This is a genomic window from Proteus sp. fly-1067, from assembly GCF_040139345.1.
GTDB classification, from domain to species: Bacteria; Pseudomonadota; Gammaproteobacteria; order Enterobacterales; family Enterobacteriaceae; genus Proteus; species Proteus vulgaris_B.
Window position 1 is genome coordinate 97,325 of record NZ_JBEEUL010000010.1, and the last position, 57,671, is coordinate 154,995.

Annotated in this window: 52 protein-coding genes and 1 pseudogene (1 of these 53 cut by a window edge); 24 read left to right on the forward strand and 29 right to left on the reverse strand. The window is 38.5% G+C overall.

The window, feature by feature from the left end; all coding sequences use genetic code 11:
• Nucleotides 1-518 (reverse strand): annotated as a pseudogene (locus tag ABN217_RS13900) (signal recognition particle-docking protein FtsY); the annotation flags it as partial.
• Between the two features lie 228 nt (nucleotides 519-746).
• Between ABN217_RS13900 and rsmD the strand changes: the two are divergent.
• The gene (gene rsmD / locus ABN217_RS13905; RefSeq protein WP_196554867.1) at nucleotides 747-1,331 is read left to right on the forward strand and encodes a 16S rRNA (guanine(966)-N(2))-methyltransferase; all 585 of its coding nucleotides are present in this window, start codon (nucleotides 747-749) and stop codon (nucleotides 1,329-1,331) included.
• Between the two features lie 17 nt (nucleotides 1,332-1,348).
• A complete protein-coding gene (locus ABN217_RS13910) occupies nucleotides 1,349-1,645 on the forward strand; it encodes a DUF1145 family protein (protein ID WP_072069814.1) in 297 nt (98 codons plus the stop codon).
• An 80-nt stretch (nucleotides 1,646-1,725) separates the two neighbouring features.
• Here ABN217_RS13910 and ABN217_RS13915 read toward each other — a convergent pair whose 3' ends face one another.
• On the reverse strand, nucleotides 1,726-2,112 hold the full coding sequence (locus ABN217_RS13915; protein ID WP_196554868.1) for a DUF2500 family protein: 387 nt from the start codon (nucleotides 2,110-2,112) through the stop codon (nucleotides 1,726-1,728).
• A 147-nt stretch (nucleotides 2,113-2,259) separates the two neighbouring features.
• On the opposite strand from ABN217_RS13915, the gene ABN217_RS13920 reads away from it, so the two are divergent.
• Together ABN217_RS13920 and ABN217_RS13925 are read left to right on the forward strand one after the other, a co-directional pair.
• Nucleotides 2,260-2,886, forward strand: a complete 627-nt coding sequence (locus ABN217_RS13920) for a lysoplasmalogenase (protein ID WP_349439269.1) — start codon at nucleotides 2,260-2,262, stop codon at nucleotides 2,884-2,886.
• Nucleotides 2,887-3,066: 180 nt separating this feature from the next.
• Nucleotides 3,067-5,451, forward strand: a complete 2,385-nt coding sequence (locus ABN217_RS13925) for a zinc/cadmium/mercury/lead-transporting ATPase (RefSeq protein WP_196554870.1) — start codon at nucleotides 3,067-3,069, stop codon at nucleotides 5,449-5,451.
• 89 nt (nucleotides 5,452-5,540) lie between these two features.
• Here the strand turns inward: ABN217_RS13925 and tusA are convergent, their stop codons facing one another.
• Nucleotides 5,541-5,795, reverse strand: coding sequence for a sulfurtransferase TusA (tusA, locus tag ABN217_RS13930; RefSeq protein WP_069368408.1), 255 nt, complete (start codon nucleotides 5,793-5,795; stop codon nucleotides 5,541-5,543).
• 205 nt (nucleotides 5,796-6,000) lie between these two features.
• Here tusA and ABN217_RS13935 point away from each other — a divergent pair, with 205 nt between their 5' ends.
• A complete protein-coding gene (locus ABN217_RS13935) occupies nucleotides 6,001-6,672 on the forward strand; it encodes a 7-cyano-7-deazaguanine/7-aminomethyl-7-deazaguanine transporter (protein ID WP_196554871.1) in 672 nt (223 codons plus the stop codon).
• Nucleotides 6,673-6,719: 47 nt separating this feature from the next.
• Here the strand turns inward: ABN217_RS13935 and ABN217_RS13940 are convergent, their stop codons facing one another.
• Entirely contained in the window at nucleotides 6,720-7,163 is a 444-nt protein-coding gene (locus tag ABN217_RS13940; RefSeq protein WP_196554872.1) for a hypothetical protein, read from the reverse strand.
• Between the two features lie 242 nt (nucleotides 7,164-7,405).
• Here ABN217_RS13940 and ABN217_RS13945 point away from each other — a divergent pair, with 242 nt between their 5' ends.
• Nucleotides 7,406-8,509 (forward strand): glycerol dehydrogenase, encoded by a 1,104-nt coding sequence (locus ABN217_RS13945; RefSeq protein ID WP_349459532.1) that lies wholly within the window; start codon nucleotides 7,406-7,408, stop codon nucleotides 8,507-8,509.
• Nucleotides 8,510-8,568: 59 nt separating this feature from the next.
• The gene (locus ABN217_RS13950; RefSeq protein ID WP_349459534.1) at nucleotides 8,569-9,714 is read left to right on the forward strand and encodes a phosphoenolpyruvate-utilizing N-terminal domain-containing protein; all 1,146 of its coding nucleotides are present in this window, start codon (nucleotides 8,569-8,571) and stop codon (nucleotides 9,712-9,714) included.
• A gap of 214 nt (nucleotides 9,715-9,928) precedes the next feature.
• On the opposite strand, the gene glpC is transcribed toward ABN217_RS13950, so the two are convergent.
• The 3 genes from glpC to glpA are packed head-to-tail and all read right to left on the reverse strand — an operon-like array spanning nucleotide 9,929 to nucleotide 14,074.
• A complete protein-coding gene (gene glpC / locus ABN217_RS13955; RefSeq protein WP_349439271.1) occupies nucleotides 9,929-11,122 on the reverse strand; it encodes an anaerobic glycerol-3-phosphate dehydrogenase subunit GlpC in 1,194 nt (397 codons plus the stop codon).
• Nucleotides 11,119-12,426 carry a glycerol-3-phosphate dehydrogenase subunit GlpB gene (glpB, locus tag ABN217_RS13960; RefSeq protein WP_196554875.1) on the reverse strand — a complete coding sequence of 436 codons (1,308 nt, stop codon included), beginning with the start codon at nucleotides 12,424-12,426 and terminating at the stop codon, nucleotides 11,119-11,121. The genes glpC and glpB overlap by 4 nt, the downstream gene beginning before the upstream one ends.
• Nucleotides 12,416-14,074 (reverse strand): anaerobic glycerol-3-phosphate dehydrogenase subunit A, encoded by a 1,659-nt coding sequence (gene glpA / locus ABN217_RS13965; protein WP_176694719.1) that lies wholly within the window; start codon nucleotides 14,072-14,074, stop codon nucleotides 12,416-12,418. Before glpA ends, glpB begins: the two co-directional genes overlap by 11 nt.
• A 380-nt stretch (nucleotides 14,075-14,454) precedes the next feature.
• On the opposite strand from glpA, the gene glpT reads away from it, so the two are divergent.
• The 6 genes from glpT to ABN217_RS13995 all read left to right on the forward strand — a co-directional run bounded on the left by glpT (nucleotide 14,455) and on the right by ABN217_RS13995 (nucleotide 19,953).
• Nucleotides 14,455-15,807, forward strand: a complete 1,353-nt coding sequence (glpT, locus tag ABN217_RS13970; protein WP_349439272.1) for a glycerol-3-phosphate transporter — start codon at nucleotides 14,455-14,457, stop codon at nucleotides 15,805-15,807.
• Nucleotides 15,808-15,941: 134 nt separating this feature from the next.
• Nucleotides 15,942-17,021 (forward strand): glycerophosphodiester phosphodiesterase, encoded by a 1,080-nt coding sequence (gene glpQ, locus ABN217_RS13975; RefSeq protein ID WP_072069825.1) that lies wholly within the window; start codon nucleotides 15,942-15,944, stop codon nucleotides 17,019-17,021.
• Nucleotides 17,022-17,324: 303 nt separating this feature from the next.
• Nucleotides 17,325-17,882 (forward strand): LemA family protein, encoded by a 558-nt coding sequence (locus ABN217_RS13980; protein ID WP_349459535.1) that lies wholly within the window; start codon nucleotides 17,325-17,327, stop codon nucleotides 17,880-17,882.
• Between the two features lie 36 nt (nucleotides 17,883-17,918).
• A complete protein-coding gene (locus ABN217_RS13985; protein ID WP_340894948.1) occupies nucleotides 17,919-18,992 on the forward strand; it encodes a hypothetical protein in 1,074 nt (357 codons plus the stop codon).
• An 8-nt stretch (nucleotides 18,993-19,000) separates the two neighbouring features.
• On the forward strand, nucleotides 19,001-19,543 hold the full coding sequence (locus tag ABN217_RS13990; RefSeq protein ID WP_197269589.1) for a LemA family protein: 543 nt from the start codon (nucleotides 19,001-19,003) through the stop codon (nucleotides 19,541-19,543).
• Nucleotides 19,540-19,953 (forward strand): hypothetical protein, encoded by a 414-nt coding sequence (locus ABN217_RS13995; RefSeq protein ID WP_196554878.1) that lies wholly within the window; start codon nucleotides 19,540-19,542, stop codon nucleotides 19,951-19,953. Before ABN217_RS13990 ends, ABN217_RS13995 begins: the two co-directional genes overlap by 4 nt.
• A gap of 46 nt (nucleotides 19,954-19,999) precedes the next feature.
• On the opposite strand, the gene epmA is transcribed toward ABN217_RS13995, so the two are convergent.
• On the reverse strand, nucleotides 20,000-20,977 hold the full coding sequence (gene epmA / locus ABN217_RS14000; protein ID WP_196554879.1) for an elongation factor P--(R)-beta-lysine ligase: 978 nt from the start codon (nucleotides 20,975-20,977) through the stop codon (nucleotides 20,000-20,002).
• A 945-nt stretch (nucleotides 20,978-21,922) separates the two neighbouring features.
• Here epmA and frdA point away from each other — a divergent pair.
• From frdA to ABN217_RS14025, 5 genes are all read left to right on the forward strand, one after another.
• Nucleotides 21,923-23,719: a fumarate reductase (quinol) flavoprotein subunit gene (frdA, locus tag ABN217_RS14005; RefSeq protein ID WP_109395364.1), complete on the forward strand. Its 1,797-nt coding sequence runs from the start codon at nucleotides 21,923-21,925 to the stop codon at nucleotides 23,717-23,719.
• Nucleotides 23,712-24,449, forward strand: coding sequence for a succinate dehydrogenase/fumarate reductase iron-sulfur subunit (locus ABN217_RS14010; RefSeq protein ID WP_109409210.1), 738 nt, complete (start codon nucleotides 23,712-23,714; stop codon nucleotides 24,447-24,449). Before frdA ends, ABN217_RS14010 begins: the two co-directional genes overlap by 8 nt.
• Before the next feature lie 14 nt (nucleotides 24,450-24,463).
• Entirely contained in the window at nucleotides 24,464-24,856 is a 393-nt protein-coding gene (gene frdC, locus ABN217_RS14015) for a fumarate reductase subunit FrdC (RefSeq protein ID WP_036933153.1), read from the forward strand.
• A gap of 14 nt (nucleotides 24,857-24,870) precedes the next feature.
• Nucleotides 24,871-25,230: a fumarate reductase subunit FrdD gene (frdD, locus tag ABN217_RS14020; protein ID WP_023583699.1), complete on the forward strand. Its 360-nt coding sequence runs from the start codon at nucleotides 24,871-24,873 to the stop codon at nucleotides 25,228-25,230.
• 357 nt (nucleotides 25,231-25,587) lie between these two features.
• Nucleotides 25,588-26,727 (forward strand): Fic family protein, encoded by a 1,140-nt coding sequence (locus tag ABN217_RS14025; RefSeq protein WP_197269590.1) that lies wholly within the window; start codon nucleotides 25,588-25,590, stop codon nucleotides 26,725-26,727.
• Between the two features lie 92 nt (nucleotides 26,728-26,819).
• On the opposite strand, the gene sugE is transcribed toward ABN217_RS14025, so the two are convergent.
• The 4 genes from sugE to hydN all read right to left on the reverse strand — a co-directional run bounded on the left by sugE (nucleotide 26,820) and on the right by hydN (nucleotide 28,590).
• A complete protein-coding gene (gene sugE, locus ABN217_RS14030; RefSeq protein WP_072069833.1) occupies nucleotides 26,820-27,134 on the reverse strand; it encodes a quaternary ammonium compound efflux SMR transporter SugE in 315 nt (104 codons plus the stop codon).
• Nucleotides 27,135-27,319: 185 nt separating this feature from the next.
• The gene (gene hybG / locus ABN217_RS14035) at nucleotides 27,320-27,610 is read right to left on the reverse strand and encodes a hydrogenase maturation factor HybG (RefSeq protein ID WP_072069834.1); all 291 of its coding nucleotides are present in this window, start codon (nucleotides 27,608-27,610) and stop codon (nucleotides 27,320-27,322) included.
• Nucleotides 27,611-27,618: 8 nt separating this feature from the next.
• Nucleotides 27,619-27,960: a hydrogenase maturation nickel metallochaperone HypA gene (gene hypA, locus ABN217_RS14040; RefSeq protein ID WP_109409209.1), complete on the reverse strand. Its 342-nt coding sequence runs from the start codon at nucleotides 27,958-27,960 to the stop codon at nucleotides 27,619-27,621.
• Between the two features lie 72 nt (nucleotides 27,961-28,032).
• Entirely contained in the window at nucleotides 28,033-28,590 is a 558-nt protein-coding gene (gene hydN / locus ABN217_RS14045; RefSeq protein ID WP_349439274.1) for an electron transport protein HydN, read from the reverse strand.
• 417 nt (nucleotides 28,591-29,007) lie between these two features.
• On the opposite strand from hydN, the gene ABN217_RS14050 reads away from it, so the two are divergent.
• Both ABN217_RS14050 and ABN217_RS14055 read left to right on the forward strand, forming a co-directional pair.
• Nucleotides 29,008-30,621, forward strand: a complete 1,614-nt coding sequence (locus ABN217_RS14050) for a sigma 54-interacting transcriptional regulator (protein WP_115350570.1) — start codon at nucleotides 29,008-29,010, stop codon at nucleotides 30,619-30,621.
• Between the two features lie 173 nt (nucleotides 30,622-30,794).
• Entirely contained in the window at nucleotides 30,795-31,682 is an 888-nt protein-coding gene (locus ABN217_RS14055; RefSeq protein WP_196554882.1) for a 2OG-Fe dioxygenase family protein, read from the forward strand.
• Between the two features lie 22 nt (nucleotides 31,683-31,704).
• Here ABN217_RS14055 and ABN217_RS14060 read toward each other — a convergent pair whose 3' ends face one another.
• From ABN217_RS14060 to fdhF, 4 genes are all read right to left on the reverse strand, one after another.
• Nucleotides 31,705-32,481 carry a MurR/RpiR family transcriptional regulator gene (locus tag ABN217_RS14060; RefSeq protein ID WP_072069839.1) on the reverse strand — a complete coding sequence of 259 codons (777 nt, stop codon included), beginning with the start codon at nucleotides 32,479-32,481 and terminating at the stop codon, nucleotides 31,705-31,707.
• Between the two features lie 109 nt (nucleotides 32,482-32,590).
• Nucleotides 32,591-33,952 carry a 6-phospho-alpha-glucosidase gene (locus ABN217_RS14065; protein WP_072069840.1) on the reverse strand — a complete coding sequence of 454 codons (1,362 nt, stop codon included), beginning with the start codon at nucleotides 33,950-33,952 and terminating at the stop codon, nucleotides 32,591-32,593.
• Nucleotides 33,953-33,966: 14 nt separating this feature from the next.
• Complete coding sequence (locus ABN217_RS14070; RefSeq protein WP_196554883.1) at nucleotides 33,967-35,544, reverse strand: PTS transporter subunit EIIC; 1,578 nt, start codon at nucleotides 35,542-35,544, stop codon at nucleotides 33,967-33,969.
• A 297-nt stretch (nucleotides 35,545-35,841) separates the two neighbouring features.
• Nucleotides 35,842-37,986 carry a formate dehydrogenase subunit alpha gene (gene fdhF, locus ABN217_RS14075; RefSeq protein ID WP_196554884.1) on the reverse strand — a complete coding sequence of 715 codons (2,145 nt, stop codon included), beginning with the start codon at nucleotides 37,984-37,986 and terminating at the stop codon, nucleotides 35,842-35,844.
• A 530-nt stretch (nucleotides 37,987-38,516) separates the two neighbouring features.
• Between fdhF and eptB the strand changes: the two genes are divergently transcribed.
• Nucleotides 38,517-40,208, forward strand: a complete 1,692-nt coding sequence (gene eptB, locus ABN217_RS14080; RefSeq protein ID WP_196554885.1) for a kdo(2)-lipid A phosphoethanolamine 7''-transferase — start codon at nucleotides 38,517-38,519, stop codon at nucleotides 40,206-40,208.
• A gap of 81 nt (nucleotides 40,209-40,289) precedes the next feature.
• On the opposite strand, the gene ABN217_RS14085 is transcribed toward eptB, so the two are convergent.
• The 9 genes from ABN217_RS14085 to ABN217_RS14120 all read right to left on the reverse strand — a co-directional run bounded on the left by ABN217_RS14085 (nucleotide 40,290) and on the right by ABN217_RS14120 (nucleotide 51,881).
• Nucleotides 40,290-40,805 carry a tetratricopeptide repeat protein gene (locus ABN217_RS14085; protein WP_197269592.1) on the reverse strand — a complete coding sequence of 172 codons (516 nt, stop codon included), beginning with the start codon at nucleotides 40,803-40,805 and terminating at the stop codon, nucleotides 40,290-40,292.
• Between the two features lie 59 nt (nucleotides 40,806-40,864).
• On the reverse strand, nucleotides 40,865-41,269 hold the full coding sequence (locus ABN217_RS20685) for an SPM autocatalytic domain-containing protein (RefSeq protein ID WP_502935128.1): 405 nt from the start codon (nucleotides 41,267-41,269) through the stop codon (nucleotides 40,865-40,867).
• Nucleotides 41,270-41,396: 127 nt separating this feature from the next.
• Nucleotides 41,397-42,593, reverse strand: a complete 1,197-nt coding sequence (locus tag ABN217_RS14090) for a lactate oxidase (protein ID WP_196554887.1) — start codon at nucleotides 42,591-42,593, stop codon at nucleotides 41,397-41,399.
• Between the two features lie 127 nt (nucleotides 42,594-42,720).
• Nucleotides 42,721-43,344 carry an isochorismate family cysteine hydrolase YcaC gene (gene ycaC, locus ABN217_RS14095; RefSeq protein ID WP_072069846.1) on the reverse strand — a complete coding sequence of 208 codons (624 nt, stop codon included), beginning with the start codon at nucleotides 43,342-43,344 and terminating at the stop codon, nucleotides 42,721-42,723.
• Nucleotides 43,345-43,720: 376 nt separating this feature from the next.
• Nucleotides 43,721-44,398 (reverse strand): respiratory nitrate reductase subunit gamma, encoded by a 678-nt coding sequence (gene narI, locus ABN217_RS14100; RefSeq protein ID WP_109409196.1) that lies wholly within the window; start codon nucleotides 44,396-44,398, stop codon nucleotides 43,721-43,723.
• Nucleotides 44,395-45,120 (reverse strand): nitrate reductase molybdenum cofactor assembly chaperone, encoded by a 726-nt coding sequence (gene narJ / locus ABN217_RS14105; protein WP_349459538.1) that lies wholly within the window; start codon nucleotides 45,118-45,120, stop codon nucleotides 44,395-44,397. Before narJ ends, narI begins: the two co-directional genes overlap by 4 nt.
• Complete coding sequence (narH, locus tag ABN217_RS14110; RefSeq protein WP_072069849.1) at nucleotides 45,120-46,673, reverse strand: nitrate reductase subunit beta; 1,554 nt, start codon at nucleotides 46,671-46,673, stop codon at nucleotides 45,120-45,122. Before narH ends, narJ begins: the two co-directional genes overlap by 1 nt.
• Complete coding sequence (locus ABN217_RS14115) at nucleotides 46,673-50,434, reverse strand: nitrate reductase subunit alpha (protein WP_349440869.1); 3,762 nt, start codon at nucleotides 50,432-50,434, stop codon at nucleotides 46,673-46,675. Before ABN217_RS14115 ends, narH begins: the two co-directional genes overlap by 1 nt.
• A 52-nt stretch (nucleotides 50,435-50,486) precedes the next feature.
• Nucleotides 50,487-51,881: a NarK family nitrate/nitrite MFS transporter gene (locus tag ABN217_RS14120; protein WP_072069851.1), complete on the reverse strand. Its 1,395-nt coding sequence runs from the start codon at nucleotides 51,879-51,881 to the stop codon at nucleotides 50,487-50,489.
• 297 nt (nucleotides 51,882-52,178) lie between these two features.
• Here ABN217_RS14120 and narX point away from each other — a divergent pair, with 297 nt between their 5' ends.
• Nucleotides 52,179-54,008 (forward strand): nitrate/nitrite two-component system sensor histidine kinase NarX, encoded by a 1,830-nt coding sequence (gene narX / locus ABN217_RS14125; RefSeq protein WP_196554889.1) that lies wholly within the window; start codon nucleotides 52,179-52,181, stop codon nucleotides 54,006-54,008.
• Nucleotide 54,009: 1 nt separating this feature from the next.
• The gene (gene narL, locus ABN217_RS14130) at nucleotides 54,010-54,663 is read left to right on the forward strand and encodes a two-component system response regulator NarL (protein ID WP_082151816.1); all 654 of its coding nucleotides are present in this window, start codon (nucleotides 54,010-54,012) and stop codon (nucleotides 54,661-54,663) included.
• Here narL and ABN217_RS14135 read toward each other — a convergent pair.
• A complete protein-coding gene (locus ABN217_RS14135) occupies nucleotides 54,660-55,562 on the reverse strand; it encodes a LysR family transcriptional regulator (protein ID WP_197269595.1) in 903 nt (300 codons plus the stop codon). The genes narL and ABN217_RS14135 overlap by 4 nt on opposite strands.
• Before the next feature lie 111 nt (nucleotides 55,563-55,673).
• Here ABN217_RS14135 and ABN217_RS14140 point away from each other — a divergent pair, with 111 nt between their 5' ends.
• Entirely contained in the window at nucleotides 55,674-56,114 is a 441-nt protein-coding gene (locus tag ABN217_RS14140; protein WP_196554891.1) for a PACE efflux transporter, read from the forward strand.
• Nucleotides 56,115-56,152: 38 nt separating this feature from the next.
• Here the strand turns inward: ABN217_RS14140 and ABN217_RS14145 are convergent, their stop codons facing one another.
• The 3 genes from ABN217_RS14145 to ABN217_RS14155 form a co-directional block, all read right to left on the reverse strand.
• A complete protein-coding gene (locus ABN217_RS14145) occupies nucleotides 56,153-56,383 on the reverse strand; it encodes a hypothetical protein (protein ID WP_072069856.1) in 231 nt (76 codons plus the stop codon).
• Between the two features lie 103 nt (nucleotides 56,384-56,486).
• Entirely contained in the window at nucleotides 56,487-57,284 is a 798-nt protein-coding gene (locus ABN217_RS14150; protein ID WP_196554892.1) for a sulfite exporter TauE/SafE family protein, read from the reverse strand.
• A 202-nt stretch (nucleotides 57,285-57,486) separates the two neighbouring features.
• On the reverse strand, nucleotides 57,487-57,671 hold the 3' end of the coding sequence (locus ABN217_RS14155) for an acetyl/propionyl/methylcrotonyl-CoA carboxylase subunit alpha (protein WP_197269596.1). The gene runs 1,561 nt beyond the window's last position; the window shows 185 of its 1,746 coding nt (coding positions 1,562-1,746); its start codon lies beyond the right edge, outside the window — the gene reads right to left on this strand; it ends in the stop codon at nucleotides 57,487-57,489.

Consider the following 57,671-nt stretch of genomic DNA (forward strand, 5'->3'; position numbering starts at 1 on the left):
GCTTGGCGCTGGGCTTCTTCTTGCGCAAGGCGTTGAGTTTCAGCTTCTTGAGCTAGACGCTCTTGTTCGATACGTTGTGCTTCTAAACACTCTTGCTCTGCTTTCAGCTCTGCTTTCAGCTCTGCTTGGCGCTGGGCTTCTTCTTGCGCAAGGCGTTGAGCTTGTGCCTCTTGAACCAGACGTGCTTGTTCTGCATGCTCAGCTTCTAGACGCACTTGTTCTGCATCTATTTCTGCTTGGCGTTGTGCTTTTTCTTGTGCTAAACGTTGTTTTTCGGCTTCCTGTGCCAATCTATCTTGCACAACACGTTGCGCTTCTTGGCGCTCTACTTCTAAACGTTCTTGCTCCGCTTTTAGTTCTGCTTGGCGAACAGCTTCTTCTTGTGCTTCTTTTGCCAAACGTTCTTTTTCTAAACGCTCTTCTTCTAAGCGTTGCTGTTCTTTCTCTTGCTCAATATTTTCTTCTTTGTTACGCCCAAAACCGAGCCACGAGAAAAAACCTTTTTTTTCTTTTGCCATTAGCTACTAAACTCCTCGCACTAAATCATGGCGCGATTACATTGACGATATTGAAAATAATAATGAAGTCTATCATTTGATCATGGATAAACGCATCTTTTATACGAATTTTATGGTAAATTATTCCGGATTAAATCAAGGGAAGTCATCAAGATATCAATAGACACATATCCCTTATTCAAAAAGACACTCCAGAAATCACGTTTAAACGATATAAATCAAAATAATATGGCCAAAAAACCACAAAAAGCCCCAATGGGACAAATTAGAATAATTGGGGGTAAATGGCGTGGTCGTAAACTTCCTGTTCTCGATAGTCAAGGATTACGACCAACAACCGATAGAGTGAAAGAAACGCTCTTTAATTGGCTTATGCCCATCATCCAAGATGCTCGCTGTCTCGACTGCTTTGCAGGTAGTGGTGGCTTGGGAATTGAGGCCCTTTCTCGCTATGCTCGTGAAACGACTTTTATCGAATATGAGCGCCCTGTTGCTCAACAAATTACTGCAAATTTAGCCTTACTAAATGCTGATAATGGACATGTTATTCAAGACAGCGCATTATCCTTTCTCGCAAAACAAGGCACGCCTTATAATGTGGTTTTTTTAGATCCTCCTTTTCATAAAGGCATGTTGTCTGACACTGTCCAATTATTAGAAAATAACGGTTGGTTAGCACAAGATTGCTATATTTATATTGAGGAAGAAGTTAAAGCACAGACTTATACACTGCCAATCAATTGGACATTGCATAGAGAGAAGATCGCTGGACAAGTTGCGTATCGCCTCTATATTCGCAGTTTATCTGCTTAATTTTTTATGGAGTTGTTATGTTAATCTTTTTTGGCCGACTTTTAATGGTCGGCGTTTGGGGCTTTCTATTTTTAAATATTATTTCCCCTTTTCCTAAGCCATTAAAATACTTTATGGATATTGCATTGATTTTTATGGTAATTATGCATGGTTTACAAATTGTCATGTATAAAGCAGGTCAGCCTAAAGATCAAAAACCTTCCACTGGATTACAATTTCGTATTTTCTTCTTTGGTATTTTTGAATTATTAAAAATACAAAAAGAGCTACGAAAAGAATACGAAGAAAAACAGAAAAATAAAACGAAACAATAACTGTCATCTTCGTATATCCTCGCAATTATCTGGGGTTACCCATCAACCCCAGAGGTTGCCAATCTTATAAACACTTTCGCTTATTTATTATTTTGCTCATCGATTGGCATATCTGTTTCAAATTGTACAAAACGACTGCCCTGCATAAACAAACGTCCTTTCATTTCAGGTTCGATATTTTGATAAGATGATTTATCAATATTCAAGACCAAATCTTTACGTTCATCAGTGGTTAAACGAAAGGTCACTTGATAATAATAAGTTGTTTCTGGGCCATTCACGTCATTTTCTCTTGAGCGTCGTTCATTTGCCGCAATTTCTTTTTTATCAATGACTTCAACCATATAAAGTTTTACAGGTGAGTTATCGTCACTTATTCGTTGTTTTCGCTGTTCAAAAAAACGATAAGTTGCCGATGCGATAATAATGATCAGTACTGCAATACCGATAATCGCTGCTTTATTCATTACATTAATTCCTATCGTTATATAGATTAAAAAGCAGTGTGCTTTATATTATTTTAATAAGTCTGTCAGTTTCGTCATTAACCGCTATTCTTAAATTAAGCTTTCTGTTATGAATAATAAAACAGTTCTGAATATAAGGAAGATATTATGAGTTGGCCTTTTCTCGCAGTATTATTCTCAGGATGGCTTTATATTGATGCAGCATATCGTGGGCCGAATTGGCAACGATGGTTATTCCGTCCTATCACGTTACTTCTTTTATTACTTTGGGCATGGCAAGTTCCTGAACACAATATTAATAGTTACCTGATTGTCGGTGCGTTATTAGCAACACTACTTTCTGATGTCCTAAGAATATTTGATGGTAAGTATTTACTACCGTCTTTCGCATTGATTTTTCTAAGCTACATACTTTATATGGTGAGTTTTTTACTACCATTACAGCTCTCGTTTTATCTTCCTTTACTTGGATTCGTTATTCTTGCTTTCATTATCATTCTAGCTATTGTTTGGACTAAGCTCGATAAATTAGCCATTCCAGCCTCTCTAACTTTATTAGCTGCATTTGCTATGTTTTGGATTGCTGGTGAAAAATTTTTCTACTTAAGCAATGATTACAACTTATCAGTGATGATAGGTTCATTATTGTTAGTGATTGCTTACTCAATATGGCTAATCAACCGCTTCCGCTTCTCATTTTCGGCTTCTAAAGGGCTTGTCAGTGCCTGTTATTTTATTGGGCATTTCTTTATTGTTAGAGCCTTATTCCTTTAGTTTTCATCAACCCCTTGATTTAAATCTTTAAATCAAGGGGTTAGATTTCTAATTTAATTCGCACTTTTTGCCAATTATTTTCTGTCACATACCTTGACTCTGGACTCTACTCCAAGCTGTAAAGTACTTATCAAATAAATGTCTTTAGAACTTTACTTCGTTGAACAAGGAGAGCCAGTTATGACTAAACATGCTCATCAACACGATAATCATAAACATACCGATGCTTGTTGCTCAAGTTCTCAATGCTGTTCAGGCCACTCAGAGAATAGTACGCACTCACATACTGAAAGCGGGCATTCTCATACCAAGATAGATAAAAGTGATCCTGAATGCGAGGATGAGCATCACCACGGGCACTCCCACGAACATGATCATAGCCATAATGGGCATAACCATGCTCATGGAAGCTGTGATATCAACGCCCCTGTTTCTAACATTGAGCCAGAAAAAGTTGCACAACAACGCTTTAGCTGGAAAGTACAAGGAATGGATTGCCCAAGTTGCGCTCAAAAAATTGAAACCGCGGCACTCAAAGTCACAGGCGTAAAACAAGCAAAAGTGCTTTTTGCCACTGAAAAACTGGTTGTTGATGCGGATAGTGATTTACGTGCTGATGTCATTGCTGCAATTAACAGTGCAGGCTTTGAGCTTTTTGACCTCTCCTCACCCCAATCTCAAAAAGTCGCTAAACAAAGCTTCTTAAAAGAAAGTTCATTTGTCATTGTCTTGGCACTTTTAATGGTGATTAGCTGGGGTACTGAATTTATTGATCCTCAAGCAGGTCGCGCAGCCTTTATTGCAACAACCTTAATTGGTTTATTCCCCATTGTGAAAAAGTCCTTACAACTTATTCGCAGTGGCACACCATTTGCTATCGAAACATTAATGAGCGTTGCTGCAATTGGTGCACTATTTATTAATGCTACCGAAGAAGCAGCAATGGTTATTTTGCTGTTTATGATTGGCGAAATGTTAGAGTCTTACGCTGCAGGCCGTGCTCGTCGTGGTGTAAGTGCATTAATGGCACTAGTGCCAGAAGAAGCAACATTAGTCAAAGACGGCAAAAAACAAACAGTTCCTGTTGCGCAACTTCGCCCTGGCGATATTATCGAAATTGCCCCAGGTTCTCGGTTGCCAACGGATGCAGAATTAGTCAGTCCATTTGCAAGTTTTGATGAAAGTGCATTAACGGGTGAATCCGTACCAGTAGAGCGTTTACAAGGCGAAAAAGTGGCTGCTGGTTGTTTATCTGTTGATAGATCAGTCCAAATGAAAGTGGTCTCTGAACAAGGGCAAAATGCTATCGACCGTATTTTGCAATTGATTGAAGAAGCTGAAGAGCGCAGAGCTCCAATTGAACGCTTTATTGACCGCTTTAGCCGTTACTATACACCTGCGATTATGCTGTTCTCTGCGCTGGTTATTATTGTTCCACCACTGTTGTTCTCACAACCTTGGGAAACATGGATTTATCGCGGCTTAACGCTATTACTGATTGGTTGTCCTTGTGCTTTAGTTATCTCAACACCCGCAGCAATTACTTCAGCATTAGCGGCAGCAACTAAGCGCGGAGCACTGATCAAAGGTGGCGCAGCATTAGAACAATTAGGTACAGTTAATACTGTCGCACTAGATAAAACTGGCACATTAACAGAAGGGAAACCTCAAGTTACTGATGTTGTGGCTGAAACCGGATTTAATGAAAAAGATATCCTAACTTTTGCATCATCCGTAGAAATTGGCTCTCATCACCCATTAGCAAAAGCTATTATCAATAAGGCGCAAGAAAACGGTGTACTTGTTGTTGAAGCTGAAGATCGCAAAGCTTTAGCGGGCAAAGGAATTGAAGGTTATTTAAATAGCCAACATATTCTAGTGAGTGCGCCTTCGCAGTTATCAGAAGCCACGTCACTCTCTTCTCAGTGGCAACAAGAAGTTGCGCGTCTTGAAGACGAAGGCAAAACCGTTGTTGTCGTATTAAAAGAGAGTCAGCTTATTGGTGTTATTGCTATGCAAGATACCTTACGCAATGATGCTGTCGAATCAATGAAGTTATTGAAAGAGATGAATATCAATGCCGTAATGCTAACGGGTGATAATCCAAGAGCAGCCGCGGCTATTGCGAAAAAACTAGGTATGGATTTCCGAGCAGGATTACTACCTGAAGATAAAGTCACTTCAGTAATGGAAATCAGCAAAACACATAACACCATGATGGTGGGCGATGGTATCAATGACGCACCAGCAATGAAGGCGGCAACCATTGGTGTTGCAATGGGAAGCGGTACTGACGTTGCGCTTGAAACTGCTGATGCTGCCTTGACGCATAACCGTTTAACGGGCTTGCCTGAAATTATTAAGCTATCTCGTGCTACTCGTAAAATTATTCGTGAAAATATTACAATAGCACTGGGCTTAAAAGCCATATTCTTAGTGACCAGCTTATTAGGTATAACTGGGCTTTGGGTTGCAGTTCTTGCTGACTCCGGCGCAACAGCACTGGTTACTGCCAATGCAGTAAGACTGTTAAGAGTCAAAATTAACGCCTCACATAAAGAGTAAGCACGCTAAAATAACAAAACCCAAACCTCAGTTAATCTGGGGTTTGGGTTATTTTTTAGCGCAAAGATAAGCAATATTTACAGCATAAATTACAGATTGCTCTCTTTTTTACGGATCAAATAGCGATAAGGTGCAGATTCAGTCTCTTGATTTAATAAATCATGTTCCATAAAACGGCAAAAGCCGGGAATATCACGCACTGTGGCAGGATCATCCGCAATCACTAAAAGTGTCTCACCTAATGCCATATTTCTTATGGTTTTACGCACTAACATTACTGGCTCAGGGCAACGTAGGCCTAGCGTATCTAATGTTTTAGTTGCATCGTCAAATTGAGCATTCATTCTATTAACCATTTTTCTTACACTGACAGATGCCATTATTATATCTCTCTTTCGTGTTCACATCACGGCACATTAAGCACAAAGGTATTCCCTCTAACCTTTGCTTTTGTTGCGCAACAGGCGTATTATGCGCATCCTCTCATTGAAGAGATAAATCACTGTTTTATTGGGTTCCCTCACCCCAATCACTAAAAAGGTACAATTTATGTATACGTTTACTCCCCGCCAAAAAGCGGTGGCGCTATTATGGCTTTCTTTGTTCCACATCCTGATAATTACATCCAGTAACTATCTTGTGCAGTTACCTATCTCCATTTTTGGTTTCCATACCACTTGGGGTGCCTTTACTTTTCCGTTTATTTTTCTGGCAACAGATTTAACGGTTCGTATTTATGGCGCACCACTTGCCAGACGCATTATTACCGCTGTTATGCTCCCTGCATTAGCGATTTCTTACCTGATCTCAACGCTCTTTTTCCAAGGAAGTTGGCAAGGCTTTGCCTCACTCACTGATTTCAACATCATGGTGGCAAGGATCGCAACAGCAAGCTTTATGGCTTATGTGCTAGGTCAAATAATGGATGTGTCTGTCTTTAATCGTTTAAGACAACAACAAAAATGGTGGGTAGCACCAAGTGCAGCGATGTTCTTTGGTAATTTACTCGACACACTCGCCTTCTTCTTTATTGCCTTTTACCGTAGTACAGACGCATTTATGGCGGCGAATTGGGTAGAAATTGCATTGGTTGACTATGTGTTTAAATTGACCATTTGTATGCTGTTCTTCTTGCCTGCATATGGTGTTTTGTTGAATTTTATTTTGCGTCACTTTTTCGCACAAGAAAATAAAAAACAAGATTACGTGGAAGTTCACTAATAAATTCTCTCATTCTCTCTATTGAGAATGAGAGAATAAATAAATCATCAATTTGTTGTTTTTTTAAATGTCATCAATATTTTTATGCACTTATATCCTATATGGTAACCAATTGATGTAATAGCTTTTGCTAACGATGATGTTTGAGGTGTGAATACTTTCTTTTTACAGTCACTGGTTAATGTCATATTTCCTGTTTCATTTGTTTTACCATTAAATCCAGCGACTTTTATATTCAATCTATTTGCCATATATTGCGCACTGGAACATCGCCCTCCCATTGCACTATAACAAGATTGCAGTATTAACATGGTTGAAGTATTAGATACCGCAGAAATATGTTTATTTATTTCTTTAACATAATCGTCCATCAAACCTGTTGAAACAGACATTGAGATAAATCTAGATTTACTCTCACTCTCAACTATCGTTAATTTCTTTAAATGTGCAAAAAATGGAGCACCATGCCCTAGAGCTTTTATTTGATTCATAAGACCTTCTAATAATATTGACGAATACGCCAATATTATTTTTTATTTAAAATAATTTTTCATACAAAAAAAGCCTATTTTTCAATGAACGTACTATTTTTATTAAAATATTTATATTCTTAATTAATATCACAGCATATCAAGTATGATGGAGAGACAATAAGAGTATTATTGTCACTCACACATTAATACATCACATACAGATTTTCGCTCGTTTCACCAATAAACAGTAGGAGTCTATTATGTTAAAAGTTATTCAATCCCCCGCTAAATATATTCAAGGGCCTGATGCGTTATTTCATATTGGTAAGTACGCGAAGCCTTTTGGCAATAGAGCATTGATTATTGCTGATAAATTTGTCATGGAATTAGTCGGCAGTACCGTTAAAGACAGTATGTCTCAATATGAAGTGAATGGGCATTTTGAACTGTTTAATGGTGAGTGTACACATAACGAAATTAATCGTTTATCCGAACTCGCAAAAGCCCAAGCATCGCTTGTGATCATCGGCGTTGGTGGTGGTAAAACACTCGATACCGCCAAAGCTGTTGCTTATAAATGCCAGCTCCCTGTCGTGATATCCCCTACCATTGCCTCCACTGATGCACCAACCAGTGCCCTTTCTGTCATTTATACAGAGCTCGGTGCATTCGATAGCTATCTATTTTACCCAACCAACCCTGATGTGGTTGTTATGGATACCAATGTTATCGCTTCTGCGCCTGCCCGTTTATTAGTTGCAGGTATGGGTGATGCTTTAGCAACTTACTTTGAAGCAAGAGCCTGTAGCAACGCACAAAAACAAACCATGGCAGGTGGTAAATCAACACTTGCAGCGCTTGCTTTAGCTGAACTTTGCTATAACACTCTTTTAGAAGATGGCTATAAAGCAAAACTTGCAGTAAGCCGAGGTGTTTGTACAACGGCAGTCGAAAATATTATCGAAGCTAATACCTTCTTAAGTGGTATTGGTTTTGAAAGTGCAGGCCTTGCTGCTGCTCATGCTATTCATAATGGATTTACTGCGCTAGAAGAGTGTCACCATATGTATCATGGCGAAAAAGTTGCCTTTGGTACATTAGTGCAATTAGTGTTAGAAAATAGCTCATTAGAAGAGTTAGAAGAATTCCTCGACTTCTGTATTTTAGTGGGATTGCCTGTCACCTTAGAAGAATTAGGTATCAATGCCACAGGTGATGAGCTGAATGAAAAAATCATGGCCGTGGCTGAGTTAAGTTGTGCTGAAGGTGAGACAATTTACAACATGCCATTTGATGTTGATTCAGATAAAGTTTACGCCGCAATTTTAACTGCCGACCAATTAGGACGGGAATGGCTTTATTAAAGCCTGAGTAAACAGGGAGTGTTTATCTCCCTGTTTGCATTTACAAAAAAGGGTGCTTTATGGTCAGTATCGTATTAGTTTCAAAGAGCCTTACGCTTGCCAATGGTATTAAAGAACTCGTTAATCAGACTGTAGATCGCCAAGTAAAAATTGCCATTGCGACCAATTATCAAACACCTTTAGATCTCACAAATGAAGTATCTCCAGAAACTATACTCACAGCAATCAAAAAGTGTTATAGCAAACAAGGTGTACTTGTTTTACTTGATACTTATCATTCAGCGCAAAATGCCGCACTTGCAATCGCGAATCTCGAGCATACCATTGCAGCTAACGTCGCATTAAGCTCTGCCCCTATTGTTGAGGGAACACTAGCGGCAGCCAATAGCATTGCGCTCGGTGCTTCTCTTGAAGAAGCGGAAAAAGCAGCACATAAAACCATTACGATAAAGAAACTTCAATTAGGGGAAAATCTCCCTAACTTTAACATTCACCCCAAAAATACTAATTACGAACCTGTCAGAACTATAACCGCACCTGTTTGGCTATACCCTTATCATCGTTTCGTGATCCCTCGTAAAGAAATATCCGCTCACTTATTACTTGAAGAGCAAAAACGTCTCGTAAAAGCCATTGAGCGCTCCAAAAAGGATATAGACTGGTTAACCGAAGAAACCTATCGCAAGATTGGCGAGCAATATACTCATATTTTTTCTAGTCATCGTTTCTTATTAGAAAATGCAGAATTACAACTAACAGTGTGTAGCATGATAAGTAAACATCACTGTAATGCTGAGTTTGCCCTACAACAGACATTTATTGATTTAATAGATACTTATGCGCAAATGGATGATGATAATATGCGTGCTCGTGAAAGTGATTTAGATGATATTTTATCTCGATTACTACGCTATTTAACTTCTGCTCCTCCTCCAATCACGCATCCTCCCTATCCAAATGCTATTCTAGTGACAAAACAACTTCATCCATCAACATTAATTGCTTTTGATACCCATAGAATTAAAGGAATTTTATTGAGCCATGGGAATCCACTATCTAACACAACTTTATTAGCAAATGCATTAGATATCCCCATTATTAATGAGGCCGGAAAACAGGCATTATCGCTGACTAATGGGCAAAATATCACACTTAAAAAAGTCCAAAATATTTGGCTTTACCAAAATACCTATATCTCTCATTAAAAAATAAAAGTATTTAAATAACCTGTGCTCCACAATATCAGGTTATTTAATTTCCTTATTTCCTTATTTTCTTATTTTCTTATTTTCTTATTTTCTTATTTTTCACATGTTTTTTTATTAAAAATAAAAAAAGGGAATAAAAGATCCTCTTTTACTCCCTAGCTGCTTGTTATCTTAGTAATCAATTACTTTTTTATTATCGGATAGGCAATACTTATAATGCTCTTGCCAATAAACTAATGGGGTGCTCACATTTTTTCGTTGTTGACATCTCAATTTGCCATTTACAGGTTTCGCAGTCTGTAATAACGAGATCACATCCACTCTCTTCAATTTGACGGAATAAGCCCGCCCCAATGCCTTGAGCAACATCGTAGTTTTCAGATTTAAAACCATAAGTTCCGGCGATACCACAGCATTGAGAATCAAGAACAATCACCTCAACACCAGGGATACGTTTAATTAAATCAATGGAATATGCCGTCCATCCCATTTTTTCCATATGGCAAGGAGTGTGATATGCCACTTTTAACGGGGTATGTTTCAGTGGTAATTCACGGCCATCTTCCAGTAAGCGATAAATATAACGTGTCGCTAATTCGATATTTTCACGTACTTTTGATGTATCAACATCAAGGATATGTTCATACTCATCACGAATAGTGAAAGTACAGGTTGATGATGTTGCAACAACAGGAATATTGTTTTCAACAATTTTTTCTGTCAGAGATTCAAGGTTCACTGCGGCTTGTTTTTTGGCTTGTTTAACAAAACCATTCGCAATTAATGCAACACCACAGCATTTTTCACGTTTTAATAACTGAACACCAATATCCATTTTGTTGAATACTTTAACTAAATCTTTCCCTAATTGTGGGTGATTATAGTTAGCATAACAACCATGGAAGAAAGCAACTTGATCTTTAAAGCGTGCCTGCTCTTCAGCTTGTTTTTTCATCCATGTTCTAAATGTACCAAAAGAGTATTTTGGTAATTCACGACGATGGTCGATTTTAAGCGCTTTATCCAAGATTTTACGAACTGGTTTTAATCCGGTAATAGTATTTACTATCGGCGCCATTGGCGTGGATAATGTTCCCATTAAATCCGTATGACTTAAAATAGCATCACGAATTTTAGGTGTTTTGGTATTGTAGTTCAGTTTCGCTCGCGAAATGATATCACCAATTTTTACATCTGACGGACATGCGACTTCACAACGCTTACAGTTAGTGCAATATTTCAATGCTTCATCATAAAGCATTGGATCTTTTAAGCGTAAACGCTCACCATCAGGACCTGCTTGTTTAGGACCCGGATAAAGTGGATTTACTTTTGCAACTGGGCAGTAAGTGGTACAAACTGTACACTTAATGCAAGCTTCAAAACTGTTATCTTGTAAACTCATTGTGCTGCCTCCACAACCGCAGATGTGGTCTGTTCTGATTTATGATGCTGTAAAATTTGTTGCGCGGCATAAAGAGCACTAATCATTGAAACACCAGCACCACAACCTTCATTTAGCGGATCAAATCCACCTAACACAGCACCCACAGCATAGACATTGTCTAATACTTCACCATATTTCATGGGCCTTAATTGGCTATCGGTATTAACACCAAAGCGCATATAGGGCTGTTTCGCAAAGACATTCTCTTGCGTCCACTCATTACGAGGTAATACCTCTAACAAATCCAGCTCCATTAAAGGCTCATAAACACGATCGAACTCGGCAATTAAGCCATTATTGAAAAAACTACCCGTTGCTAATACCACATGCTCACTACGAATAGGAATATCAGTGTGATTTCTAGTGTGAACGCCTGTAACAGTGTTACCCACTAAGTCAACTTCCTCTGCGCGATCACCTGGCATAATTAAACCGCCCGCTTTTTGAAAACGCAGTTTTAATGCTTGATGTAGACGAATTCCTAATAGAGAAGGTGGCAATGTTGGTAATAGACAAATCGGTTTACCTACTAACTGTTGCAGTAATGTCACAGGCTCTTCAGCATCAAGCCCAATACATGCAGGTAAAATAATCGCCTCAGCACTGTCGTCAACATGCTTTTTCAGTTCGTCAGCTAACGCTTGTGTGTTTTCAGGTTTATCTAAATAACGCGCAATATTAACTGCTCTAAATTCACTTGGATTATCACGCAATCTATCTAATAACGGTAAGTGGATATGATAAGGAATTGCTTCAACACCTTGCTCATTAAGCGTATTGCTTGCAAATTGAGGTTGAAAATCTAAGAAACCTTCAATTCCTACCACGGCCAACTTTTTCCATGGTAATGCTTTATCAATACCATGAATAGGAACTCGCTTTGGACTCATCCAACTCATACGAGAGCGCCCTACTGGCGTAATACGATAATGGTTTTCATCACCACTACCTTGATACTCAAGACCACTTGTACTTGCCAACAATGCCTGAGCTTGTTCAATTAAAGTTGAAACTTGAATTTCACCAATACGGCTATAAGGGTGTTTTGGCGCTAACTCTGCTAACGTTGCCAGAGCTTTTTTAGGCTGAGTCACCGCTGTTCCATCAGGAAGATGAGTTAATAAATCCAGTGAACCTGATGAAAAATGCAACGCACTTTGACCATTACTAATGATTGCACAAGACTTACCGGCTTCGGCAAGACGAATACCCGCAGTTAACCCTGCCAGTCCGCTACCTATAATGATGACGTCAAATTTCATTATCTGCCTCCGCTGAAGCTGTTTTTTCAATCATATCTGCATCTAAACCACATAAACCTTGATAAACCCAACTGGTAAACTCACTTTCACGTAATGCATTGCCCCAAGCAATTGGTCGAATACCTTTCCAACGCTCATTCAAGAAATGAGCAAGTTGCTGCTCTGATTCGTGAGGAGTAGTAACTTGTAAACGGTTTAATAATCCAGCGGCACGACAAGCACAAAGTTCACCTTGGCAAGTTCCCATACCCACACGAGTACGACGACGCAAATCAAGTAAGTTATTAACTGTTAAAGAGTTAACCGCATAGCGAACTTCGGCCGCTGTTACCGCTTCACATTCGCATACTAAGCTTTTATCAATACGTTCATTGCTCAGTAATTTATTCGCTAAATCACCATGGCGATAAACCGCTGAACCACGAATTGGTGCAGGTAATGAAACAACGCTACGTAATGCTTGCTCCGCAGATTGGCGAGAGCCAGGTAATGCCTCTTCTGCAGTGGTACATTTCGCAGAGACATTTAATTTCTCACATATTTTATCTGTCGCCCATTCGGCCATTAAACGGTAAGTCATTAATTTACCGCCCGTAATGGTAATAAAGCCCTCTAATCCATCACGTTGCGCATGGTCGAGTAAAACAATACCACGGCTAACATTACGGCCTGATGGATCATCATCACTTGCCACTAAAGGACGTACACCAGCATAAGCACGTAGAATTCGAGTTTGAGCCAGTTTTGGCGCTAACATTGAACCTTCACGAATAAGAATATCGACTTCTTCAGGGGTGACATACATATTGTCAATTTCATCGTAAGGTACGCGTGTTGAAGTTGTACCAATTAATGAAATCGTATCGCCAGGTACTAAAATATCGGCATCTGCAGGTTTACGACAACGATTGATCACCATATTGTTAATGCGATGACCTAAAATCAGTAATGCACCTTTTGCTGGGAACATTCGAACTTTTAATTCACCGTATTCAGCAATTTTTTGTCCCCAAATACCGCCAGCATTCGCCACAATTTGTGCGCGAATTTCATACATTCTTTTCGTTTGATGATCGTAAACTTTGACACCTTTAACACGGTCACCTTCACGAATAAGACCAACGACTTCATGATAAGTCAGGACTTGTGCGCCATGTTCGCGAGCATCTAACATATTTGCCGCGGTTAAACGAAAAGGATCGACTGTGCCATCAGGTACTTTAACTGCACCGATTAAATTCGGGTTAACAGAAGGCTCTAAGCGAATAGCTTCTTCGGGTGAAATCGCTTGAGCATCAATACCTGCTGCTTGGCAAGATTGAATAAAAGTCTGTTGAAACTCTAAAGAATCTTCAGGTAGGGTAATAAAAAGGCCATCCGTCTTTTCTACACAATGACGAGCGACCCGTTTTAAGATCATATTCTCTTCAATACACTCACGCGCTGACTCAGGATCGGTTACTGCATAACGCGCACCACTGTGTAACAACCCATGATTTCGACCGGTTGCACCGGTTGCAATATCGTGTCTTTCTAGCAGAACGCAACGTAATCCACGGCGTGCACAGTCTCTTGCCATGCCTGCACCGGTTGCTCCTCCGCCAATAATAATGACATCTGTTTCTGTCACTGGTGAACCGCTCATCATAGAGATGCCCTCTCACATTACATTCAGCAAACGCTTAATTATTCTTTAGCGTTAATTATAGTGTATAAGATACACAAAAAGTGTGGTTAATGTTTGATAATGAGCAAAAACGAAAGAGAAACGCTCACGAGTGAAAAATTAAAACCACATATGTGATACTAATCACAAATTATTTAACAAAAAGTATTTGATAAAGTTAACATATCACTCAAAATTGCACATCTTGAAAAATTATTCGACAACTGAGTAATACCTCACAGTAAATTTGATTGTATAAGTTTACTATTAAGTTCGTTAAAGAAAATTTTTTGATAATTTCACTGTTCGTTTTGTCATTATTTAATATCAACATATTAAAATAAAAGCCATCGGAGGCTAATATGTTAAGTCTGTTTAGACCTGCGCCACATAAAGCGCGTTTGCCAAAAGAGCAGATAGATCCTGTCTATCGTCGCCTACGTTGGCAGATCTTTATGGGGATTTTCTTCGGTTATGCTGCTTATTATTTAGTAAGAAAAAACTTTGCGTTAGCAATGCCTTACCTCGTAGAAGAAGGGTTTTCTAAAGGTGACCTAGGTTTTGCTTTATCAGGGATCTCGATTGCTTACGGTTTCTCTAAGTTTATCATGGGCTCATTCTCTGACCGCGCTAACCCTCGTTATTTCTTACCAGCAGGTCTTATTTTAGCGTCTCTAGTGATGCTATTTATGGGCTTTGTACCATGGGCAACTTCGAGCATTATGATAATGTTCGTTCTGTTGTTCCTTTGTGGTTGGTTCCAAGGTATGGGTTGGCCTCCTTGTGGACGTACCATGGTGCACTGGTGGTCACAGAAAGAACGTGGCGGTATCGTTTCGATTTGGAACTGTGCACATAACGTTGGCGGTGGCTTACCTCCATTACTGTTCTTATTAGGTATGGCGTGGTTTAACGACTGGAAAGCAGCGTTATATATGCCAGCATTTGCCGCGATCTTAGTTGCTATGATTGCATTCGCATTAATGCGCGATACCCCTCAATCATGTGGTTTACCTTCAATTGAAGAGTACAAAAACGACTATCCACCTGATTATAAAGAAACTGACGAACAAGAACTGACTGCAAAAGAAATCTTTATGAAGTATGTGTTCCCTAACAAACTTCTGTGGATGATTGCGATTGCGAACGTGTTCGTTTACTTACTGCGCTACGGCGTGCTGGACTGGTCACCGACTTACCTGCGTGAAGTAAAACACTTTGCAATGGATAAATCATCATGGGCTTACTTCTTATACGAATACGCAGGTATTCCGGGCACACTGCTGTGTGGTTGGATGTCGGATAAAGTGTTCAAAGGTAACCGTGGTGCAACAGGTGTGTTCTTTATGACCTTAGTAACTATCGCAACTATCGTATTCTGGATGAACCCAGCGGGTAACCCGAATGTTGATATGGCGTGTATGTTAATCATCGGTTTCTTAATCTACGGCCCTGTTATGTTGATTGGCCTGCATGCCCTTGAGCTTGCACCGAAAAAAGCAGCAGGTACAGCAGCCGGCTTTACTGGACTATTCGGTTACTTAGGTGGTTCTGTTGCAGCGAGTGCTATCGTAGGTTACACCGTTGACTACTTCGGCTGGGATGGTGGCTTTATGGTCATGATCGGCGGTAGTGCACTGTCTGTTGTGTTATTACTTATCGTGATGGTTACTGAAACCAAACACAAACGTGAAATGCTTCAGAAGTACGAATAATCGCTAACTGATTATTTATGAAATTGATTAAATCTCATCTCTAAAAACCAAGCCACATCCGTTATTTGATGTGGCTTTTTTATTGCCAACTGTACATAACATTATTGTACGTAGAATTAAAATGGAGCAGCTTTATGAGTACATCTTTTAGACTAAAACCGTTAGTTGCAGGCGTTCTTTTAACTCTATCTTTAAGTGCAATCGCACAAGCGGCAAGTGATAAAGTCGTTATCGCTCACCGTGGTGCAAGTGGTTATTTGCCTGAACATACTCTACCTGCTAAAGCATTGGCGTATGCGCAAGGTGCAGATTATCTAGAACAAGACTTGGTGATGACCAAAGATAATGAATTGGTTGTCTTACATGACCACTATCTTGATCGTGTAACAGATGTGGCTGAGCGTTACCCTGATAGAGCAAGAAAAGACGGTCGCTACTATGCTATCGACTTTACGCTTGAAGAGATCAAAGGACTGAAATTTACCGAAGGCTTCGATATCGTTGACGGTAAAAAAGTCCAAAGTTATCCAAATCGTTTCCCGATGGGGAAATCTGATTTTCGTGTGCATACCTTCCAAGAAGAAATTGAATTTATTCAGGGTTTAAATAAATCTACGGGTCAAGACATTGGTATTTACCCTGAAATTAAAGCCCCTTGGTTCCATGAACAAGAAGGTAAAGACATTACCACTAAAGTACTGGAAGTGCTTAAACAGTACGGTTATACGAAAAAAACCGATAATGTTTATCTGCAATCATTCGATGCTAACGACCTAAAACGCATCAAAACAGAATTGATGCCAAAAATGGGCATGGACTTAAAACTTGTTCAGTTAATTGCTTATACCGACTGGAATGAGACTTATGAGAAACAGCCCGACGGCACATGGACAAACTACAGCTATGAATGGATGTTTAAGCCGGGTGCAATGAAAGAGATTGCCACTTATGCTGATGGAATTGGTCCTGATTACCATATGTTAGTGGAAGAAAACTCAACGCCAGAAAAAATCACCTTAACCGGTATGTCTGCTGATGCCCATGCTAATAAACTGACTATTCATCCGTTTACTGTTCGTATTGATAAACTTCCTAAATACGCAAAAGATGGTGACCAGCTTTACGACATTATTTATAACCAAGCAGGCGCTGAAGGTGTCTTTACAGACTTCCCTGATTTAGGGGTTAAGTTCTTACAAAAACAAGCCAAATAATTCATCGTATTTTATTTGCGTCCTAAATAATTCAAGGTGCAGCTAGGCGACAAGTGAACGAAACGCTAGGAGCATACATGAGTATGTGACTAGCGCGAGTAAACGGCGTCAACAACGCTGCAACTTGAAGTATGACAAGTATTTTACTCTTTCTTTTGAAAGAGTAGGCTATTTGCGCCCTTTCTGATTGTATATTTCTTCATCTTTCTTTAAGTTACTCTAATAATTTAATTAAAAAACCAAAATAACTTTTTGAGTTAGCTATTATCATTTCTTAAATATTGATTAAAAGAAGGGATCACAATGACAATAATGGCCATTATTTTACTCGTTCTTATCGTTCTTTTTATTAGTTGGGGTATTTCAATTTATAATCGTCTTATTTCGACGCGTAACCAAGTCAGTAATCAATTTGCGAATATTGACGTTATTTTAAAACAACGAGCAGACCAAATTCCTCAATTAATGGCTGTAGCTGAAAAAGCCATGGAGCACGAAAAAAGTGTATTTATTGCATTAAGCGACGCAAGACAACGCTACTTTAAAGCACAAAATATTAATGAAAAAATCAGCGCATCAAATGAGATGAATACCGCATTGCGTGGCATGATTGCCCTTGCTGAAAATTATCCTACGTTAATTTCAGGTGAACAATTAGCATTACTTCAAACGGGTGTTAGTGATGTAGAAAATAAAATTGCTCAACGCCGTGAAGGCTTTAATGATGCAACTACCAACTACAACACCGCAATAGAGATGTTTCCTGATAGCTTAATTGCTGGCCTTTTCCGCTTTGAACGTATGCAATTGCTAGAAATACCAAAAGAAGAAATGAAATTTGATGGCATTCATTTTAAATGACAGCAATTTAAATAACCGCATTAAGGATAGGTTACAGTGTTAATTTATTTTTTTATCGGCTGTGCTGTAGGCGTATTAATCTATTTTTTACGCAGCAAACGTACTCAAAAAAAGAAGAACAGTTTGAGTATTATTCCTTTTTTAGGGATCGCTTTTGCTGCCGGGAAATACCTGTTTTTTTCGCGAGAAACTAACTTATATCCTAGTGGCGAAGACTCCGTTGTTAATCTTATTTCTGGTATTGCGTTCTCTGTTATTTTGCTATTTGCCTATGGCATTTCAACCCATATTGCTAATATTGGTGAAAAAGCGATAAAGAATTATCATCAATTGCAAAATGAAGGAAACTCTAAATTTTCGGCACTGATAAACACTGTATTTATTAGCCTTTTATTGTTGAGTTTAAGCTTCAGCTTGTTTATTGACCAAAGATTGTTCTTTTTAAGTTTCGTTTTAATGTTCGTTTACCAAATCGTCAAAAGAACACCTGAAAAACGTTTTTTACGCTTTCAAAAAATTCTAGCAACATCAAAGATCCGCTCTTTGGCCATTGGGCTTGTTGAAATTGAAGGTAAGATAACCGCAGGGAAAATCTTAAGTAGTCGATTAGGCCAAAAAGAGTGTTATGGCTACTTCTATTATGAATATGATATATCCACAGACAAAGAAGGCAAAAAAAGCTATCACCAAACACTCTGTGAAAAGAAGATCCATAATTTCACGATGAGCGATGATACGGGATCAATCCAAGTACTCGCAGAAGATACTCCTTTTGTGCACCTTGGTATCAAGCCTCATCAGGATCTTGAATATAATAATAAACGTTTTAAAGAGTACATCTTAGGAGCAAACACAACGTATTTATTAATTGGTCATGCAGAGTCTATCAATGGCGAAGTGGTTATCACACGTAAAGCACCTCATTACCTACTGGGTTTATCGCCACAAGATTATGTTGTTAGTTGGAACAAAGCGCGCCCTTTTCGTCGCAACGCGACCACTATCGTTATCATTGCTCTTTTTGTTATCCTTTCCATTCTAGTGATACCAATGGATTATCAAAACGGCATACTAACGCTTTATTTTAATAATACTTCTCTTCCTTGGTAATTAATTATATGGAATGGCTTATTTTCATCATTTTTATTCTCACTTTGGTTTATTTCTTAATACGCCAATTAGTGATGATTTATAACAACATGGTGATGTTAAAGAATAATTGTTATAAAGCCTTTGCAAATATTGATGTTTTATTAAAAAAACAAGCTGATTTGATCCCCATGCTGATAGTGATTACACAAAAAGCGATGGAGCATGAGAAGGCCTTATTTGAAAAATTAGCTAAAAATAGAGATCACTATTTACGCGCAGATGTATTAGACCAAAAAGTTGATTTAGCTAATCAGTTATTACCTCAAATAAAAAAATCACTCATCATTGCTGAAAATTACCCTGAACTTATCAGTGGAAAAAACTTACACCTATTACAAATACAAGCGAAAGAACTAGAAGAATGCATAGCTGACAGACGAGAATTCTTCAATCAATCCGTGACTCTCTATAATACTGAAATACATATTTTCCCTAATGTGTTATTTACATTTATTTTTAAATTTAAAGATATCCCTCTTTTTTACCCTAGTAGGGAGGTAATATCATGATAGAAATTCCTTTTTCTTTTTTTGGCATAACGGATTGGTTTCTAAGCTTTGATGAACCTATTTCGATTATTATGTTTGCCACATTTGGCGTGCTGTTTTCTATGGCCATTATTTTGCCATTAATAAGTATCACTCCTTTAAAAAAATATATGTCACAAATTGCTGGTGGACTATTTAGCTCAATCTTCGTCAGCTTAATGGTCTTAATTAGCTTTAATTTAATGCTAGGCGTTAATTCTTCATTAAAACTACTTTTAATTTGGTGGGTTATTTTATTTTCGTGCATTACGTTTTGGTTTATTAATTATCGCTATATGAAAGACGTAACAGGAGATAAGTTTGCAAAGTTTCAAGAAAAAGCACTTGAAGCAGAAGAAAAACGAAGACAAAGCCGAAAATCTAAAAAATAAAAAGAGAGCCTTGGCTCTCTTTTTTAATCTTCATCGATAGGTGAGCTTATGCTCTGTAAACAGGGAATGCAATCACATCACTAAGACGATCGACACCAAGCGCCAACATAATGAGACGATCAACACCCAAAGCAACACCAGAACACTCTGGTAATCCTGCTTCAAGGGCAGCTAAAAAGCGCTCATCAATAGGTTGCTCAGGTAATCCCATTGCCACTCGCTGGCGATTATCACGTTCAAAGCGATGGCGTTGTTCTTGCGCATCCGTTAGCTCACGGAATCCATTTGCTAACTCCACACCTTTAAAATAGACTTCAAAGCGCTCTGCAACACGGTGATCTTCTGAACTAATCTCAGCCAATGACGCTTGTGACGCAGGGAAATGATAGATAAAGGTTGGTTTTTCTAAACCGATATGTGGCTCAACTCCAGAGACAAATAACAACTGAAGCAGTGTATCTTTATCTTCCTCAGTATCTGCAATATTTGATAAATCTAGTTTTGCTGCCACTTCTCGTAATTTTTCTTTATCAACTGATAAAGGATCGATATCAAGATAGCGCAAGAATGCTTGTTGATAAGAGAGTGATTCTGACGCTTCACAATCTAACACTTCTTGCAATAAATCATCGACTTCATTCATCAACCGGTACATATCAAAACAAGGACGATACCATTCTAGCATCGTAAATTCCGGATTATGATATCTACCGGCTTCCTCATTACGGAAGCAACGCCCCATTTGATAAATAGGCCCACTGTTTGCCGCTAATAAACGCTTCATGTGATATTCAGGGCTTGTCATCAAATAAAGTTTTAGCCCTTGTGAAGCACCTGGCCCGACAAATTGAGTTTCAAATGGGAAAAGATGAACATCGGTAACGGTAGCCTGACTCATCATAGGTGTTTCAACTTCTAACACACCACGATCAGCGAAAAAACGCCTAATATTACTGACTATTTTCGCCTTTTTCAGTAAGTTGGCGATTGAGGCGCTTGGCTGCCAATCCGCGATATCACTCATGAACAAAAAACTCCAACAGAAAACAAAGCGTGCAGTTTACTCGCATCCTCTTCAACAGACAAATTTCTCCCTAATTAAAGAGGCGTTTCATTTTATGTTTATTCATTATCTTTATAGTTTTTTAAGTAAAAACACATAAGACAAATAAATGTAATTCTACAAAACATCTACTTTAAGGTACTTTTTATCGTCGAAATAAACATCAATCCAATGCACCAGAGGCAACTCTTTAGCTATTATTTTATAATAATAGTAAATTGTAATAATTCTTTTTCTCAATTGCGAATAACAATAATCTAACACAATGCTTATATTTGAATAGCCAATCTCATTTTAACTTCAACGTTAACTTTCTATTTAAATTTGCGTATTTTGACGAGTATTAAAAACCTTTAGAAATATTATTAATATTTTATTAACAATTAACAAGACAAACCGATTTGTTTTAGATAAATAGTAAAAAATTTATTTTAATTTTCAGAATGACTTTTTATTAATTTAAATTACCTAAATGAAAGACATAAACATTTACTCTTTAAAATCAATAAATAACAAAAAAACCTTGTCATTTTCAATTAAAGTTATCTATACTTTAAAAACGGATTATTCATTACTATTTATAATTTTCAATTTAAAAAAATATATTCTATTTTATCTTCAAGTTTCTCTGGGCTCTTATTATCAAAACCCAGAATTCTTGGCGTGGATCACACTTTTTTTGCGAAATACGGGAAAACCATCATTCATATCAAATTTCGGTGCCCTACATTTCGTTATACTAAAATTACAGTCAATGATAATAAAGATGTTATCAAGCGCAGTCACAAGGCAGTGAAACAATTTCGTTACGGATAGCTTAAAAAAATAGCATTACAAATTAATAATGTCAGTGAATTGAATTCTAGACAATTATTCCAATTTTCACTTGAACAATGGAGAAGCGCAGTGCAAACCTTTAATGCCGATATAGCGATAATCGGAGCCGGGGGCGCAGGCTTACGAGCAGCAATAGCTGCCGCGGAAGCGAATCCTCAACTGAAAATTGCTCTGATCTCAAAAGTTTACCCAATGCGTAGCCACACCGTGGCAGCAGAAGGTGGATCAGCAGCAGTGACTCAGGCTCACGACTCCTATGATTTCCACTTCAATGATACCGTTTCAGGCGGTGACTGGTTGTGTGAACAGGATGTCGTAGATTACTTCGTTGAGCATTGTCCAACAGAGATGACTCAACTAGAACTCTGGGGCTGTCCTTGGAGCCGTAAAGAAGACGGGTCAGTCAACGTCCGACGTTTTGGTGGGATGAAGATCGAACGGACCTGGTTCGCAGCCGATAAAACCGGCTTCCATATGCTACATACCCTGTTCCAAACATCCTTAAAATATCCACAGATTCAACGTTTTGACGAACACTTTGTTCTCGATATCCTTGTTGATGAAGGTCACGCTCGTGGTCTTGTTGCTATCAATATGATGGAAGGTACGAAAGTTCAAATTCGTGCAAATGCTGTCATTATGGCAACCGGTGGTGCTGGACGTGTTTATCGTTTCAATACCAATGGCGGTATTGTAACGGGTGATGGTATGGGTATCGCTTTACGCCATGGCGTTCCACTGCGTGATATGGAATTTGTTCAATATCACCCAACCGGCTTACCAGGCTCAGGTATTCTGATGACTGAAGGTTGTCGTGGTGAAGGTGGTATTCTGGTCAATAAAGATGGCTATCGTTATCTGCAAGATTACGGCCTAGGACCAGAAACACCATTAGGCAAACCAGAAAATAAATACATGGAATTAGGCCCTCGCGATAAAGTCTCTCAAGCATTCTGGCATGAGTGGCGTGCAGGCCGTACTATCAAAACTCACCGTGGTGACGTTGTTCATCTTGACTTACGTCATCTGGGTGCGAAAAAACTTCATGAACGTCTGCCATTTATTTGTGAACTGGCAAAAGCGTATGTGGGTGTTGACCCAGTTAATGAACCAATCCCTGTTCGTCCTACTGCTCACTACACTATGGGTGGTATCGAAACCAACCAACAAACAGAAACGCGTATTAAAGGTCTGTTTGCAGTAGGTGAATGTTCATCTGTTGGCTTACACGGCGCTAACCGTTTAGGCTCTAACTCACTGGCAGAACTGGTTGTATTTGGTCGCCTTGCGGGTGAAGAAGCGGTTCGTTGTGCTCAAGAAGCAGCACCTGCTAACGCATCAGCATTAGATGCTCGTACTCGTGACATTGAAGATGGCCTGAAAAAACTGATGAACCAAAAAGGTTCTGAAAGCTGGTCTCAAATTCGCGATGAAATGGGTGAATCAATGGAAGAAGGTTGCGGTATCTACCGTACACCTGAGTTAATGCAAAAAACCGTTGATAAACTGGCTGAATTAAAAGAACGTTTCAAACGTGTTGAAATTAAAGACACCAGTAGCGTCTTTAATACAGATTTACTGTACAAAATTGAGCTTGGCTTTGGTTTAGATGTCGCTGAATGTATGGCTCATTCTGCAATCAATCGTAAAGAGTCTCGTGGTGCACACCAACGTCTTGACGAAGGTTGTACTGAGCGTGATGACGTGAACTTCCTGAAACATACTCTGGCGTTCTATAACCCAGAAGGTGCCCCTCGTTTAGAATATAGCGATGTGAAGATCACTAAGTCTGCTCCTGCTAAACGTGTCTATGGTGGTGAAGCGACTGCACAAGACAAGCAGAATAAGGAGAAAGCGAATGGCTGATGACATGAAGCACATTAAAATGGAAGTCATGCGCTATAACCCAGAAACTGACGAAGCACCTCATTTCGTCACTTATGATGTTCCTTATGATGAGCAAACCTCATTACTGGACGCATTGGGTTATATTAAAGACAATTTAGCGCCTGATCTTTCTTACCGTTGGTCTTGCCGTATGGCGATTTGCGGCTCTTGCGGCATGATGGTCAACAAAGTACCTAAATTGGCTTGTAAAACCTTTATTCGTGAATATCCAGACGGCGTAAGAGTTGAAGCTCTAGGTAACTTCCCAGTTGAGCGCGACCTCGTTGTTGATATGACTCACTTTATCGAAAGCTTAGAAGCGATTAAACCTTATATCATCGGTAATGATCGTAAGCCTTCAGAAGGTCCGAATAAACAGACTCCTGCTCAAATGGCAAAATACCACCAGTTCTCTGGTTGTATCAACTGTGGCCTTTGCTATGCAGCATGTCCTCAGTTTGGTTTGAACCCAGAGTTTATTGGTCCAGCAGCGATTACGTTAGCTCAACGTTATAACACAGATAGTCGCGACCATGGGGCAAAAGAGCGTATGCCTCAGTTAAATGGTGAGAACGGTGTCTGGTCTTGTACCTTTGTTGGCTACTGTTCTGAAGTCTGTCCAAAACATGTGGACCCTGCTGCTGCTATTCAGCAAGGTAAAGCAGCCAGCGCGCAAGACTTTGTCATTGCGATGCTGAAACCACGTTAAGGAGGAAACAAGACATGACAACAAAACGTAAGCCTTATGTTCGTGGCATGCAACCAAACTGGTGGACGAAACTCGGTTTCTATCGTTTCTATATCACCCGTGAAGGTACTTGTCTTCCACAACTTTGGTTCAGTCTGGTTGTACTGTTTGGTGTATTCGCACTGAAAAATGGACCAGAAAGTTGGGCAGGTTTCGTTGGATTCCTGAGCAACCCAATTGTAATGCTGATTAACATTGTGACTCTTATTGCAACAGTATTCCACACTGCAACTTGGTTTAAACTTGCACCAAAAGCTGTGGTTATCGTTGTTAAAGATGAAAAAATGCCTCAAGAGCCTATTGTTCGTGGTTTTTGGGCTGTCACTATCGTTGTTACTGCCGCTATTCTGGCAGTGGCGTTAATGTAACCCAGGAGGAAATAATGAATCAGAATCAACTTCCTAAGCGCTCTGATGAACCTATTTTCTGGGGATTATTTGGTGCAGGTGGTATGTGGAGTGCGATTGTTTCTCCAGCAATCATCATCCTGCTCGGTATCCTAATCCCTATGGGTATTGCGCCAGAAGCATTTACTTATGAACGTATTATGGCATTTAGCCAAAGCATTATTGGCCGTCTGTTCTTACTATTGATGATCATTCTGCCAGTTTGGTGTGCATTACACCGTATTCACCATACTTTGCATGATTTTAAAGTGCATGTACCTGCAAGCAAATGGGTATTTTATGGTGGTGCTGCGATTATCAGTGTTCTCGCTATCATTGGCGTATTTACACTGTAATTGATTAGTACGTAAGATAAAAAGCCACTCAATGAGTGGCTTTTTTATGGGTAAAATTCAGGTTTAACTGGCTAGATCTCATTTTATATTTACTAGGATTTGGTCTTTTTAACTCGGTCTTAATTCGTTAGGTATTGAAATACATTATATATTCTTCTATCCCTCCGAAATCCTTAGCCACACAATAGGCTATATCACAGTTATATCACCACAATACCGTAGGCAAAAATTTTTTAATTACATCTATCTTATTAAAGCATGCTTTAATAACTTAAATCTTATTAAAAAATTTTTTAATAAGTTATGTGTTATTAAAGTATACTTTAATAACACTAACCACAATAAAAGGATTTTTTAATGAAACGCACATCAGGACAATTTATCGAAACGCATAGCTATGCTGAAACAGTTAAAGCTTTTATACCAGCGCCTTTACCACCCAAGATAGATCCCACATCGTATTTAGAATCAAATAAAAAAGCTGAAAATTCTTTAGCAAAACTATCTGGTATGTCTGGACTCGTTGCTTCTAGTCAGTGGCTGGTATATAGCGCTATTCGTAAAGAAGCTCTACTAACTTCACAGTTGGAAGGTACACAAGCAACGTTAACTGATATCTTTGATGAAGAAGCAGGACTTACTGTTGTAAATATTGATGATGTTGAAGAGGTGACTAATTATCTGCAATCATATAAATTTGTTAATAATGAGCTTAACTCACCATCAGGTTTACCTGTTTGTATCCGCCTACTTAAACAAGCCCATCGGATCCTATTATCAAGTTCTCGTGGCGCAACAAAACAACCTGGAGAAATAAGGACAACACAGAACTGGATTGGAGGAACTAGACCCGGTAATGCTTCTTATGTCCCTCCTCCACCAGAAAAAGTGGATGAGTTACTGTCTGATCTGGAAAAATTTATTCATAATTCTTCTCCATCATTACCGCCATTAGTGCGTATTGCATTAGTACATGCTCAGTTTGAAACTATTCACCCATTCCTTGATGGTAACGGACGCATTGGCCGCTTGTTAATTGCCATGCTTCTTGAAGAATGGCAATTACTGAAAGAACCTCTTTTGTATGTATCAGGCTATTTAAAAAGGCATCAGCAATACTACTATCAGTGCTTAACAGATATCAGAAACGATGGTAATTGGGAAAAATGGGTAACATTTTTTCTTGAAGCCGTATGTTTTTCAGCAGATGAAGCACAACAAAATATTATAAAAATTGCGACATTATTTGCTAATGATAGAAAAAAGCTCCTCTCAATGCATTCAACATCCGTGCATACTATTCGCCTATTTGAATATTTGCCAACAATGCCAAAACTCACTGTAGAGCGAGCAGTTGAGCTTCTTGATGTGACTTATCCAACAGCAAATACCGCAGTGAAAAATCTGGTTGAAGCAGAAATTTTGACTGAAACATCAGGTAAAGCGCGACATAGAAGTTATACCTATAATCGCTATGTGGAACTTCTTCGAGATTAATAAATATTGTGGCTATATTTAACAGTGATACATCTTATTTTCGGCCAAAAGCCACTCAATGAGTGGCTTTTTTTATATCGGATATTCAGGGTTTAACTCGCTAGTTTCAGCCCAATAATACCGAAAATAATCATCGCTAAACTCAATAAGCGATAGATATTCGCAGACTCACCAAAGACCAAAATACCAAAGATTGCAGTACCGACAGCACCAATACCCGTCCAAATTGCATAAGCAGTACCCGCAGGTAAACCTTTCATGGCATAAGATAACATTCCCATGCTCACAACCATGGCACTAATCGTGATAATACTTGGTGTTAAGCGTGTAAAACCGTGTGTATATTTAAGACCAACGGCCCAAACGATTTCCAATAAACCCGCAACAAAAAGAATAATCCAAGACATAACGTCCCCTATCGATAAATTGGGGTCGTCCCCTGAATACAAAGACAAAAAGCTGGGTCGTCCCAGCTTTTAAAAGATGAAGGTGTAGAGCATATTGATCTTTTCTGCTTGTTTTATAGCAAGAAAAGATCAACTCGACCTAGTATAAGAAAAAGAAATTAATCATGCAATAGCATAAAATTAACTCAATTTTTTTTAGGTGCGCCGTCTTCACCATAAAGAAAAGCAGAGACATCATCTTCCACTTCTCCCATTGCCATCAAGGCATCCAGAGTCTCTTTTGCTTCTTCTTCATTGACGATACTCATGGCAAAACCCACGTGTACTAATACCCACTTTCCAATCATCGTATGAGGCTCTCCCTCACAGACTAGTGCAATATTCACTTCACGTTTTACACCACAAACATCGACCATTGCATTTTCAGTGATTGTTTTTCCTACTTCAACAACCTGACCTGGAATACCAAGACACATAACAACCCCTATTCGATCTCTATTTGCTTTATTCGCATTGCATCATCATTCTCAACACGCATATTTTGGCTACCACAAGACGGGCACCCTGCGTTAAACGTTGAAACCGTCACGACTTGATGACAATCCCAGCACCACGCTTTTGCAGGAATAACTTCTATATGTAATTCACAGCCTTGTGCAATAGTGTCTCTGCAAACAATATCAAAACAAAACTCAAGCGCACTCACTTCAACACAAGATAATGCACCAATTTCCATCCATACGCTTTTTACTTTTTTTGCATTATTTAATTTTGCCTGAGAATCTATTATCTCAAATGCACTTTGGCAAAGTGTGATTTCATGCATGTCGATACCTTATTGAAGCAGGATAAATAATAGCAACTATAGTATCAGTACATAGTTGCTTTATTATTGATCTTAAAACAACAATTCAGCACCGGTTTCAAAAGCCGCTTTACGACGACGCTCTTTCACCATATCTTCAAGTGCGTCTCTATCAATACACACTAAAGCATGTGTTGGGCAAACTTCAATACATGCAGGCCCCGCTTCTCGGTGATGGCATAAATCACATTTATTTGCTTCAGCCTTAAATGCATCAATAGTATTGAGCGCAGTTAATTTGCGCATAATAGGGCGTGAAACCACCTCCATAGTGCCATAAGGGCAAGCCAACACACAGGTTTTACAGCCGATACATTTATCCTGATCGACATAGTAATAATCTTTATTATGAATAATGGCACCATTCGGGCACACATTTGCACAAGGGGCATCTTCACATTGGTGACAGACAACAGCTGTACTAATTGAGAATCCTTTAACCACATGAATTCGTGGTTGAAAATTTTGCTCACTAATTTGCTCAATGGCTAAATTATCTTGATCGGCTTGTTGATGTGAAACCACACAAGCTACCTCACAAGTATGGCAACCAATACATTTTTTAGGGTCTGCAATGATGAAACGGTTCATCATATTCTCCTGCTTTTTGTTATATATAGCTGTTATATATAGCCGTTATATATGGCGATAAATGCAACGAGTTATTCTAATTAAGAGTAATAATTAGAGTATCTATAGAATGAATCTAGCACGGTTCATGCCAATATATTTTTGATATAACTATTCCTTATTTTTCAATTAAATAATTTTTAAATAAAAATGATTATTAATTAATAAATAAGTCACTTCGTCAAATTATTCGACATTTTTGACGATAAATTAAAACGCTATATAATCAAATATATAACAATTTGATAAGTTTATATTTTTAAGTTTCATTACAGATACAAAAATAGCGGGTTGGATCAAAAATGATTCAGTCATTGATATAAATTTATTATAAACCTACTACAATATAGCTAATTTTTTAGGGCAATCGGTGGTGTCATGAAATTAAGCAGTAACAATGCTGAAACTATGGAGAGCCTTCGTAATGAGCGTAACCAATATCGAATATTGGTTGATATCACAAACTCTGTATTAGCTCATCTAGACATGGATGGTCTTATTTCTGAAGTCTCTAAAGAAATACATCGTTTTTTTGGACTAAATCATATTAGTCTAATGTTATGCCGTACTTCATCACAAAATAGTCATGAAGGTATTCTTTATTCTAGCCGTTATCAGACTGGAAAATCAGTCATCCGTCAACAACGTAAGTTTAGTAGCGCGAATAACAAAGCAGAAGAAATTATTAATCAAAACAAACCTGTCTTAATTGATATTAATAATGAAGATCAAGAAGATGTTTTGATTAAACGTCTAGTTAAGCAAAATATGCAGACGGCTTTGTTATTGCCACTGGCTTTTAATCATAAACCACTAGGTTTATTAATTTTAGCACATGAAATCGGTAGTGTTTTTACCGACGATACCTGCCAATTGCTACAACAGATTGCGGCTCGTATTGGTATCGCTATTGAAAACGCAGCCGCATATGAAGAAATAACGCATCTAAAAGACAGTTTAAAGAATGAGAATATTTGGCTTAATGAGCAAATAGATAAAAATGGGTGCTTTAGTGAGATTATTTACCAAAGCGACGCTATGCATAATGTGCTCGAACAAATTGAATTAGTGGCACAAAGTGATAGCACTGTACTTATTTTAGGTGAAACAGGTACAGGTAAAGAATTAATTGCACGAGCGATTCATCGTCTTAGTCAGCGCAAAGGTAAGTCGATGATAAAGATGAACTGTGCTGCTGTACCTTCTGGCCTATTAGAAAGCGATCTTTTTGGCCATGACAAAGGCGCATTTACGGGTGCAACCAATACACATATTGGTCGATTTGAAATGGCGGATAAAAGCACTCTATTTCTTGATGAAATTGGTGATATGCCAATTGAATTACAACCTAAACTACTTCGTGTTCTTCAAGAGCGAGAAATAGAAAGACTGGGTGGTAATAAAGTTATTCCTGTTGATGTTAGGCTGATTGCAGCAACCAATAAAGATCTTCATGAATTAACAGATGAAGGTGAATTTAGAGAAGATCTCTATTATCGCCTTAATGTCTTCCCTATTATTATTCCGCCGTTAAGAGAACGACCAGAAGATATTCCACTTTTGGTTAAACATTTTACACAAAAAATTGCCCGTAGAATGGATAGAAAAATAGATTGTATTCCGGCCAATGCATTGGAACAATTAACACTTTATCCATGGCCAGGTAATGTCCGTGAGCTTGAAAATATTATTGAGCGTGCTGTTATTTTAACTCGAGGTTCAACATTAAACCTTCAATTAAAAGAGCTTCACATTAATAAGCCCTCTCGTTTAAAACAGGTACTGACTCAACCATCATCAATTGAAAAACGCATGCAAACTAATGCGCCAGAAAGTGATGATGAGGAGCGAGAAAGGATCATTCAAGCGTTAAGAGAAACCAATGGTGTTGTTGCTGGAGCCAGAGGTGCAGCTTTAAAACTAGGATTAAAACGAACAACGTTATTATCACGGATGCAACGTTTAGGTATTTCAATTCCAGAAATACTTTAATCTTGAAATAATTTCTTATTTATATAAAGAGAGTGTAATAATTTTATTACACTCTCTTTTTTAATTCATTTGAAACTTATTAATCTCTATCTATAATAAAAGTAATTATATTTTACTTATCATTCCTCTAATTAATTATTAATAATATAAATCATCAATGGAGCATATTATATATGAACAGCCTGCTTACAAATAAAATTAATGAGATAAAAAAAGAATATAAAAATAATAAATATGTCTTTATTCCTCAAAATGTTGTTATTGATTTAATAAAACAATTAGGCGCTGAAGAAAAAGATATTAATACTCTGATAGAGTACGGCGATTATTTAGCACAAGATCCTACCCTTTCGTTTCGTCACTCTCGAACAGGACGCTACCTTTTTGATAATGACATAGAAACTATCTCCAGATTAGAGTACCAACCTTTTGTTCTCACTGAGGAAGATGGATTTATTCGTGAAGACAGTGGTGCACAAAGACATTTTAGAGCACTTGATGATCGCTGGCAGAGCAATACAGCCTATCAAGCCTTATTAAAGTTAAAAATGCTATTAATTCAAGGCAATACATTTACTCCTCGCCACTTAACAGATCAACAATCGCCAAAATCAATATCGACTGTTTTTCATTTAAGATTAATTGCTCAACCGGATTCTTTAAGCGAACTTTCAATTGAAGGAGTGCATAAGGATGGAGTTGACCACACCATGATTGTTACGATGAATAAGCATAATGTTAAGGACAATACAGGTGCTTTACGTGTTCATTCACCACAAGAAGCCATAGGAACACCTTGGCAAGAAATTAATCCTGAAAATGTGCTGTATGAACACAATAATGCACAATATCTTGATGTTTTATTAATTGCAGATAATGAGTTAAATCATAGCGGTACACCTATTTTTACTCATGATAATAAAAATCAGGCTTACCAAGATTTTATGGTTTTATTATCTCGTTATCCTACCGTTGATGCTCACCCGTCACATAAATTTGATTCAATGAATGCACACCCTGATTTACCCTTAACGCTTTATTTAAATCAGTCAGTTGCTTAGTCATAAAGCGTTATTATATAAATTAAAATCGTTGAGCTCGGCTAAGTAATAAATCAATAATCAAGACAAGGTTCGATTCAAAAGATGAGCTTTCGATAGTATCACAATGATAATTCACTGCATCGTCATAAATGGGAAAATGAATATCAGCAAGTTCTGCCAATGGATTGGCACTTGCACGAGTAAATGCAACAATCTTCATACCAATACTTTTTGCTATTCTCACCTTTTCAACTACTTGCTCTGTCTCTCCACTACGAGATATCGCAATAAAAACGGTATAGCGTGAAGCATTATTAATAAAGATATTCTTACTGTCGCTCAATCCTGAGAGAAATGCATCCTTGCCAATCAGTTGTAATCGCTTACTGATATATTCTGAGAATATATGAGAAAATCCTGCACCATAAATAAAAAATGAATTCTTACTGTTAATTAAATTAACAAAAGCGTGTCTTTTTTCATCTGAAATTAACGTGAAGGTTTTTAAATAATTTGCCAAAAACTGATCAAAAAGAGGCTCTGTTACCTCGTTTTCATCACTTTTTAATTGATGAGATTTTTCAGCCGTGGATAACAACTGCTTGCAATAATAAACCAACTCGCTATAACCAGAAAAACCTAATTTCTGGCAAAGTCGCATAATGGTCGTTGTCGAAACAAAATTGGCTTGTGCTAGTGCTCTGATCGTAAGTTTTCCAACTTGTGCTGGGTTATCAATTAAATAAGAGAGAATACGATATTCTGCGCGTGTTAATTCTGTTGCTCTTGAGAGTAAAGATGATAATCGTGCCGACATACCGGTTACCTTCATTGATACATCGTCCTTACCAACATAAAAGGAAAATGCTGTTCTGGTGATAGAACAGCATTTTTATTCAATTACTCGTTAACAGCAAGTGTTGAGATCAAACACGCTTGCCCTTTACATAAGCTTTACGTAATTCAGGCCAATATTCACGATTTGCTTCGATCATATCATCAAGGATCTTCTTCGCGTGGATCACACTTGGAACTGTTTTATTCAGTGTGAACGCCTCTAGTGCTTTTTCATAGCTACCTTCTAATGTTGCTTCCACCAATAATTGCTCTGATGCCAGTTGTTGTTCCAGTAAAGTCCGATGGAAACGAGGAATATCGCCGACACGAATAGGCTCAGGACCATGAGACGTAATATAAGCGGGTACTTCAACCATCGCATCATAAGGCAAATCAGAAATTGCGCCTTTATTTTCAACAATCACCAAGTGACGCTGACGTAAATCAAAAGCTAAAGAGCAAGCAACATCAACAATAAAGGCACCATGAACACCGACATGGAATGCATCTGGTAAAATCCCCGTCTCTTTATATTCTCGAGCAGCTTCAAACAGGCGTTTTTCACGACCATCCATCACTTCGTTTGCACGAGTGTAGTCAGGATCTTGATGTTCCACGATATAATTTGGCATCAAGTAGTACTGTAAATATGGGTTTGGAATATATTCAGGGAATGCTTCCATTAATGGCTGAATATGACGCCACGTCTTTACCCATGATGGATCAGAATGTTGTGGGTCAGTTTGTGCCGCATCTTCTGTTAAAAGACCAAATTTAGCGATATGTTCACGTAATTCAGGCAGTTTTTCTTCGCCTTTTACGCGCACTGAAGTAAACCAACCAAAGTGATTTAAGCCAAAATAATCCACATCTAAATCATGACGATCCACTTTTAATACAGCGGCCATATTACGCATTGCCGCAACAGGCATATCACAGATATTCAATACTCGAGCATTAGGACGTAAACGACGCACACCTTCAGCAACAATCGCCGCTGGATTAGAATAGTTTACAATCCATGCTTTAGGAGAGGCATGTTGTTCAACTAAATCAATTAGCTCAACCATTGGTAAAATAGTGCGTAAGCCATAAGCAAGTCCTCCGGGTCCACAGGTTTCTTGCCCAACAACACCATGACGTAATGGAATTTTTTCATCCTGTTCACGCATTTTGTATTGACCCACACGCATTTGGGCAAATACAAAGTGAGCACCATCAAATGCCGTTTCTGGATCTGTTGTCACCGTAAATTTAATGGTCTCACTATGATCACGGATCACTTTTTCAACCACGGGTGCAATAGTATCTTGGCGATCTTTATCAATGTCGTATAAACGAATTTCACTCAGTGGAAAATCCTCTAAACGTACCATTAAACTTTTTACAATTCCCGGTGTATAGGTGCTTCCGCCGCCTGCAATACTTAAGATAAAAGGTGATTTCGTCATCTTACTTTCTCCTATTAAAGTGCGGCTTCGACCGCTTCACGCATTTTTTTTACATGTAATCCATAAACCACTTGAACATTATTACCGTGGCGAACAACGCCTTTAGCACCGGTTTTTTTCAGTAGATCTTCATGAATTGCATCGACATTTTTAACAATGACTCGTAAGCGCGTATAACAATTATCAACAACTTCAATATTGTCACGCCCACCTAGCCCTTCAATAATATCTTCACCTAAGCTATTAATTATTTTAGTGTTTTGTTCCTCACCAGTGACTACTTCTGCTTTTTTCTTATAGTCTTCTTTGCTATATAGTCGCGTTTCTTCATCATCATCCTCTCGCCCAGGAGTTTTAAGATCTAGTTTTAAAATCAAGGTTCTAAAGATAACGAAATAGAGAGCTGACATAATCAAACCCACCACGATATACATTGGCCAATTTGATTTTTCAGTCCCTAACGGCAAGTTATATAAAATGAAGTCAATGACACCATTTGCACCAATCGCATGAACACCTAATAGGTAGAACAGCATCATGCCAATACCCGTCAATACGGCGTGAACTAAAAATAGAACAGGAGCAACAAAAAGGAAGGAAAACTCAAGAGGCTCTGTCACCCCTAGCAAGAAAGAAGTTGCAGCCGCAGGAATTAAAATCGCCTTTGCTATCTGCTTTTTCTCTTTTTTGGCTACAGAGATCATGGCTACAGCTGCTGCTGTTAGACCGAACATTTTAGCAATACCACGAGCATCCCAAATTACAGTGCTACTGAGTTGTTTCACGTCAGGACAAGCCATTTCAGCAAAATAGATATTTCTTGCACCTTGGTAAGTTGTGCCACAAACATCAGCAACACCGCCTAGTTCGGTATACAAGAATGGGGTATAGACTAAATGGTGTAATCCTGTTGGGATAAGAATGCGTTCTAAGAATCCATAAATCAGCGCACCAAAAGCACCAGAGTCATGAATAACAAGTGCCATTTTAGTAATACCTGCCTGAGCAAAAGGCCAGATTTCACACATTAAAACGGCCAATGCAATGGTGAAGGGAATAGCAATAATGGCGACAAAACAATGACCAGAATAGATAGCCATAATGCCACTAAATTGACGACCTGAATAACGATTATAAAGCCATCCAGATATTGCCCCTGTTAAAATACCGGCAAATACCCCCATCTCAAGGACTTGAACACCTAACACCATGCCTTGACCTGCGGCTCGCATCTCTTCTGCGCTAACCAACTTCCCTTGCAGTGTTAGCGTAATATTCATCGCATTCGTGAAAATAACAAACACGACTAAGCCAATTAGCCCTGCATAACCTTTATCTTTTTTTGCTAAGCCAACAGGAATACCTACAGCAAAAATCAGTGCCAAATTGACTAAAATAGCAACCGATGATTTTGCGAGTAATTGTCCAATACTTTGAATAACCGGGTGATTTAAAAACGGAATATATTCCGCAAGATTGCCATTACCAAAGACGTTACCTAAAGCGATATATAAACCGATAATAGGCAATATCAAGACGGGTCCATATAAGGATTTACCAAACGCTTGTAGGGCATTAATGAGTTTTTTCATACAGTATCTCGTTGTTGTTTTCTTACACTCATTTCCATGACAGCATCCTGCGCTGGCCTTAAATAAAAAGCAATTTATCCACTTGATTTAGAAACGGATTACGTCAAAAGTAACATGTTACTTTTTTTATTGTGAGCCAACGCATGGTGAATATTCAGACAGATAAAAAGAGGGTTTAACGATAAGCTGTAGAAAAAAGAGCTTGTGACAATAAAAAATTATAAAAAAACCGAGCTTACTGACACAAGGTCAATAAACTCGGTCTTAAGGCAGAAAAGTAATATTAATCAGATAAAATTAGCCCTCGGCGGCTTCTCTTAAACGACGTTTAATATTGCTATATTCCGTTTTCACATAGTGTTCTGCCTGAGCCTGTTCCTTGATTGGCTCAACACATACTGCACAATATTTATACTCAGGTGTTTTGGTTATTGGGCTTAAATTTTCCGCAACGAGTTCGTTACAAGCACCAATCCACCACTGGTAAGTCATATATACCGCGCCTTTATTCGGTCTATCACTGACTGCAGCACGCGTAATCACTTTACCTTGACGAGAGCGTATCCAAACTAGCTCTTGATCTTTAATTCCTAGTTGTTTGGCATCTTCAGTGTTTAACTGAACATAACCCGGCTCATCAGCTAATGCCGCCAATGCTTTACAGTTACCCGTCATTGAACGGCAAGAGTAGTGCCCAACCTCACGGACTGTTGCCAGCACCATTGGGAATTCATCAGAAAGTTTGTCAATTGGTGGCGCCCACTCACAAGTAAAGAATTGACCTTTACCGTTAGGGGTATCAAAGTTACCACCATCATACAAATATTGTGTACCTGGACTATCCTCTGTTGGGCAAGGCCATTGAATATAAGCCAAGTCCGCCATTTTTTCGTAAGTCGCACCATAATAAATTGGGCATAACTCACGCAACTCATCCCAAATCTCTTTGGTATTGTTGTAATGCATTGGATAACCCATTGCGGTTGCCATCAGACTGATGATTTGCCAGTCTGTTTTCACATCACCAACAGGTTCAACCGCTTTATAGAAACGTTGGAAACCACGGTCTGCAGCAGTGTAAACACCTTCATGTTCACCCCATGATGTTGCAGGGAAGATAACGTCAGCAATCGCTGCCGTTTTGGTCATAAAGATATCTTGGACTATCAGCAGTTCCAGTTTTTCAAAAGTTCTACGGATGGTTGCTAAATCAGGCTCAGTTTGCAGTGGATCTTCACCCATTACATAGTGGGCTTTTAATAAGCCGTGATCGATATTATGAGGAACTTCACTCAATGCATAGCCCACTTCTTCAGGCATAGATTCAATGCCCCAGAACTTAGCAAACTTCTCACGTGCTTTTTCGTCGGTAACGTATTGATAACCTGGTAGTGTGTTAGGTAATGCTCCCATATCACACGCACCTTGTACGTTATTTTGACCACGAACGGGGCCAACTCCGACATATTTTTTACCTAAATTACCGGTTAATAATGCCAAACTAGTCAATGAACGGACAGTTTCAACACCTTGGTAGAATTGAGTAACACCCATCCCCCAAAGAATTGTTGCTGTTTCTGCTTTTGCGTACATACGCGCAGCTTCACGAATGATTTGAGCACTTAAACCTGTTGTTTCTTGAACCGATTCAGGTGTATAGCTTTCAACTAATTTACAATATTCTTCAAACTGCTCAGTATGATTTTCAATAAAGGATTTATCATGCAATCCTTCTTCAATAATCACATGTGCAATTGCATTTAATAGCGCAATGTTAGAACCATTTTTTAAGCCTAAGTGTAAATCAGCTAAGCGTGCTGTTTCGATGTAACGAGGGTCACATACAATAATTTTGGCACCCTTTTCTTTCGCCTTAACAATACGACGAGCAACAATAGGATGCGAGTCTGCGGCGTTATAGCCGAAGACAAATAGACATTTGGTATCCTCAATCTCGACGATTGAGTTGCTCATAGCACCATTACCGACCGAACGCTGCAGACCTGCAACCGAAGGGCCGTGTCAGACACGAGCACAGCAGTCTATATTATTATTTCCGATAACCGCACGAGCAAATTTCTGCATAACGAAGTTAGCTTCGTTACCCGGACCTCGTGATGAACCGGTTGTCATAATAGATTTAGCACCGTATTTCTCTTTGATAGCAAGCAGTTTGCTACTGGCAAACTCAATCGCTTCTTCCCAAGAAACCGATTCTAATTTTCCGCCTCTTTCTCGACGGATCATCGGTGTTTTAAGACGTGGAGTCAGTATCTTAGTATCATGGATAAAATCCCATCCATAATACCCTTTCAGACACAGCTCACCTTGGTTTGTTAAACCATTGGCTCCTTCAGCGCCAATGATTTTACCGTTTTCCACCTTCAGGTAGATTTTGCATCCTGAGGCGCAATACGGACAGACCGTGATGACTTTTTTCATCAACATTGCTCCTGTGTTCATCAACTTTCAGGTTATTACCTGATCTTCTCCTTTATCTATGCAGAGAGTGTGCCAAATAAGCATATTTTTTTAGCTTTTTGTAATGCAATGAAAAATAAAGGGAAATAAATATGAATAAATCAATGAACAAGTAACGAATAATGAAATAGTGAGGAGTCATCGACACTAATGACGATATTTATGTCGACTTTCATTTCTATCAATATACGTTATACATAAGGAGTTATAGCGAAAAAACATCTTTCATTTGATAAGAAATAACAATTGAGCAAATACGCTTTCTTATCTGCCTTTATCGAGGCCTTGCCGTATATAATGATGACAACATCCTAATATCTCTACCAATATTTCTATTTACTAGAACTATTCAAAATTAATAATTTTGATATTAATGTTATTCAAATAAAAAATTTTTAAACTTCAATAAAAAAAAGCACATAATACTGAACCTGAAAACAACTTCGCGGTCATAAAGACCTCTACACCATACATTTTGATAATAATTGAACATGCAAAAATTAAAGTTTTTAAGGTTTTCGAAAGAAAATATTGCCCTTTTTTTAGCTATCTATCTTGGTTTTTTTCTTAATATTTCCGTTTACATTGGCCGATACGGCACACAGAACACAAACAACCCCCTCATTGATGCATTATATATTCTAGGTGAAATTGCCGTTAATATTGCTTTTACTTTCTTCTTATTACGACTTATTTCTTTTTTTGGCTCTCTATTTTTTAAAGTAGTCGCCTCTTTTATTCTCGTTGTCAGTGTCTGTGCGAGTTACTATATTTCTTTTTATGACGTCGTCATTGGATACGGTATTATCATTTCAACACTCACCACAGATACCGATTTATCTAAAGAGCTGGTCAGCCCAAATGTGATTATTTGGATTATTGGCTTATCTATTTTGCCCTTAGCGCTTATTTGGCTATGTAAGAAACCAGAAAAAAATCTCACTACACAACAAAAGAAAGAAATCTGGATAAAAAATACCGTAAAAATGCTAGTGATTGCACTGGCTGTTTTTGCCTATTTAAAAACACTCGATTCAAGACAAAAAGCCTATGAAATAAAAAATAATTTGGATCTACCAAGTTATAGTGGTGGCTTAAGTTATGCGTATTTGCCAACAAACTGGATTATTCCACTCTTTCAATATGCTATAACGCAATATGACGATACCTTTAATAACCAAAATATTTTTAATCCAGCCGATCATTTCACCTATCAACCATCAAAAGCTAATGAAGATGTATATGTTGTCTTTATTATTGGTGAGACCGCAAGATGGGATCATATGGGGTTGTTAGGATATGAGCGCCAAACAAATCCTCTATTAAGCCAAGAGAAAAATCTTGTTGCCTTTAAAGGTATTTCTTGTGATACCGCAACCAAACTTTCGCTAAAATGTATGTTTGTTCGTGAAGATGGGACCGAAAGTAACGACCAGCGTACATTAAAAGAGAACAATATTTTCTCAGTTCTGAAACAGTTAGGAATGACATCAGAACTTTTTTCAATGCAAAGTGAGCTGTGGTTTTACAATAAACTTGATTTAAACAACTATGCAATGAAAGAGATGATGACCGCGAAAAACAGCAACTTCGGTAAAGAGCTAGATGACACCTTATTAATTGCTGAAACGGCGAATGCCGTCGCTAATTATCCTAAAGGAAACCATTTAGTGATTCTACATACGAAAGGTTCTCACTTTATGTATTCTCAGCGTTATCCTGAGTCATTCAAAAAATATCAACCTGAATGTTTAAATGTGGATGATGAATGTACTAAAGAACAATTAGTGAATGCTTATGATAACTCGATTCTTTATACCGACTATTTTATTGATGGCATACTCGACACATTACGCGATAAGAAAGCCATTGTGTTTTATACCTCCGATCACGGTGAATCTATTTCAGAGAAAGGTGGCTTACACGGCACACCAAAAGAAATTGCACCACCAGAACAATTTAAGGTGCCTTTCTTAGTTTGGATGTCGGATAGTTATTTAGCTGAGCCTGAAAATAAACAGTTATTTGATAATCTAAAACGTAATCAAGATGCAGAGCGCACGTTCTATCATCACAATATTTTTGATTCGATGTTAGGTTGCTTAGGTTATTCATCGTCAGATGGTGGAATTAATAATCAAAATAACCTCTGTTTTGGTGATATGCCATCAACCCAAAATTAAATTTTCGTAATAACCAATAGACAAAACCCCATGCTTGATATTGAGCATGGGGTTTTTATTATCATAAGTATATATATTGTTTTATTTTTCTATTTTTAAATCTTTCATTTTTAACTGTACAACTCCATCCCAGTTGTCAATATAATATTGACATTCATAACATCCTAATTCTGCGGCCTTCTTATAATAAAACCTTGCTTTTTCAAAATCTAACGGTATATCACGCCCTAAAAAATACTCAGTACCTACTGCTTGATAACCGCCATAATAACCCGCATCACCTGCTTGATGAAATAATTCCATTGCCTTTTTAATATTATTGTTTTTATCATACATATAACCTAAATTTACAGCTGATGGCCCCATGTAATCATCTTGTCGATCAATAGAGCGTTGGTAATATTTTTCAGCTTCAACATTATTACCACTTTGCTGATAAATAACTGAAACCATCCAATTAGCTTCACTATTACCATCATCAGCAAGTTTTATTAAACTATAAAATTCATCTTTTGTATTTGGCATTTTTATGTTGGACGATGCTAGAAAATCGGGATCATGTGAATAAACTTTATCAGGAACAAGAATATCAGCCATTGTGTTTCCACTTAACATAATTGCCGTACTAAAAAAAATGATTTTAATCCATCTATTTTTCATAACCATATATCATCACTATTAAGTAAGGTATTATTCTTTTGAGAAGAAATATGTGTATTAAATACGATATCGGAAATTTCAGTATGACGGCCATCATTCCATATAACAGAGCTCGTTAATAAAAATTGATTGCCATTTTCATCTATAATTCCATTATTCTCATATATTAAGTTTATAGCTTCTATACCTGAACACTCAATGTCAACTAACTCATCAATATCTGTTTCTCCATTAATATTCTTATCTACCCATAGATTTAGAGAAGACCAGATTACATCATTATTATCAATTCTATTATCTTGATTGTTATCATACTGAGATAATGCATCAAACCCGTGCTTTGCATAACTTCCTAATATATTAGAGACCTTATGACCAAACGCTTCTATCCATTTGATAATCCATTATAAAAATAGTGATATAAAAACATGACACTATAATTTATAGATTTATTTTTATATAAAAATAAAACCGCACTTAACATTTAATTTAAGTGCGGTTCATTTTATTTTTTTAATACATTTTTAATTATTGATTAAAACTTGCTTCAGTATAAAGTGGAGTAGATTGAATATCTTTTATTGTTTTCGCGCCACCTAACATCATATTAATTCTTAATTCTTTATTTAAATGTTGGATAACTGAATTCACACCTTCAGCACCACCTAAATTTAAACCATAAAGAATTGGACGACCTACTGCAACAACGTCTGCGCCACTTGCTAATGCTTTAAATACATGAGAGCCACGACGAACACCACTGTCAAAGACAATAGGAACACGTTTATTCACCACTTTTGCAATCGCAGGTAATACATCAATGGTTGCGGGTGCGCTATCTAATTGACGACCACCATGGTTAGAAACCCAAATTGCATCTGCACCGGCTTTAATAGCAGTATCTGCGTCTTCAGGTGATTCGATACCTTTTACAATGACCGGTAAACCAGACATTTTTTTCACATACTGAATATCTGCTGGTGTGAAGGCTTGTTTAGCTTGTGCATAAATTTCACTGATACCCGCACCTTTACCTGTTTTAGATTTATCATCACTGATTTTTGCAAACGCTTCTAAGTTGGCAAAGCCGAGTGGAAATTGGAAATTATTTTTCACATCATCTTCACGATAACCACCAACAGAAGAGTCGATAGTCATAATGATACCTTTAGCGCCATACTGTTTTGCCTGAGATAAAATATACTCATTAAAGGCATCATTTTTGCTCATATAGAGCTGGAAGAAGAACGGATAACCTGGTTGAGCATCAGCCACTTCTTTGATGGTTTTATTTCCATAAGTACTTAATGAGAAAATAGAACCCGCTTTCGCCATACCTCTTGCTGTGGCAACTTCGCCTTGTTGATGAGCAAGCCCTTGAGCCGCCATCGGCGCCTGAATAATAGGCGTATCTAATTTAATACCTAGAAATTCTGTTTTTAGATTTATGTCAGAAAATTCGATGCCTTGTAATGAACGAGGCATAATATATTTTTTATCAAAAGCAGTCGTATTTGAACGTAAATTATTTTCGTCTTCTGCACCACCACGAATATAACCAAAAGCCCCTTTTTCCATATTCGCCTGAACTTGTGCTTCCATGGCTTTTAAGTTAACTATTTTAATTGGGCCTTCTGCTGTACTTGCTTTATATTCAGCTGCTTGTGCAACACCTACGCTTAATGCCATTGCAATAGCGGTTGTTTTTAATAGCTTATTTTTCATTTCTGATCCATTTGTTAATTTAATTAGGGGCTTATATCTATAATTTAATAACTTTTTATTTTCATTAAATTATACTTACCGAAAAATAATATAAGCCCTATTTTTAGGGAAAACTTAAATTAATCGATTACTTTTTTGTTAATGCATTATAACTTGTCATAAGGTTACGATAGTCTGGAATATGGTTAGCAAACAGTGTACCTAATCCTTCGACATCATTACGCCAATCACGGTGTAATTCACAAGCCAAACCAAACCAGTTAATCAATTGAGCACCCGCTTTTGACATTCTGTCCCACGCTGAATCACGTGCGATTGAATTGAAAGTCCCTGAAGCATCTGTGACAACAAATACTTCAAAACCTTCTTCAAGTGCTGATAATGCAGGGAATGCGACACAAACCTCAGTCACAACACCAGCAATAATTAGTTGTTTTTTACCTGTTGCTTTAACTGCTTTTACAAAATCTTCATTATCCCAAGCATTAATTTGTCCGGGGCGAGCTATATAAGGTGCATCAGGGAACATCTCAACAAGTTGAGGCATTAAAGGGCCATTAGGGCCATTTTCAAATGAGGTAGTCAAAATGGTAGGTAAATTAAAGTATTTAGCAGCATTGGCTAATGCTAATACATTATTATTGAATTTATCTGGCTCGATATCTCTCACTAAAGAGAGTAATCCGGCTTGATGGTCTACCAACAAAACAGCGGCATTATTTTTATCAATACGATGATATTTAAAGCTCATAATAATCTCCGATAATATAATAGAGGTAAGACTCAATTAAATCATAGCACCAAATTTATATGACGATATTCAGATCCTTTTAAATTTACATTTAAATGTACTTATTAATAATAAACAATCTATTGCAAACTTAAAATTTAATTGAATATCACGATACTTAATTAACTGCTTATTTGTTTATATAAATTTATTCGTTTCGTTGAAAAGAATTATAAGTGCAATCATTCTTAAATGAATCTAAAGATTATTGCTCTAACCGTTCAAAAAATTTGTTGATGTTTTAGGACAGGAAAAAGAAATAAAAAAACCCCCGCGGGCGGGGGTGAGATAAGCGCAACTAAAAGGTCTCTAACTTACTATCAGGAGATGGATCTCATTAATGACGATTACGGACAATTTGATAGCGACGAGTTAAGTACTCAACAGGTACGCTCCAAATATGGACTAATCGACAGAATGGGAATAATAAGAAAATCGTCATTCCTAAGAAAATATGCAGTTTAAATACCCATGCAACACCTTCAAGATTTGCTGAAGCACCACCATGGAATGTCACAATAGATTGTGCCCATGCCACCAGCTTCATCATTTCACTACCATCCATATGTTGTGCTGAGAATGGAATTGTTAGTAGACCTAATGCCACTTGAATAACCAGCAGCGTTAAAATCATAATGTCACCAAATGAAGATGTGGCTCTCACTCGTGGATTGGTTAAACGGCGTTTTAATAACATCACGCCCCCCACCAGCATTAACACACCACAAGTACCCCCCCCCACCATCGCCATAATTTGTTTATATTCAATAGGCAGGAATGATTCATACATCCAGTGTGGCGTTAACATACCTAAAAAATGCCCTGCAAAAATACCGATGATCCCAACGTGGAATAAATTAGAAGCCAATCGCATATTTTTCTTGTCTAGCATCTGGCTAGAGCCTGCACGCCAAGTGTATTGACCGTAATCATAGCGTAACCAGCTACCGATAATAAAAACGGCACCAGCAATATAGGGATAGATATCAAAAAATAACATATTGATGTAATTCATTTTTGTGCTCCCGTATTCAAAGAATTCCCCACATTGAGATATTGAACTGCGGTTTCTTGTGCAAAACGACGCTGATGTTGGCTAATATTGCTACTGCCACATTGTGTACCTTCTCCAAGAAACGTCACTTGTTCTTCTTCCCATACTGCATCTAACGCCGCTGGGGTATCATCTAAAGGCTCTTTTTCTACTTGAGCAGTGAGTTGTGATGCTTCTAGCCCGCTTTGTGAAAGACAAAGCAATACATCAAAGAGAGCGTGATAATCACTGCCTCGCTGTTTTAAACGTTCACCTAACAGTGCCAAAATAGGAGCAATATTGTTTAGCCCTTCAATACACTCGGTTGTAGGTAAAAGTGTTAAATACTCAAGGTAAGTAGGCAAATAGTCAGGGAGTTCATGGCTACTTAATGTGATCCCCGCTTGTTGATATTGATTTAACAGATCAACCATTGCCTGACCACGATCGCGAGATTCACCATGAACATGTTCAAATAACAACAGTGACCGAGCTCGACCTCTATCAAAAAGCTCACTGTAGTTAGATTGCGCATCTAATAACTCTTGTTGCGTTAAAGCGTGAATAAACGCCATCAATTTTGCAACTTGAGTCACAGGAAGCTCATCAGCCTCCTGTAATGCATCAATAAGCTCGCCACGGTTATCCCACAACTCTTGTGTGGGATAATCTAAAAGATGAGAAATAACTTTCAGAGAAATCATTATATTTTCTCCTCTGAACGACGTTCATCCTGAGGTGTTCTTGAAGTGATATCAATCGCATCGATGCGATGACTATTAAACAAATTAAATTTGCTATCACTACCATGGCAACCATCACCAAAGCTAAAACCACAACCATTACGTTCTGGAAAAGCCTCTCTTGCAAGTTCTCGATGGCTTGATGGAATAACAAAGCGATCTTCATAATTTGCAATAGCAAGATAACGATACATCTCTTGTGCTTGTGCTTCAGTTAAACCGACTTGCTCTAACGCACTTAAATCAGTTTTTCCTTCTACGGTTTCAGCACGTTTGTAATGACGCATCGCTAACATTCGTTTTAGTGCTAATAATACTGGTGCAGTATCCCCAGCCGTCAGTAAATTGGCTAAATACTGAACTGGAATACGCAAGCTTTCTACATCAGGCAGAACGCCTGTATGTGGTAACACCCCTGCATCAGCAGCAGATTGAATTGGTGACAAAGGTGGTACATACCAAACCATTGGTAAGGTGCGGTATTCTGGATGCAATGGCAATGCGAGCTTCCAATCCACTGCCATTTTGTAGACAGGTGAACGCTGTGCTGCATCAATCACACTTAATGGAATACCTTGTTCTTCAGCCGCTTTGATAACTTCTGGATCAAAAGGATCTAAGAAGATATCTAACTGGCTTTGGTATAAATCTTTTTCATTATCCGCACTGGCAGCTTGTGAGATTTTATCTGCGTCATACAGCATTACACCCAGATAACGAATACGCCCTACACAAGTTTCTGAACACAGTGTTGGCTGACCGGCTTCAATACGTGGATAGCAGAAAATACATTTTTCTGACTTACCACTTTTCCAGTTGAAGTAGATTTTTTTGTATGGGCACCCAGTTAAACACATGCGCCACCCACGGCATTTATCTTGGTCGATAAGCACAATGCCATCTTCAGCGCGTTTATAAATCGCACCACTTGGGCAGGTCGCCACACAAGCAGGATTTAGGCAGTGTTCACATAAACGTGGTAAATACATCATGAATGTATTTTCAAACTGTCCATACATCTCTTTTTGCATGTTGGCGAAGTTTTTATCCGCAGCACGTTTGCTAAATTCGCCACCTAAATCATCTTCCCAGTTTGGACCTCTTTCGATTTTGGTCATGCGTTGACCAGTGATCAGCGAGCGAGGACGTGCTGTCGGCAATGAGCCTTCTGGTGCATTTTTCAAATGCTCATAGTCGTAATCAAATGGCTCATAATAATCATCTAATGCAGGGACATCAGGGTTGGCAAAAATCTTAGATAACAGACCAACACGGTTACCCATTCTTGGCACTAATTTACCTTTGATATTTTTGATCCAGCCACCTTTCCACTTTTCTTGGTCTTCCCAATTTTGTGGGTACCCTGTACCTGGTTTTGTTTCAACGTTATTGAACCATGCGTATTCAACACCTTCACGGCTAGTCCATACGTTTTTACAGGTTACTGAACAGGTATGGCAACCGATACATTTGTCGAGGTTGAGTACCATACCGACTTGTGAACGAATTTTCATTATGCCTTCTCCTGTCCATTCAGGGTCTGTTGATAAGCATCACCTTCACCATCAAGCCAATCAATCTGTTTCATCTTACGCACCACAACAAACTCATCACGGTTAGAGCCAACAGTACCGTAGTAGTTAAAGCTATAAGCTAATTGAGCGTATCCACCAATCATATGGGTTGGTTTAGGGCAAACACGCGTCACAGAGTTGTGAATACCACCACGCATTCCCGTCACTTCTGAGCCGGGTAGGTTTATTTGACGCTCTTGTGCGTGATACATATAAATCATGCCATCAGGAATACGTTGACTGACAATGGCTCTTGCCGTTAACGCACCATTACTGTTGTACGCTTCAACCCAATCGTTATCGCTAACTCCCATCTCTTTAGCATCATCTTCACTTAGCCACACTACGGGGCCACCACGACCTAGTGTTAACATTAGTAAGTTATCGCTATAAGTTGAGTGAATACCCCATTTTTGGTGAGGAGTCAGGAAGTTCAGCGCTTTTTCAGGGAAACCATTTGGTTTTTTACCCTTAACCGCATCAATCGCTTTGGTATCAATTGGTGGACGATAAACCACTAAGCTTTCACCGTAAGCACGCATCCACTCGTGATCTTGATACAACTGCTGGCGACCACTTAACGTACGCCAAGGGATCATCTCGTGAACGTTGGTATAACAAGCGTTATAAGAGACATGCTCATCTTCAAGACCAGACCATGTAGGGCTTGAGATAATCTTACGAGGTTGAGCAACGATATCGCGGAAACGAATTTTTTCGTCTTCTTTCACTTTGGCTAAATGCGTGTGATCACGTCCAGTCACTTTACTTAGTGCATCCCACGCTTTTACAGCCACTTGACCATTAGTTTCAGGCGCTAAAGAGAGGATAACTTCAGCAGCATCAATTGCCGTTTCAATCGCTGGACGCCCTTTTGCTGCGCCATCATGACGAACACGATTGAGTTTTTTCAGGAAATCGACTTCTGTTTGTGTATTCCAACTGATCCCTTTACCGCCATTACCCAATTTATCCATCAGAGGGCCAAGTGAGGTAAAGCGAGCATAAGTATTTGGATAATCACGCTCAACAGGAATAAGGTGTGGTGCTGTTTTACCCGGAATAAGGTCACATTCACCTTTTTTCCAATCTTTTACATCGAAAGGCTGTGCCATTTCAGCAGCTGAGTCATGTTGAATAGGTAATGTCACTAAATCGGTTTCAACCCCTAAATGGCCTACACACAATTTAGAGAAGGTTTTAGCGATACCTTTATAGATTTCCCAGTCTGTTTTAGACTCCCAAGCAGGATCAACGGCTGCCGTTAATGGGTGAATAAATGGATGCATATCCGAAGTATTCATATCGTCTTTTTCATACCATGTTGCGGTTGGTAAAACGATATCTGAGAAAAGACAGGTACTTGACATGCGGAAGTCTAAAGTCACCACTAAATCAACTTTACCTTCACCACCTTTATCTTGCCATTCCACTTCTTGTGGCTTAACTTGACCTTGCTCGCCTAAATCTTTACCTTGTAACCCGTTCTCTGTACCTAGCAGGTATTTCAGTAAATACTCATGTCCCTTACCCGCCGAACCTAATAAGTTAGAACGCCAAATAAATAAATTACGAGGGAAGTTTTGTGGGTTATCAGGTTGCTCTGAAGCAAAACGGATTTCACCTGATTTCAATGCATTAACGGTATAATCAGTGGCACTAACGCCTGCCTCTTGGGCTTTTTTCGCAATAGTCAGAGGGTTTAAGTTTAATTGAGGCGCCGATGGTAACCACCCCATACGTTCTGAACGCACGTTCATATCAACCAAGCTACCACTAAAGCGTGATTTATCCGCTAATGGTGATAATAACTCCGTTGGTGATACGGTCTCGTAACGCCACTGACTGGAGTGATTATAAAAGAACGATGTACTGTTCATATGACGAGGTGGACGTTGCCAATCAAGACCAAAGGCTAAAGGCAACCAACCTGTTTGTGGACGTAATTTTTCTTGTCCAACATAGTGTGCCCAACCGCCACCGCTTTGCCCGACACAACCGCAGAAAATCAGCATGTTGATAATACCGCGATAGGTCATATCCATGTGATACCAGTGGTTAATACCTGCACCTACAATCACCATAGAACGACCATGCGTTTTTTCTGCATTATCTGCAAATTCACGCGCAATACGGGTGATATCTTGACGGTTTACGCCTGTAACTTTTTCTGCCCATGCTGGTGAATATGCTTTGATTTCATCATAATTTGATGCGCAGTTTTCATCATTTAAGCCACGATCAATACCGTAGTTTGCTAATAACAAGTCATAGACAGTTGTAACGTATTTTTCTTCGCCATTCGCAAGTGTAATACGCTTAGCTGGCAGTTTATGAACGAGAACATCATCAAGGGCAACACCTTCAAAGTATTCACTCTTAATGCCACCAAAGTAAGGAAATGCAACATCAACAACATCATCGTGGCTCTCTAGAAGCCCCAATTGTAAAGTGACTTCTTCGCCACTTTTACCGTCTTTAGGCTCTAGATTCCATTTAGCAGCCCCTTCCCAACGAAAGCCCATTGAACCTTGAGGAGCAACCAGTTGCTGTGTTTTCTCATCAATAGCAATGGTTTTCCACTCTGGGTTTTTCTCCTGATCAAGATTGTTCACTAAATCAGAAGCACGTAGCATGCGACCCGCAACTAAATTGCCAGAATCATGTTTATCTAACATCACTAACATTGGCATGTCAGTGTAAGTGCGCACGTAGTTACTAAAGTATTCAGTTTGGCGTTTAACGTGGAATTCGTTAAGAATAACGTGTCCCATCGCCATTGCCATTGCGCTGTCAGTACCTTGTTTTGGATTTAACCATTGGTCACACAGTTTAGCGATTTCAGCGTAATCCGGTGTAACCGCAACGGTTTTTGTTCCTTTGTAGCGAACTTCTGTAAAGAAGTGGGCATCTGGAGTACGTGTTTGCGGTACGTTAGAGCCCCATGCAATCAGATAAGAAGAGTTATACCAGTCCGCTGATTCAGGAACGTCTGTTTGCTCACCCCATGTCATTGGTGATGCGGGTGGTAAATCGCAATACCAATCGTAAAAACTTAAACATGCCCCGCCAATAAGAGATAAATAACGCGCACCCGCAGCGTATGACACCATCGACATTGCCGGAATTGGCGAAAAGCCGATAATACGATCAGGACCATATTCTTTAGCTGTAAATACGTTAGAAGCGGCAATAATTTCATTCACTTCAGACCATGAAGAGCGAACAAAACCACCACGACCACGTGCTTGTTTATAGCTTTTCGTTTTTTCTGGCGAGCTGATAATTGAAGCCCAAGCATCGACAGGATCACTGTGTTGTGCTTTCGCTTCACGCCATAATTTAATTAAGCGTTTACGCACCATAGGATATTTAACGCGGTTTGCGCTGTATAAATACCATGAATAGCTTGCACCACGAGGGCAACCTCGAGGTTCATGATCGGGTAAATCAGGGCGTGTACGTGGGTAATCCGTTTGTTGTGTTTCCCAAGTTACTAACCCATTTTTGACATAAATTTTCCAGCTACATGAGCCTGTACAGTTAACACCATGAGTAGAACGGACAATTTTGTCATGTTGCCAGCGACTACGATAACCATCTTCCCAGTCACGATTAACATTTAATTCTTGGCCATGATCCTTTGAAAAGGTATCGCCAAGTTGTTTAAAATAGCGGAATCTATCGAGAAACTTACTCATCAGATACTCTCCCAATGCGCGCGAGCGCTCTCACATTGCGTATAATTCGTCATTATTGTTTATTGTGTTTACGTCCATAGACCAACCAAGTGATCAAGACGCAGGCGATATAAAATAGAACAAAGATTTTCATGGCTCCGGCAGGTGAGCCAGTCATTGCAAGTGATGTGCCAAAGGCTTTAGGAATAAAGAAGCCCCCAATTGCACCAATTGCAGAGATAAAACCAAGCGCAGCCGCACTTTCTGTTACCGCTTCTTTTTGAGCGGCTTCATCGGAAGCACCTTGTGCTTTCATACGGTCAACAGTAATTTTTCTAAACACCACTGCAATCATTTGGAATGTAGAACCACTACCTAAACCTGCGGTTAAAAACAGCACCATAAAGACGCCATAAAACGCGATAAATGAGCCACCAGCACCGTTTTCAGGTAGTGTTAAGAAAAGTAGAGCAGAGAAAATTGCCATGATGATAAAGTTAATCAGCGTGACTCTAATCCCCCCAAATTTATCAGACAAAGCGCCACCGACAGGGCGAGCTAAGGCACCTAATAAAGGTCCAAAGAAGGCATAATGTAAAATAATGATATCTGGGAATTGGGTTTTAGATAACATCGCAAAACCCGCTGAAAAACCGATAAATGAACCAAAAGAACACAGGTATAAAATACTTAATAACCAGAGGTGACCACGTTTTAAAACGGGTAATTGCTGGCTTAAAGAGGCTTTATTCGCCGCAAGGTCGTTCATACCAAACCATGCCGCAAATGTCAGAATAAGTAAGAAAGGAACCCAAATCCACGCGGCATTTTCTAACCATAAACGTGAACCATCTGGCTGAACAACACCCGGACCACTAAACATTGCAAAAACGCCAACACCAATCACTAATGGTGCGACTAACTGCATAACACTGACACCCAGATTACCTAATCCACCATTTAATCCTAATGCCCCACCTTGACGTGCTTTAGGAAAGAAAAAGCTGATATTTGCCATACTGGATGCAAAGTTTGCCCCAGCAAACCCACATAATAGAGAAATGACAATAAAGGTTGAATAGGTCGTTGTCGTGTCTTGCACTGCAAAACCCAGCCAAATACAAGGAATAATCAGAAATACCGTGCTGATTGCTGTCCAGCGACGACCACCAAAGATAGGAATAACAAAAGAGTAAGGAACGCGCAAAATAGCGCCAGATACCGAAGGTAATGCTGTCAGCATAAACAACTGATCTGTGGTAAAGTTAAAACCTACTTTGTTCAAATTTACTGCAACGGCACTAAAAAGCATCCATACACAGAACGATAAAAGTAAACAAGGAACAGAAATCCATAAATTGCGTGAAGCGATCTTTTGACCAGTCTTTTCCCAAAAAGCTTTATCTTCAGGATGCCAATCTTCGATCACCCCTTTTCTCATTTTTTCTGGGTGTTGAGTGAGTGCCATAACAACCTCGATTAACGGTTAGATTGGCACCTTTTTACGATTAGATTTGTTAATAAGTCATGATCTGCATCAAGCAAGGTTTTGTTTGATTTTTAGACTGATTGTATTATTCACACCTAAGTATTAATAGGGTTAGTCTTAATTTTTCATTTTAAATTAACAAGTTAAATAAAAAACACTATACTTTGTAAGTGAAATTACACCTACTGGCTATTTAGGGGTAATACTTTAGTAGTATGTGACATTTGATGAGTTTTTAAGGCAATATAGCGCCAGAATAAATTTGGAAAAATAACGATGAGTACTCATAAAGTCCAATGGCACTACCGTTTTTCAATTATTAATCAAATTGCGATATTAATGTTACTTTTCACTCTATTGGGTGTGGTAGGCATGGCGATTTCTAACCATATTATTTTGAGTGTACAAGGTAATGCTCATGCGATTAATAAGTCTGGATCGCTACGAATGCAAAGCTATCGCTTACTATCTGCTTTACCCCTAGATGAACAACATCGTTATTACCTTCATGAATTAGAAACCGATTTAGACAGCAATGAGTTACTTCAAGTCCTGAGTAATGCATCGTTACAATCACAATATGCTCAATTAAATACATACTGGAAGGAAACCTTAAAACCAACCTTGCTCTATGCACAACAACGAGATGATGCAAAACAAGAAGTCGCCTTGTTTGTTTCTCAATTAGACAAATTAGTCTTAAGCATAGATCAGTTAACAGAACAAAAAATAAGGTTGGTAGCTTATACGCAGCTGATTTTCACTGCACTCACACTGTTATTGTTATTTGGCTCTGTTTGGCATTTCCGCCGCCGTTTACTTCACCCTTGGCAGCAATTAATGGCAATGGCGAACTCAATTGGTCATGGTAATTTTTCTGCCCGCTTTCACCAACGCACACATCACGATGAAATCGCCACACTCGGTATTGCACTTAATACTATGTCAGAAGAGCTTTCTACACTTTATAGCGAGCTAGAAAAAAGAGTGGTTGAGAAAACTCACGATTTACAACAAAAGAATAAAGTACTCTCTTACCTCTATCATTCAAGTCAACAATTGCATTCACCCACGCCTCTTTGCGCTCGATTAAGACAAATATTATTTGAGCTTCAACAAATTATTCCTGATGCTTATTTGCAAATACGTTTATATGAAGATAATCACCACACGTTGTTTAATGAAATTAGTTTAGCGCCAAAATCTCGCCCTGAGCATTGCCCTGATAGAGAGTGCGAACGTTGTGAAGAAACTTCTTTTACCGAAACACCACTACATAGTGAACTACTGCATTGGGAACTCGCCGATCAGATCCATCGTTATGGATTGTTTGTTATGCAATTACCTGAAAATATGGTGTTGAGTGATGAGCAAAAAAATCTCATGTTATTACTCACAAAACAAATTTCGGCAATGCTGGCAATGGAGCAACAAAACGAGCAACAGCAACAGCTACTATTGATGGATGAGCGCTCAGCGATTGCACGTGAATTGCATGACTCAATTGCACAATCGTTATCATGTTTAAAAATGCAGGTTAGCTATTTGCAAATGCAGTCTGAGACCCTTCCAGATAATTGCCAAAAATTACTTAAAGAGATGCGTGAAGAACTGAATGTCGCATATCGACAATTAAGAGAATTATTAACGACATTTCGTTTAAAACTCACAGAGCCTGGATTGCTTGCTGCACTAGAAAGCACACTCAATGAATTTAATCAACGCCTTGGTTTTGCTATTAATTTTGATTATCAGCTACCAGCAAAATGTGTCAATTCACATCAAAGCATCCATGTTGTTCAAATTGTACGTGAAGCATTAAATAATATTTTGCAACATGCCAATGCAAACTGGGCTGAAGTCTCTTTAAGCCTTAATAATGGGCAAGTAGAACTAAAAATTAATGATAATGGTGAAGGAATTAGCCCTAACCCTGAAAAATTAAATCATTATGGTCTTATTATTATGCGAGAGCGCGCAAATAGCCTAAATGGTTCTTATACTATAAAAGTACGTGAACAGGGCGGTACTCAAGTGTTTGTTAAATTTCCATTAATAACTACTCATAAAGATCCTGTCCAAAATGGAGCAAGTCGTAATGAATAATATGGTTCCACCCACAGAAAAAGCGACAATTTTACTGATTGATGATCATCCAATGTTACGCAATGGCGTAAAACAACTCTTAAGTCTTGATGCAACATTAACTGTCGTTGGGGAAGCGGGGGATGGGCTACAAGGTGTAAAATTAGCAGAGGAACTCGATCCCGATTTAATCTTACTCGATCTAAATATGCCAGGAATGAACGGCTTTGAAACACTCGATCAACTGCGATTAAAATCATTGTCAGGCAGGATCGTGGTTTTTAGTGTCTCAAATTACAGTGATGACTTAGTAACAGCACTAAAACGTGGTGCTGATGGTTATCTTCTAAAAGATATGGAACCTGAAGAATTACTTGCGGCACTTAAACAGGCGGCTGCCGGAAAAATGGTTGTCAGCCCTGCATTAACGCCTATTTTAGCTGAATCATTACGTGAAGATCGTTCTGAAGGTGAGCGTGATATTGAACAGCTCACCCCGCGTGAACGTGATATTTTAAAACTAATAGCACAAGGGCTATCCAATAAAATGATCGCACGTAAACTTGATATCACAGAAAGTACGGTCAAAGTACACGTTAAACACTTACTGAAAAAAATGAAGCTAAAATCTCGTGTTGAAGTTGCCGTTTGGGTTCATCAGCAACGTGTCGATTAATCAAAATTAGGTACAATGGGCTGATGAGAACTCATTAGCTCAACTAACTCTTTCGCCCCTTTTTGTAACGACTCCCCTTTTAACCACATGGCATGAATAGGCAATCGCAATTCATTTTTCGTATTTTTAAACTGAAGTTGCTTTAATTTACCTTTTTGTAATTGAGTATAAATCAACGAATATGGCAAATTACCCCATCCCATTCCTGCTTCAACCATGCCTAATGCCATTTGAAAACTATCCGTTTGCCAATAATTCGTAGCCACTAATGAGCGCTCATCCCTCAACTCTTTGGTGTGACTTGCGATCATAATTTGGCGAACATTTACTAAATCCTCAATAAATACGCCAGATGGGTGTGCTAATGCAATATGACTTGCAGAGATCGTTGCCACTAATGATTCAGAGCCGAGATATTGAAATTGCTCATCACCATTCACATACAAGCCCCCATAAACTAGGCTCAATTGAATTTTATGCGAATGCAACATCTCAATAATGTCATCTTGTGCCGAGGTTATCACATTCACATTAAGTAATGGATAACGTTGCGTTAATTCAGATAACGCAGGTAATAAATAATCAGGATTAATATCAGCTGCAACACCAATATTTAAGACACTTTCGAGATCCATGGAAAGCTCTTGAGCATGCACTTGTAATAATTTTAATTGCTCTGCGATCATTCTGGCATGAGGTTCAAGTGCTTTGGCTTTTTCGGTTGGCTGAGGCTCTCGTGATGAGCGCTCAAAAAGTGCATAACCTAATTCAGCTTCCATATTGGCAATCGCCATACTGACTGCGGAAGGAACGCGTTTTAATGAACGAGCTGCCGCAGAAAAAGATCCCTTATCCATCACGGCTAAAAATATCGCAATATGTTCACTTGAAAACTGCATGTTCACTCCTGATGTTTCAGTTAAATTGATACTAGCTGACTTTTTCTGTCATTCTTGCTGATTTATCTTACGATGCTTAACAACACTAATCCACAGAAAAAAGAGAGCACAATGCAAGGTATCAAACGAAAAATTGTCTACGTGACAGCTTATGAGATTTTTGGGTGGGTTATTTCATCCGTTGGACTTGCTCTTTTGGCCGATAGCTCAACAGCAGTAACTGGCCCATTAGCACTTGTGATAACAACAATCGCGGTGAGTTGGAATTTTATTTATAACTGTATGTTTGAATTTTGGGAAAGTCGGCAGATTTCAAGAATTCGAACTTTTAGACGTCGTATTGTACATGCAATTGGATTTCAGCTAACACTAGTACTCTATTTAATTCCGTTAATTGCATGGTGGCTTAATGTTTCGTTATGGCAAGCGTTAGTGATGGATTTTGCGCTGATCATCATTATCCCTTGTTATACTTTCGTTTATAACTGGATATTTGACAAAGTATTTGGTTTACCGAAATCTGCATTACCTGAAAATGCGCCTGTAGCCTAAACGACAAGCGAATTAAGAAGAGTGATCTGCAATTAAGATCACTCTTTAACAGGATAGATATCTTCTAAGGCAAATTGCTCAATACCGCCCTCTAACTCACAACGACCTAAACCCATGTTTTTATCATCAGCCGTTGTTCTTTTGAGTAACTTACCTGTTACTTGAGAAAGCTGAGTATCTAATTCAACAACACGATAATATTCTTTCATATAGCTTTCTTCACCTAGCGCCATATAAACTAAAAATTCATCACCTATTTTAATGTTCATCTCGTTTCTACTTACTCTTAAGAATTAATCTAATAATGATCAATTAGTTTAGTCTAACGAAAGGTAATAAGAGAAAAATTGACTCACTCGATATTACATTAAGTTAATTTATTAACTTCCAACTCATCATCATGATGCTGATCAGAATAAAAGACAGTGTTAAGTATTGGAAAAAACGCTCTGATAAATATGCTAAAAGATAGCGTGCTAGCGGAATAGAAAGTAATGAGCCTAAACAGAGAATAAGTGCGGTATGTACGTCGGTATAGCCACCAGCACTATAAGCGATAGCGGAGCCCCCCGAAAGAATGGTTGTAATAAAAATAGAGGTACCAATCGCCTCTTTAATCCCCATTTGTGCAAAACGCATTAATACAGGCAATACGACTAATCCCCCCCCTACTCCCGTTGCTCCAAGCACAAACCCTGCACTCATTCCTGGTACAAATAAGGAAGAAAAAGTAACAGATGAAGATGGTGGCAAAGAAATTAAAGGATCTGAACCTGTTGATCTTCTTATCATTCGTTGTAAAAACAAGACCAATGAAAATACAATGGCAACGATCATTAAAATATTAATACCAGATTCAACACGATCGTAATATTGAGGTTGCGATCCCAACCACGTCACCCCATAACTTGCTAAAAAAGTTGCAGGAAACATGATCGCTAAAATTAATAATGCGGGTTTTAATGGAATATTACCTAAACGAAAATGGATATAAGAAGACGAGAGTTTCATTAGCATAGATAACAAATTAGCTGTTGCCACAGCCGCTAATGCATTCATTCCAAAAAGATAAATAAGAACAGGCAATAAAATAACGCCTCCGCCAACTCCGGTCGTTGTAATAACTAACCCTATTGCAGCGCCGATAAGCAGTTGTGAGACGAGTAACATCTTATTTCCTTTTGCTGATAATTTAGCGAGCCTAGATTATAGGCAAAATAACTTATAACCAAAAGGAATTAGATATAACAAATAGATATATAAATAAAGTTATTATAAAAAACCCTTTAATACGAAATTTACTCATATTAAAGGGATAAGATTAAAGACAGGTATTATTCTTATTAATCAATGTATTAATTCTTTAACGTACTTAATTTATTTCAGCTAAAATGGTTTCTGCTGAAAAGTAATCGCCTGTTTTGGCTTTTTGCTGTAATACCCCGTCACGAGATGCGACTACCTGAACTTCCATTTTCATCGCTTCCATAATGGCAATGACATCACCTTCTTTAACTTTATCACCATCAGATAAGATCCAGCTATGTAATATGCCAG

Coding starts and splice junctions, on each gene's coding strand:
- rsmD (WP_196554867.1), top strand. CDS start 747: ATGGCCAAAAAACCACAAAAAGCCCCAATGGGACAAATTAGAATAATT.
- ABN217_RS13910 (WP_072069814.1), top strand. CDS start 1,349: ATGTTAATCTTTTTTGGCCGACTTTTAATGGTCGGCGTTTGGGGCTTT.
- ABN217_RS13915 (WP_196554868.1), bottom strand. CDS start 2,112: ATGAATAAAGCAGCGATTATCGGTATTGCAGTACTGATCATTATTATC.
- ABN217_RS13920 (WP_349439269.1), top strand. CDS start 2,260: ATGAGTTGGCCTTTTCTCGCAGTATTATTCTCAGGATGGCTTTATATT.
- ABN217_RS13925 (WP_196554870.1), top strand. CDS start 3,067: ATGACTAAACATGCTCATCAACACGATAATCATAAACATACCGATGCT.
- tusA (WP_069368408.1), bottom strand. CDS start 5,795: ATGAATGCTCAATTTGACGATGCAACTAAAACATTAGATACGCTAGGC.
- ABN217_RS13935 (WP_196554871.1), top strand. CDS start 6,001: ATGTATACGTTTACTCCCCGCCAAAAAGCGGTGGCGCTATTATGGCTT.
- ABN217_RS13940 (WP_196554872.1), bottom strand. CDS start 7,163: ATGAATCAAATAAAAGCTCTAGGGCATGGTGCTCCATTTTTTGCACAT.
- ABN217_RS13945 (WP_349459532.1), top strand. CDS start 7,406: ATGTTAAAAGTTATTCAATCCCCCGCTAAATATATTCAAGGGCCTGAT.
- ABN217_RS13950 (WP_349459534.1), top strand. CDS start 8,569: ATGGTCAGTATCGTATTAGTTTCAAAGAGCCTTACGCTTGCCAATGGT.
- glpC (WP_349439271.1), bottom strand. CDS start 11,122: ATGAGTTTACAAGATAACAGTTTTGAAGCTTGCATTAAGTGTACAGTT.
- glpB (WP_196554875.1), bottom strand. CDS start 12,426: ATGAAATTTGACGTCATCATTATAGGTAGCGGACTGGCAGGGTTAACT.
- glpA (WP_176694719.1), bottom strand. CDS start 14,074: ATGATGAGCGGTTCACCAGTGACAGAAACAGATGTCATTATTATTGGC.
- glpT (WP_349439272.1), top strand. CDS start 14,455: ATGTTAAGTCTGTTTAGACCTGCGCCACATAAAGCGCGTTTGCCAAAA.
- glpQ (WP_072069825.1), top strand. CDS start 15,942: ATGAGTACATCTTTTAGACTAAAACCGTTAGTTGCAGGCGTTCTTTTA.
- ABN217_RS13980 (WP_349459535.1), top strand. CDS start 17,325: ATGACAATAATGGCCATTATTTTACTCGTTCTTATCGTTCTTTTTATT.
- ABN217_RS13990 (WP_197269589.1), top strand. CDS start 19,001: ATGGAATGGCTTATTTTCATCATTTTTATTCTCACTTTGGTTTATTTC.
- ABN217_RS13995 (WP_196554878.1), top strand. CDS start 19,540: ATGATAGAAATTCCTTTTTCTTTTTTTGGCATAACGGATTGGTTTCTA.
- epmA (WP_196554879.1), bottom strand. CDS start 20,977: ATGAGTGATATCGCGGATTGGCAGCCAAGCGCCTCAATCGCCAACTTA.
- ABN217_RS14010 (WP_109409210.1), top strand. CDS start 23,712: ATGGCTGATGACATGAAGCACATTAAAATGGAAGTCATGCGCTATAAC.
- frdC (WP_036933153.1), top strand. CDS start 24,464: ATGACAACAAAACGTAAGCCTTATGTTCGTGGCATGCAACCAAACTGG.
- frdD (WP_023583699.1), top strand. CDS start 24,871: ATGAATCAGAATCAACTTCCTAAGCGCTCTGATGAACCTATTTTCTGG.
- ABN217_RS14025 (WP_197269590.1), top strand. CDS start 25,588: ATGAAACGCACATCAGGACAATTTATCGAAACGCATAGCTATGCTGAA.
- sugE (WP_072069833.1), bottom strand. CDS start 27,134: ATGTCTTGGATTATTCTTTTTGTTGCGGGTTTATTGGAAATCGTTTGG.
- hybG (WP_072069834.1), bottom strand. CDS start 27,610: ATGTGTCTTGGTATTCCAGGTCAGGTTGTTGAAGTAGGAAAAACAATC.
- hypA (WP_109409209.1), bottom strand. CDS start 27,960: ATGCATGAAATCACACTTTGCCAAAGTGCATTTGAGATAATAGATTCT.
- hydN (WP_349439274.1), bottom strand. CDS start 28,590: ATGAACCGTTTCATCATTGCAGACCCTAAAAAATGTATTGGTTGCCAT.
- ABN217_RS14050 (WP_115350570.1), top strand. CDS start 29,008: ATGAAATTAAGCAGTAACAATGCTGAAACTATGGAGAGCCTTCGTAAT.
- ABN217_RS14055 (WP_196554882.1), top strand. CDS start 30,795: ATGAACAGCCTGCTTACAAATAAAATTAATGAGATAAAAAAAGAATAT.
- ABN217_RS14060 (WP_072069839.1), bottom strand. CDS start 32,481: ATGTCGGCACGATTATCATCTTTACTCTCAAGAGCAACAGAATTAACA.
- ABN217_RS14065 (WP_072069840.1), bottom strand. CDS start 33,952: ATGACGAAATCACCTTTTATCTTAAGTATTGCAGGCGGCGGAAGCACC.
- ABN217_RS14070 (WP_196554883.1), bottom strand. CDS start 35,544: ATGAAAAAACTCATTAATGCCCTACAAGCGTTTGGTAAATCCTTATAT.
- eptB (WP_196554885.1), top strand. CDS start 38,517: ATGCAAAAATTAAAGTTTTTAAGGTTTTCGAAAGAAAATATTGCCCTT.
- ABN217_RS14085 (WP_197269592.1), bottom strand. CDS start 40,805: ATGGCTGATATTCTTGTTCCTGATAAAGTTTATTCACATGATCCCGAT.
- ABN217_RS14090 (WP_196554887.1), bottom strand. CDS start 42,593: ATGAAAAATAAGCTATTAAAAACAACCGCTATTGCAATGGCATTAAGC.
- ycaC (WP_072069846.1), bottom strand. CDS start 43,344: ATGAGCTTTAAATATCATCGTATTGATAAAAATAATGCCGCTGTTTTG.
- narI (WP_109409196.1), bottom strand. CDS start 44,398: ATGAATTACATCAATATGTTATTTTTTGATATCTATCCCTATATTGCT.
- narJ (WP_349459538.1), bottom strand. CDS start 45,120: ATGATTTCTCTGAAAGTTATTTCTCATCTTTTAGATTATCCCACACAA.
- narH (WP_072069849.1), bottom strand. CDS start 46,673: ATGAAAATTCGTTCACAAGTCGGTATGGTACTCAACCTCGACAAATGT.
- ABN217_RS14115 (WP_349440869.1), bottom strand. CDS start 50,434: ATGAGTAAGTTTCTCGATAGATTCCGCTATTTTAAACAACTTGGCGAT.
- ABN217_RS14120 (WP_072069851.1), bottom strand. CDS start 51,881: ATGGCACTCACTCAACACCCAGAAAAAATGAGAAAAGGGGTGATCGAA.
- narX (WP_196554889.1), top strand. CDS start 52,179: ATGAGTACTCATAAAGTCCAATGGCACTACCGTTTTTCAATTATTAAT.
- narL (WP_082151816.1), top strand. CDS start 54,010: ATGGTTCCACCCACAGAAAAAGCGACAATTTTACTGATTGATGATCAT.
- ABN217_RS14135 (WP_197269595.1), bottom strand. CDS start 55,562: ATGCAGTTTTCAAGTGAACATATTGCGATATTTTTAGCCGTGATGGAT.
- ABN217_RS14140 (WP_196554891.1), top strand. CDS start 55,674: ATGCAAGGTATCAAACGAAAAATTGTCTACGTGACAGCTTATGAGATT.
- ABN217_RS14145 (WP_072069856.1), bottom strand. CDS start 56,383: ATGAACATTAAAATAGGTGATGAATTTTTAGTTTATATGGCGCTAGGT.
- ABN217_RS14150 (WP_196554892.1), bottom strand. CDS start 57,284: ATGTTACTCGTCTCACAACTGCTTATCGGCGCTGCAATAGGGTTAGTT.